The 57,454-nt window shown below is 44.5% G+C and carries 56 protein-coding genes, 5 tRNA genes and 1 pseudogene; 24 read left to right on the forward strand and 38 right to left on the reverse strand.

The features are described 5' to 3' along the window. The 7 genes and pseudogenes from DK430_RS07080 to DK430_RS07105 form a co-directional block, all read left to right on the forward strand. Positions 1-486, forward strand: a 486-nt coding sequence (locus DK430_RS07080) for a bacteriophage T4 gp5 trimerization domain-containing protein (RefSeq protein ID WP_204352529.1), incomplete at its 5' end; no start/stop codon positions are given. Between the two features lie 13 nt (positions 487-499). After that, positions 500-910 carry a DcrB-related protein gene (locus DK430_RS07085; RefSeq protein ID WP_109078395.1) on the forward strand — a complete coding sequence of 137 codons (411 nt, stop codon included), beginning with the start codon at positions 500-502 and terminating at the stop codon, positions 908-910. Beyond that, a complete protein-coding gene (locus DK430_RS07090; protein ID WP_109078396.1) occupies positions 911-2,485 on the forward strand; it encodes a PAAR domain-containing protein in 1,575 nt (524 codons plus the stop codon). It begins immediately after the preceding gene. 15 nt (positions 2,486-2,500) lie between these two features. Next, the gene (locus DK430_RS07095; RefSeq protein ID WP_109078397.1) at positions 2,501-3,010 is read left to right on the forward strand and encodes a toxin-antitoxin system YwqK family antitoxin; all 510 of its coding nucleotides are present in this window, start codon (positions 2,501-2,503) and stop codon (positions 3,008-3,010) included. Beyond that, the gene (locus DK430_RS07100; RefSeq protein ID WP_109078398.1) at positions 2,997-3,728 is read left to right on the forward strand and encodes an endonuclease V; all 732 of its coding nucleotides are present in this window, start codon (positions 2,997-2,999) and stop codon (positions 3,726-3,728) included. The genes DK430_RS07095 and DK430_RS07100 overlap by 14 nt, the downstream gene beginning before the upstream one ends. Before the next feature lie 5 nt (positions 3,729-3,733). Further along, positions 3,734-4,018, forward strand: a pseudogene (locus DK430_RS13455) (DUF6531 domain-containing protein); the annotation flags it as partial. Between the two features lie 180 nt (positions 4,019-4,198). Beyond that, entirely contained in the window at positions 4,199-7,654 is a 3,456-nt protein-coding gene (locus DK430_RS07105) for an RHS repeat-associated core domain-containing protein (protein WP_162616819.1), read from the forward strand. Between the two features lie 37 nt (positions 7,655-7,691). Here the strand turns inward: DK430_RS07105 and parC are convergent, their stop codons facing one another. The 4 genes from parC to parE all read right to left on the reverse strand — a co-directional run bounded on the left by parC (position 7,692) and on the right by parE (position 14,067). Further along, complete coding sequence (parC, locus tag DK430_RS07110) at positions 7,692-9,947, reverse strand: DNA topoisomerase IV subunit A (protein ID WP_109078400.1); 2,256 nt, start codon at positions 9,945-9,947, stop codon at positions 7,692-7,694. Positions 9,948-10,130: 183 nt separating this feature from the next. Next, on the reverse strand, positions 10,131-10,694 hold the full coding sequence (locus DK430_RS07115) for a DUF805 domain-containing protein (RefSeq protein ID WP_109078401.1): 564 nt from the start codon (positions 10,692-10,694) through the stop codon (positions 10,131-10,133). A gap of 270 nt (positions 10,695-10,964) precedes the next feature. Further along, complete coding sequence (gene nirK / locus DK430_RS07120; protein ID WP_109078402.1) at positions 10,965-12,122, reverse strand: copper-containing nitrite reductase; 1,158 nt, start codon at positions 12,120-12,122, stop codon at positions 10,965-10,967. A 46-nt stretch (positions 12,123-12,168) separates the two neighbouring features. Further along, positions 12,169-14,067 (reverse strand): DNA topoisomerase IV subunit B, encoded by a 1,899-nt coding sequence (parE, locus tag DK430_RS07125; protein ID WP_109078403.1) that lies wholly within the window; start codon positions 14,065-14,067, stop codon positions 12,169-12,171. A gap of 298 nt (positions 14,068-14,365) precedes the next feature. On the opposite strand from parE, the gene ytfE reads away from it, so the two are divergent. Next, a complete protein-coding gene (gene ytfE / locus DK430_RS07130; RefSeq protein WP_109078404.1) occupies positions 14,366-15,043 on the forward strand; it encodes an iron-sulfur cluster repair protein YtfE in 678 nt (225 codons plus the stop codon). A gap of 1,440 nt (positions 15,044-16,483) precedes the next feature. Then, positions 16,484-17,179, forward strand: coding sequence for a YadA C-terminal domain-containing protein (locus tag DK430_RS13460; RefSeq protein WP_429696971.1), 696 nt, complete (start codon positions 16,484-16,486; stop codon positions 17,177-17,179). Between the two features lie 125 nt (positions 17,180-17,304). Here the strand turns inward: DK430_RS13460 and ettA are convergent, their stop codons facing one another. Further along, a complete protein-coding gene (gene ettA, locus DK430_RS07145; RefSeq protein WP_109078406.1) occupies positions 17,305-18,975 on the reverse strand; it encodes an energy-dependent translational throttle protein EttA in 1,671 nt (556 codons plus the stop codon). A gap of 436 nt (positions 18,976-19,411) precedes the next feature. Here ettA and zevA point away from each other — a divergent pair, with 436 nt between their 5' ends. After that, on the forward strand, positions 19,412-20,044 hold the full coding sequence (gene zevA / locus DK430_RS07150; RefSeq protein ID WP_109078407.1) for a zinc transporter binding subunit ZevA: 633 nt from the start codon (positions 19,412-19,414) through the stop codon (positions 20,042-20,044). Positions 20,045-20,060: 16 nt separating this feature from the next. Further along, positions 20,061-21,095 (forward strand): zinc transporter permease subunit ZevB, encoded by a 1,035-nt coding sequence (gene zevB / locus DK430_RS07155; protein ID WP_109078408.1) that lies wholly within the window; start codon positions 20,061-20,063, stop codon positions 21,093-21,095. 133 nt (positions 21,096-21,228) lie between these two features. On the opposite strand, the gene DK430_RS07160 is transcribed toward zevB, so the two are convergent. Then, a tRNA-Asn gene (locus DK430_RS07160) sits at positions 21,229-21,304 on the reverse strand. A gap of 403 nt (positions 21,305-21,707) precedes the next feature. Here DK430_RS07160 and uvrB point away from each other — a divergent pair. Then, positions 21,708-23,750 carry an excinuclease ABC subunit UvrB gene (gene uvrB, locus DK430_RS07165; protein ID WP_109078409.1) on the forward strand — a complete coding sequence of 681 codons (2,043 nt, stop codon included), beginning with the start codon at positions 21,708-21,710 and terminating at the stop codon, positions 23,748-23,750. A 261-nt stretch (positions 23,751-24,011) separates the two neighbouring features. Then, positions 24,012-25,103: a porin OmpA gene (gene ompA, locus DK430_RS07170; protein ID WP_109078410.1), complete on the forward strand. Its 1,092-nt coding sequence runs from the start codon at positions 24,012-24,014 to the stop codon at positions 25,101-25,103. A gap of 95 nt (positions 25,104-25,198) precedes the next feature. Here the strand turns inward: ompA and DK430_RS07175 are convergent, their stop codons facing one another. The 5 genes from DK430_RS07175 to manA all read right to left on the reverse strand — a co-directional run bounded on the left by DK430_RS07175 (position 25,199) and on the right by manA (position 31,620). Further along, entirely contained in the window at positions 25,199-26,239 is a 1,041-nt protein-coding gene (locus DK430_RS07175) for a Gfo/Idh/MocA family oxidoreductase (RefSeq protein WP_109078411.1), read from the reverse strand. 117 nt (positions 26,240-26,356) lie between these two features. Next, positions 26,357-27,739, reverse strand: coding sequence for a Do family serine endopeptidase (locus DK430_RS07180; RefSeq protein WP_109078412.1), 1,383 nt, complete (start codon positions 27,737-27,739; stop codon positions 26,357-26,359). Between the two features lie 191 nt (positions 27,740-27,930). Continuing rightward, the gene (locus DK430_RS07185; protein ID WP_109078413.1) at positions 27,931-28,341 is read right to left on the reverse strand and encodes a Z-ring associated ZapG family protein; all 411 of its coding nucleotides are present in this window, start codon (positions 28,339-28,341) and stop codon (positions 27,931-27,933) included. Positions 28,342-28,510: 169 nt separating this feature from the next. Beyond that, entirely contained in the window at positions 28,511-30,274 is a 1,764-nt protein-coding gene (ycaO, locus tag DK430_RS07190) for a 30S ribosomal protein S12 methylthiotransferase accessory factor YcaO (RefSeq protein ID WP_109078414.1), read from the reverse strand. 140 nt (positions 30,275-30,414) lie between these two features. Then, complete coding sequence (gene manA, locus DK430_RS07195; protein ID WP_109078415.1) at positions 30,415-31,620, reverse strand: mannose-6-phosphate isomerase, class I; 1,206 nt, start codon at positions 31,618-31,620, stop codon at positions 30,415-30,417. 169 nt (positions 31,621-31,789) lie between these two features. On the opposite strand from manA, the gene DK430_RS07200 reads away from it, so the two are divergent. Then, a complete protein-coding gene (locus DK430_RS07200) occupies positions 31,790-32,128 on the forward strand; it encodes a YegP family protein (protein WP_109078416.1) in 339 nt (112 codons plus the stop codon). Positions 32,129-32,200: 72 nt separating this feature from the next. Here the strand turns inward: DK430_RS07200 and DK430_RS07205 are convergent, their stop codons facing one another. Next, positions 32,201-32,896, reverse strand: a complete 696-nt coding sequence (locus DK430_RS07205; protein WP_109078526.1) for a class I SAM-dependent methyltransferase — start codon at positions 32,894-32,896, stop codon at positions 32,201-32,203. Positions 32,897-32,916: 20 nt separating this feature from the next. On the opposite strand from DK430_RS07205, the gene gloB reads away from it, so the two are divergent. From gloB to DK430_RS07240, 7 genes are all read left to right on the forward strand, one after another. Then, entirely contained in the window at positions 32,917-33,618 is a 702-nt protein-coding gene (gene gloB / locus DK430_RS07210; RefSeq protein ID WP_109078417.1) for a hydroxyacylglutathione hydrolase, read from the forward strand. Between the two features lie 8 nt (positions 33,619-33,626). Continuing rightward, positions 33,627-34,796: a multidrug effflux MFS transporter gene (locus tag DK430_RS07215; RefSeq protein ID WP_109078418.1), complete on the forward strand. Its 1,170-nt coding sequence runs from the start codon at positions 33,627-33,629 to the stop codon at positions 34,794-34,796. Positions 34,797-34,949: 153 nt separating this feature from the next. After that, positions 34,950-36,254, forward strand: coding sequence for a glutamyl-tRNA reductase (hemA, locus tag DK430_RS07220; RefSeq protein ID WP_109078419.1), 1,305 nt, complete (start codon positions 34,950-34,952; stop codon positions 36,252-36,254). A 61-nt stretch (positions 36,255-36,315) separates the two neighbouring features. Continuing rightward, positions 36,316-37,539: an ROK family transcriptional regulator gene (locus DK430_RS07225; protein ID WP_109078420.1), complete on the forward strand. Its 1,224-nt coding sequence runs from the start codon at positions 36,316-36,318 to the stop codon at positions 37,537-37,539. A gap of 156 nt (positions 37,540-37,695) precedes the next feature. Continuing rightward, a tRNA-Met gene (locus tag DK430_RS07230) sits at positions 37,696-37,772 on the forward strand. Between the two features lie 5 nt (positions 37,773-37,777). Beyond that, positions 37,778-37,862 (forward strand) — tRNA-Leu (locus DK430_RS07235). 29 nt (positions 37,863-37,891) lie between these two features. Next, positions 37,892-37,966, forward strand: a tRNA-Gln gene (locus DK430_RS07240). Between the two features lie 106 nt (positions 37,967-38,072). Here DK430_RS07240 and adk read toward each other — a convergent pair. The 4 genes from adk to galE form a co-directional block, all read right to left on the reverse strand. After that, positions 38,073-38,717, reverse strand: a complete 645-nt coding sequence (gene adk / locus DK430_RS07245; protein WP_109078421.1) for an adenylate kinase — start codon at positions 38,715-38,717, stop codon at positions 38,073-38,075. Positions 38,718-38,856: 139 nt separating this feature from the next. Next, positions 38,857-40,149: an MFS transporter gene (locus DK430_RS07250; RefSeq protein WP_109078422.1), complete on the reverse strand. Its 1,293-nt coding sequence runs from the start codon at positions 40,147-40,149 to the stop codon at positions 38,857-38,859. Positions 40,150-40,155: 6 nt separating this feature from the next. After that, complete coding sequence (gene hypA / locus DK430_RS07255) at positions 40,156-40,497, reverse strand: hydrogenase maturation nickel metallochaperone HypA (RefSeq protein ID WP_109078423.1); 342 nt, start codon at positions 40,495-40,497, stop codon at positions 40,156-40,158. Between the two features lie 4 nt (positions 40,498-40,501). Continuing rightward, positions 40,502-41,518, reverse strand: coding sequence for a UDP-glucose 4-epimerase GalE (gene galE, locus DK430_RS07260; RefSeq protein ID WP_109078424.1), 1,017 nt, complete (start codon positions 41,516-41,518; stop codon positions 40,502-40,504). A 195-nt stretch (positions 41,519-41,713) separates the two neighbouring features. Here galE and DK430_RS07265 point away from each other — a divergent pair, with 195 nt between their 5' ends. Next, positions 41,714-42,121: a DUF805 domain-containing protein gene (locus DK430_RS07265; RefSeq protein ID WP_109078425.1), complete on the forward strand. Its 408-nt coding sequence runs from the start codon at positions 41,714-41,716 to the stop codon at positions 42,119-42,121. Between the two features lie 123 nt (positions 42,122-42,244). Then, positions 42,245-43,576: an NCS2 family permease gene (locus DK430_RS07270; RefSeq protein ID WP_109078426.1), complete on the forward strand. Its 1,332-nt coding sequence runs from the start codon at positions 42,245-42,247 to the stop codon at positions 43,574-43,576. 54 nt (positions 43,577-43,630) lie between these two features. Here DK430_RS07270 and tilS read toward each other — a convergent pair whose 3' ends face one another. The 22 genes from tilS to DK430_RS07370 form a co-directional block, all read right to left on the reverse strand. Further along, positions 43,631-44,941: a tRNA lysidine(34) synthetase TilS gene (gene tilS / locus DK430_RS07275; RefSeq protein WP_109078427.1), complete on the reverse strand. Its 1,311-nt coding sequence runs from the start codon at positions 44,939-44,941 to the stop codon at positions 43,631-43,633. Between the two features lie 44 nt (positions 44,942-44,985). After that, entirely contained in the window at positions 44,986-45,843 is an 858-nt protein-coding gene (gene pdxY, locus DK430_RS07280; RefSeq protein ID WP_109078428.1) for a pyridoxal kinase PdxY, read from the reverse strand. A 61-nt stretch (positions 45,844-45,904) separates the two neighbouring features. Beyond that, entirely contained in the window at positions 45,905-46,858 is a 954-nt protein-coding gene (accA, locus tag DK430_RS07285; RefSeq protein ID WP_109078429.1) for an acetyl-CoA carboxylase carboxyl transferase subunit alpha, read from the reverse strand. Between the two features lie 565 nt (positions 46,859-47,423). Next, positions 47,424-48,344 carry an SPFH domain-containing protein gene (locus DK430_RS07290; RefSeq protein WP_109078430.1) on the reverse strand — a complete coding sequence of 307 codons (921 nt, stop codon included), beginning with the start codon at positions 48,342-48,344 and terminating at the stop codon, positions 47,424-47,426. Between the two features lie 261 nt (positions 48,345-48,605). Continuing rightward, positions 48,606-48,785 (reverse strand): helix-turn-helix transcriptional regulator, encoded by a 180-nt coding sequence (locus tag DK430_RS07295; RefSeq protein WP_005579223.1) that lies wholly within the window; start codon positions 48,783-48,785, stop codon positions 48,606-48,608. Between the two features lie 18 nt (positions 48,786-48,803). Next, positions 48,804-49,016: a hypothetical protein gene (locus DK430_RS07300; protein ID WP_109078431.1), complete on the reverse strand. Its 213-nt coding sequence runs from the start codon at positions 49,014-49,016 to the stop codon at positions 48,804-48,806. Then, positions 49,006-49,155 carry a hypothetical protein gene (locus DK430_RS13175; protein ID WP_162616820.1) on the reverse strand — a complete coding sequence of 50 codons (150 nt, stop codon included), beginning with the start codon at positions 49,153-49,155 and terminating at the stop codon, positions 49,006-49,008. Before DK430_RS13175 ends, DK430_RS07300 begins: the two co-directional genes overlap by 11 nt. Positions 49,156-49,199: 44 nt before the next feature. Beyond that, positions 49,200-49,607 carry a methyltransferase gene (locus DK430_RS07305; protein ID WP_109078432.1) on the reverse strand — a complete coding sequence of 136 codons (408 nt, stop codon included), beginning with the start codon at positions 49,605-49,607 and terminating at the stop codon, positions 49,200-49,202. 107 nt (positions 49,608-49,714) lie between these two features. Continuing rightward, positions 49,715-50,410 carry an HP1-YO09 family phage-derived protein gene (locus DK430_RS07310; RefSeq protein ID WP_109078433.1) on the reverse strand — a complete coding sequence of 232 codons (696 nt, stop codon included), beginning with the start codon at positions 50,408-50,410 and terminating at the stop codon, positions 49,715-49,717. 17 nt (positions 50,411-50,427) lie between these two features. Next, complete coding sequence (locus DK430_RS13465; RefSeq protein WP_109078434.1) at positions 50,428-50,637, reverse strand: DUF551 domain-containing protein; 210 nt, start codon at positions 50,635-50,637, stop codon at positions 50,428-50,430. After that, positions 50,621-50,968 carry a hypothetical protein gene (locus DK430_RS07320; RefSeq protein WP_109078435.1) on the reverse strand — a complete coding sequence of 116 codons (348 nt, stop codon included), beginning with the start codon at positions 50,966-50,968 and terminating at the stop codon, positions 50,621-50,623. Before DK430_RS07320 ends, DK430_RS13465 begins: the two co-directional genes overlap by 17 nt. Before the next feature lie 50 nt (positions 50,969-51,018). After that, complete coding sequence (locus DK430_RS07325; RefSeq protein WP_109078436.1) at positions 51,019-52,437, reverse strand: YadA-like family protein; 1,419 nt, start codon at positions 52,435-52,437, stop codon at positions 51,019-51,021. Between the two features lie 66 nt (positions 52,438-52,503). Then, the gene (locus tag DK430_RS07330) at positions 52,504-53,262 is read right to left on the reverse strand and encodes a DUF7666 domain-containing protein (RefSeq protein ID WP_109078437.1); all 759 of its coding nucleotides are present in this window, start codon (positions 53,260-53,262) and stop codon (positions 52,504-52,506) included. 35 nt (positions 53,263-53,297) lie between these two features. After that, complete coding sequence (locus tag DK430_RS07335) at positions 53,298-53,495, reverse strand: hypothetical protein (protein WP_109078438.1); 198 nt, start codon at positions 53,493-53,495, stop codon at positions 53,298-53,300. 8 nt (positions 53,496-53,503) lie between these two features. Continuing rightward, positions 53,504-54,112, reverse strand: coding sequence for a hypothetical protein (locus DK430_RS07340; protein WP_239496793.1), 609 nt, complete (start codon positions 54,110-54,112; stop codon positions 53,504-53,506). After that, positions 54,109-55,002: an ATP-binding protein gene (locus tag DK430_RS07345; protein WP_109078440.1), complete on the reverse strand. Its 894-nt coding sequence runs from the start codon at positions 55,000-55,002 to the stop codon at positions 54,109-54,111. Before DK430_RS07345 ends, DK430_RS07340 begins: the two co-directional genes overlap by 4 nt. A gap of 11 nt (positions 55,003-55,013) precedes the next feature. Further along, positions 55,014-55,313: a hypothetical protein gene (locus DK430_RS07350; RefSeq protein WP_109078441.1), complete on the reverse strand. Its 300-nt coding sequence runs from the start codon at positions 55,311-55,313 to the stop codon at positions 55,014-55,016. A 2-nt stretch (positions 55,314-55,315) separates the two neighbouring features. Beyond that, positions 55,316-55,585: a hypothetical protein gene (locus DK430_RS07355; protein ID WP_109078442.1), complete on the reverse strand. Its 270-nt coding sequence runs from the start codon at positions 55,583-55,585 to the stop codon at positions 55,316-55,318. Next, positions 55,575-55,856 carry a hypothetical protein gene (locus tag DK430_RS07360; RefSeq protein WP_239496794.1) on the reverse strand — a complete coding sequence of 94 codons (282 nt, stop codon included), beginning with the start codon at positions 55,854-55,856 and terminating at the stop codon, positions 55,575-55,577. Before DK430_RS07360 ends, DK430_RS07355 begins: the two co-directional genes overlap by 11 nt. A 30-nt stretch (positions 55,857-55,886) precedes the next feature. After that, on the reverse strand, positions 55,887-56,387 hold the full coding sequence (locus DK430_RS07365; RefSeq protein ID WP_162616821.1) for a hypothetical protein: 501 nt from the start codon (positions 56,385-56,387) through the stop codon (positions 55,887-55,889). Between the two features lie 157 nt (positions 56,388-56,544). Next, positions 56,545-56,646, reverse strand: a tRNA-Ile gene (locus DK430_RS13180). 232 nt (positions 56,647-56,878) lie between these two features. Further along, on the reverse strand, positions 56,879-57,088 hold the full coding sequence (locus tag DK430_RS07370; protein WP_109078444.1) for a hypothetical protein: 210 nt from the start codon (positions 57,086-57,088) through the stop codon (positions 56,879-56,881). Between the two features lie 13 nt (positions 57,089-57,101). Between DK430_RS07370 and DK430_RS07375 the strand changes: the two genes are divergently transcribed. Continuing rightward, a complete protein-coding gene (locus DK430_RS07375) occupies positions 57,102-57,278 on the forward strand; it encodes a YegP family protein (protein ID WP_005643244.1) in 177 nt (58 codons plus the stop codon). The last annotated feature ends 176 nt before the right edge of the window (positions 57,279-57,454 follow it).

Here is a 57,454-nt window from a genome sequence, read left to right on the forward strand (position 1 = left end):
GGCTATAACGGAATGATAATGGAAGATGCGACGGGAAATCAGCGATTAGATTTTCAGGCGCAGAAGGACATGAACACCAAGGTGTTGAATGACCAGTCGGCGTCGATCGGGAATAATCGGTCGTTGGATGTGACGGGGAATGATTCGACGACCATTGGACAAAATCGTACTATCGAGGTAGCCGGTTCGGAATCAACAACGGTTGGTAAGGGGCGCTCAGTTAGGGTTTCTGAGGGAAATGATACTAAACACGTGGATTCCGGCAGTTTAGAAGAAATCATCCCGAACGGTGCGCGTGATGCTACATCCAAAACTGTAAAATTTGATGCGGCGGAAAAGATTGAATTGCTTGTCGGCGAAAGCCTTTCAATCATAATGGGAGAAGGTCAAATTCAATTGAAATGCGGTACTTCAACAATCACCATGGACGATAAAAATATTTTATTAGAATCGGCTCATGTCGGCTTGAATGATTCTAAAAAATGATAGGAGATGAACGATGTTTTATTTTAATCGAGGCAGTCTTGAGATAGGCAGCGACTGGCAGGATAAAAGTATCATTTTGCTGACTAACGAATTCGGACAAAGTATTTCGATTTCTTATGACAAACTGCCGTTTGGCATGGGTTTTTCCGAGTTCTGTGAGCGAGAAATCACCTCACTTGGCAAACAACTCACGGATTATAAAGAAGTGTCAAGAGAAACCGGCGAGTTGGATAACCGTCCTTGTGTTTTCACGGAGTATTCCTGGCATTCGCCGCAGGGAAAACTGCAGCAGATTACAGCGATTGTGGATATGGCGGATAAATTTCCGCTGATGATTACGCTGACGAGTGTTGTAGCGCTCACGAGTAAGCAAAAAGAAATTTTGTTAGATATTGTGCGTAGTTTTAAAGCAAGGGTGGATTAAATGTCGGTCTCAACAGCGCAAACCGCGCCTGTGGTGTCCCCTTCCGGCGGATTGGCGCAGAATTCTGTTTTAGGTGGAGGTATTATTTTTTCATCCGCTTTAATGTATGTAAAAAACAGTATGATGGTTGATGGGAAAACGGCTAAAGCAGAATTTTCAGAAATGGTCACAGGGGTTAAATCAGGTGATTGGGAAACTGGGGTTCGTGCGGTTTTAAAATATGGACGTGGACAAACAGCAAATGTTGTGACGATGTGGGCGGGTGTCGGTACAGCTTTTGTTAAGGGAGGGCTTGCCAGTGTTGCAAATGGTGGGACTTTTCTGGCAGGAGGATTAACTGGATTGGGGGCTGTTACCGCACTTATTGGGGGCGGGCTGGTCGGTGGAATTGGAGGAATGATTATTGGCGACCCTTTAGGAAATTGGATTGCTAAAAAGAAAGGTTGGTATAAAGTTGACACAGATAGCGATAGACCCGTTTGCAAAGGTGATGTTATTGCCCACCAGAAAAAAGACTGTGGTTTATGGGGCATTGTCGGTGGAGTGATATTAGGTGCGCTGGTTGTCTGGGTGGGTATTTCTACATTTGGTTTAGGATTTTTTGTTGCCGGTTTGCTGGGTGGATTGGTCGGCGGTACAATCATGGCGGCTGGTAACGCGATGTCTCAATATGGAGAGGTGAAAGGAGAAATACAAAGTGGCTCAGATAATGTAACATTTGAAGGGCGACCTGTTGCCAGAATGGGAGATAGGGTAAAATGTCGTGACCATTCACATGAAGAGTTTATTGCGGAAGGCGTAAAAACAGTTACGGTGAACGGTAGATTGCTCGCGAAGGTCGGTTGTCGAACGACCTGTGACGGGAATCTGGACAGAAAAACGGAAACAACTATCGGGGTGGATAAGGCGACGGCGACAGATCCGGAGAAATATCCGATTCGGGAAAGTACCAGTTTATTGGCTGAGTTTACGGCGACGGCATCGATATATGCACCTTGGCATAAAATGTTTGGGAAGGTTAAGGGATTATTTGGAGGAAATAACTCACAGCGTCCTCTGAATCAAAAATTAATTGATGATGTTAAGATGAAAGCACAAGAAATTTTAGAGTCAGGTGTTAGTGCGAAGGAAAGGGGGCCTTGTCTTTCTGGTGTTTATGATCCGGCTACTGGAGAAACATTTTATGCTCAAAACTTTAAAAATAATGCGACAGGAGATCGTGCTTATGAGGCTTGGTTAAATGGATCTCCTGAAACAGGGGGCGCAGATCCTATAATTAAAGAGAGCGTTGCACAATATGAAGCTAAAATTGCAAGTGGAGAAATTACCCCTAGTGATATGGCTGATCGTAGAACAGCTGCTCACTCAGAAATTAGAGCTTTAGATCAAGCAATTAAAGCAAGACGAGAGAGAGGTATTCCAGTGGATGCTTCATCTATTTCTGAAATGGATTTGTATAATGTAGATTTACAGAATGCTGCTATAAGAAATAATGGAGGTATGCCACCACCTAAACCTAGATGTGAACATTGTCAGAGAATAACAGATGGCATAAATACTCATGTGCATGAATAGAAAAGGAATAAAGATATGAACGGTATAATAGAAAAACTAGAAGATATTGATGAAAAATTGTATGGGAAAAATGACATAAATGGCGAGTGGATTTATTATTTAGATAAAATTTGTGAAAGACCATTTAATGGCATTGTTTATGGAATGTGTAAATCTGCCTTAGATTATGAAGCGGAAATTAAAGATGGATATAAAAATGGTATTGAAGTGAATTATCGCTCAGATGGTAGTATTGAACAAATTTCTGAGTATAAGCATAATGTGTTATATGGTATTTCTAAGGAGTTTGATGAAAATAATTTGTTGGTAACGGTTTCTGTAGTTTTGAATAATAGCCATTTAAAAATAGTTGAGGTGAATTCTGTTAGTGGTAATTTTAATATAGTTAAATATCAAGCTGAATTACACAAGGGTATTCCTGAGGATATTTTGAAACTATTAGAGTTACCAACAGAAGAATTGATATTTTACAAGTTTAAATCAACATATAATCTACTTGCAGATAAAAACTATGAGTACAAATAACATGGTTCTTTTGAATGATTTTAAATGTGAGCAAAATCGTTTTTTAGAAAAGATTTCTTTAATTAATAATTTTAATCTACTTGAACTAAAATTGATTGCTGGTGTTGATATTGCTTATTGGACTGATATTGATGGAATAGAATACGGTGTATGTTGTATTGTTATTGTTGATTATAAAACTAAAGAAATAATAGAAAAGGTTGATTACGTTGATAAAGTAAGTATACCTTATATCCCAGGATATTTAGCTTTTAGAGAACTACCATTAGTTCTAAATGCAGTCAAAAGAATGGTTTCTAAGCCGGATCTATATATGTTTGATGGTAATGGTTATTTACATTTTAGGCATATGGGTATTGCTACTCATGCTTCTTTTTATCTTAATAAACCAACTATTGGGGTGGCTAAAAACTATTTTAAAATTAATGATGTTTCATATTCTGAACCTTCAAATACAGCTGGTAGTTATGAGTTAATAAAATCTAGAGAAACGGTTTATGGTGCTGTATTAAGAACTCAATTTAATGTTAAACCAATTTATGTTTCTTGTGGTAATTGGATTGATTTATCTACTGCTATAGAGATTACACTACATTTTGTAGATAAATCTAGTCGATTACCGATTACTACGAGGTATGCTGATTTAGAAACACATATTAAGCGTAAGAATATTCTTAATAGTAAGAATGATAACTTTGTATTACTAACTAAGAACTAATTTCCATGGATTTTTTCTTTCCACCAGAAACCGTTAGTGTACTTAAAAAATATACTTCCTTACATCAAATAACTGTTGTTGGTGAACCTATTAACGTCGCAACGGGTGATTATTTACAACAATGGCAACTCATTGATTTAACCAATAGCCTTTTGCCGCTAAAATTTACCCGCGTTTATCGTTCAACCACTGAAATTCACGGTCATTTAGGGCAAAAATGGTCGGATGACTGGTCTCAGTGTCTTCTCCTTCAATCGGATTCTATTGTTTTCACAGATAACGAAGGGGTTCAATATACATTTTATGTTCCCGGAGAGACCGTTTTCGCCACGCATTTACATGCGCCCAACTATGTTCTCTATGGACGTCGGAACCATTCTCTGTATCTCTTCGACCGTAAAACACAACTTACCTACGTTTTTGACAGTATTTCCGTTCAGTCGCATGAAACGCGCTATTTAACCTGGATAATGGACTATTTCGGCAACTACATTCATCTGGATTATGACGAAAACGGATTAAGCAAAGTCACACATAGTGACGGTTGTTACTTACGCGTTCAAAGTCAAGATTGGCTGATACGGGAAATCGAGTATTTTGACGGTCAGGTGAATCAGCAGTTGTTACGTTGTGAATATAACGCCCGGGGACAGCTGATTTACTGCCGGAGTCACCAATTCGGCGAAATCTTCCATGACTATGATGAAAACGGCTATATGGTGTCGTGGCGCGATACGCAGGCAACGCAGACGGATGTGGTTTATGACGAACGGGGGCGGGTGATTTCCACGCAGGCATCGGGCGGCTATTATGCTGACCGTTTTGCGTATGATGAAGCGAATCGTTGCACTACTTATTATGATGCGGAAGGAGGTATTAGTCATTTTTGGTATAACGACAATGCGCTTGTTACAAAAGAAGAAGACCCGCTTGGACGGATAAAAGAGACGGAATGGGATTTAAGTCTGAAGCTGTCGGAGACGGACGCGTTAGGCAGAACATTATCCTATCGTTACAATGATTATGGTGAACTGACCGAGGTTATTTTACCGAATGAAGAGAAGTTGCAATACCGTTATAACGAAAAGGGTTTGCTGACCGAACGGATTCTGGCACGAGGCGAGCGCTGGCGCTATGAATATGATGAGAGAGGCGCTTTATCTAAGCTGACGTCACCTTACGGATTAACCTGGCATTATCAATATGATGAGAAGGGGCGGTTAATTCGGCTGGATTATCTGGATGAGACGTATCAAAGCTACGAATATGACGAACATACATATCAGCTTATTGGACGACGTGACAGCCGAGGCGAATTAACGTCATTTACACAGGACTTATTCGGGCGGATAACGCAATTGACGCTACCGGATAACAGTCAGTACCGTTATGAATACAGTCAGGCGCACGCTAACCCGGACGGCAGCTTAACCAAGCTCACCACACCGGAAGGTTCGATTCAGCACTTCCGTTATAACAGCGAACGGCTTTTAACGGAAGCGGTTGACGGTAATGGTAACAAAACGAAGTATACCTACGGCGCGTTTGATTTACTGCACAGCCAGACGCTGCCGAACGGCGAAACACTGACGTTTCGCTATGACAAACTGACGCGTTTAACGGAAGTGAAGAACAGCCAGGGTGACAGTTACCGTTATGAATATGACAAAGCGGGACAACTCATCAGCGAGACGGACTTTACCGGCAGAGTCAGAAGCTATGCGTATGACCAAGCTGGCAGATTGACCCGACAAACACAAGCAGACGGTAGTATTGAGACTTATTCATATGATGAAGAGGATAAACTGCTTAGCCGTCAGACTTGGCAGGTGAAAAAAACAAAAGTCGACATCAAAGTAGATACGACGGGAAAACCGGAAAAAAAAACACTTCAAAAACTGACCGCACTTTTTGCGCCGACAGACGGTGTAAACGGTATAGCTATTCCGGAAGGTTACGCGTTGGCGCATGAGGTGAGTTACGCGTACACGAAGAAAACGGGGCAGCTGAGCAAAACCGTCAACACACAATACCTTCCTTTCAATGCGACACACATCACCGAGTTTGAATATGACGAGCAACATCGTCTGATTGCGGAGATTCAGGACGGCGAGCGGATTGAAGTTGAGTTAGATAAATACGGCAGACAAACGGGCTTCTCACTCCCGAATGGCGGAGAAAGTGCGGTCAGAATCTCGCAAAGATTTAACCAATACGGTGAGTTGACGCAATTCCAGGTCGATGACCATAACCCTCTTAACCTCAGCTACGACAAACTTGGCAGACAAACACGTAAACAGAATGAAAACGGTTTTATCCTTGCCGAGCACTTCAGCCCATCAGGTCTGTTACAGGCGCAAGGCGGCGGTTGGCATAATAACCTGACTGAAGAGCAACTCGATAACTACCAGCCTAACCACACCTATCCGATAGCGGGCACCCAAATCAGCCGCAAATGGCAATATGACAAGGCGTTTAACCTGACGCATACCCAAGATAATCACTGGGGTGCGACGGAATACCGAGTGAATAAAAACGGTCAGGTGACCGATGTGTTAAACGGCATTCGCAGCAGCGAACATTACCGCTACGACAGCCAACTTAATCTTACGCAGAAAGTCCAACGCGAGACAAATGAGAACGGACAGTATCAGCTACAGGCTGCCAATGACGCCACTTACGGTATCAAACACCGTCACGGACGGATTACCAGATACGGGAACAAGACCTATAAATATGACGAGTTAGGTAGACTGCAAAGCAAAACGGAAACTAAGAAAGGGTTCCGCCCTGTGACCACGTATTACAAGTGGAACAGTCAGAGCCAGTTGGTTGAGTTGCATAGTCCTCATAAGGGGACTTGGCGTTATGAGTATGACGCTTTTGGCAGACGGATAACGAAGTACCAAGTTCAAACTGACCAAGCCGCCACAACCGACCCGAACAACCCGTACAAGAATCAACTGATAGACATGCCGATACGTCCGAATCAGGATTACTGGCATAAGATAAGTGAGTTGTGGGAGACGCAAGAGCAACAGGCACAAAACGAAACAACAGAAAACCCAGCACAAAAACAGATAACGGAAAACCAAGGGCAAGCTGAAAAAACGCCGGTAAAAACGACCGCACTTTTAGGGTACCGTTATCTGTATAAGCAAAACCAGTTAGTTGCCGAAGCGCCGTTGCAAATCACGGCGACAGACGGTAATCCGGCATTACAAGCCGAAGGTCGGCAACAAATCCTGCAAGCCAACTGGAATGAAGCCATTTACTGGCTATATCAGGAAGACGACTTCACCCCGACCGCGCGTTATGAAAAAGGGCAGCTGCACTATACGGTTGCTGACCAAGTGGGGACGATTACAGAACTCTTAACCGAAGACGGTTACATCGACTACCGGCAAAAACTCAACTTGTGGGGCGAAGCGGAGATTGATGGACATCGGCACTATGCTGCGAATGATAGTAACCCGCTTAAATGCAATCACCGTTTTGTGGGGCAATATTATGACGAGGAAAGTGAACTGCATTATAACCGCTTCCGTTATTACTCACCGGAGACAGGGCAATATCTCAGCCATGACCCGATAGGGTTGCTGGGGGGATTTAATCCGTATGGGTATGTGGGAATACCGACGGCGTTTGTGGAACCGTTGGGGTTACAGGTTTGCCCTAAGTGGAAAAAAGAACAAAGAGTAAATATTTACAACGCGCAAAGGCCATCACGAGGTCTGCATACTACAAAACATGTGAGCGCTAAAGCAGAAGCTAAAACTATGAGTCAAAGTTTAGTAAAAGGAACTGTAGATGGCAAGCCGGAAGCAAGTTATCTACAGAACTTGTTGGAAAAGTTGCTGGTTTTGAATCACTACAAGTTTTTCACATGCCCCTCAAGGGCATGTGAAGCCCGATGTCCTTTATAGGTGACCTAAAATCGCATGTTTTACGTGCGTATTGTTATCATTCCTGCAGCGTTACCACTTCAATTTCCACATTGCTGTGTAAGCCTCGAGGCAACTGGGTTCCTTTGCGTCCGCGTTCGGCGCGGAATTTTTGCAAGTCTTCCGGCTTCAAGGTGATTTTGCGTTTGCCGGAATGGAACACCAAGCTGGACGTTTCTTCAATCAACAATAATCGCACCAACAACTCGGAGCGGGCTTTCGCGCTGGCGGACGGAATGGTGACGATTTTGTTACCTTTACCTTTGGAAAGTTCAGGTAAATCTTTTACCGGGAAAATGAGCATTCTGCCGGCGGAGGTGAGCGCCACTAAAAGTGCGGTCGGATTTTTCAGCGTTAATGGCGGCAGCACTTTGGCATTTTCCGGCAAGGATATCAGCGCCTTCCCGGCTTTATTGCGGGCGATTAAATCGGCGAATTTACAAATAAAGCCGTAACCTGCGTCGGATGCCATGAGTAGCGGTTGATCTTCGTTTTCAATGAGCAGCTGATCGATAGTTGCGCCTGCCGGCAAGGTGAGTTTTCCGGTGAGCGGTTCGCCTTGTGAACGGGCGGACGGCAAGGCTAGCGGATCGAGTGCATAACTGCGCCCCGTGCTGTCGATAAACACCGCCGCCTGATTGCTCTTGCCGTAGGCATGTGCCAGATATTTATCGCCCGCTTTGTAGCTCAAGCCCTGCGGATCAATGTCATGCCCTTTAGCACAACGCACCCAGCCCATTTCCGATAAAATCACGGTGACCGGTTCTGTCGGCAACATTTCGTTTTCCGCGATGGCTTTGGCTTCCGCGCGCTCCACTAACGGTGAGCGGCGAGGGCTGGCGTAGGTTTTGGCGTCCTGCTGAATTTCTTTTTTCAGTAGCGTGTTCAAACGACGTTCGGAGCCTAAAATCTCTTCCAAAGATGACCGCTCTTTTTCTAATTCTGCTTGTTCCGCCAGCAACTGATGTTCTTCCAGTTTCGCCAAATGACGCAAACGTAAGTTTAAAATGGCTTCCGCCTGCTCGTCGCTTAAATTGAAGCGCACCATCAATTCTGCTTTCGGTTCGTCTTCGTGGCGGATAATTTCGATCACTTCGTCAATGTTTAAAAAGGCGATCATCAAGCCTTGCAAAATATGCAAACGGGCAAGCACCTTATTCAGACGATACTGCAATCGACGGGTGACGGTGGTGCGGCGAAAACTGAGCCATTCGGTGAGGATTTCCAGCAGGTTTTTCACTGCCGGCTTGTGATCCAACCCGATCATGTTCATGTTCACGCGATAGCTTTTTTCCAAATCGGTGGTGGCGAATAAATGCGCCATCATGGCATCCGTATCCACCCGATTGGAGCGCGGCACAATCACAATACGCACCGGGTTTTCATGATCCGCTTCATCGCGAATGTCTTCCACCATCGGCAATTTTTTTGCCGTCATTTGCTCGGCGATTTGCGCAATCACTTTGGACGGTGAGGATTGGTGCGGCAACGCGCTGATAATGATTTCGCCGTCTTCTTTCTTCCAGCTGGCGCGCATTTTAATGGAACCGCGTCCTTGTTGATAGATTTTACGAATGTCTTCTTTCGGTGAAATAATTTCCGCTTCCGTCGGGAAATCCGGGCCTTGTACCACGGTTAATAAATCATCCAGCGTGGTTTTCGGATTATCCAACAACATCACCGCCGCATCAGCGATTTCATTGATATTGTGCGGCGGAATATCCGTTGCCATGCCCACCGCAATACCGGTGGTGCCGTTGAGCAAAATATGCGGCAAACGCGCCGGTAAATATTGCGGCTCTTCTAATGTGCCGTCGAAGTTCGGCTGATAATCCACCGTGCCCTGGCCGAGTTCCGCCAACAGAATTTCGGAAATTTTCGACAAGCGGGATTCCGTATAACGCATAGCGGCGAAAGATTTCGGATCATCCACCGCGCCCCAGTTGCCTTGTCCGTCAACCAACGGATAACGGTAAGAGAAGGGCTGTGCCATCAGCACCATGGCTTCATAGCAGGCGCTGTCGCCGTGGGGGTGGAATTTACCCAACACATCCCCCACGGTACGGGCGGATTTTTTGTATTTCGCCGTGGCGTTCAGTCCGAGTTCTGACATGGCGTAAATAATACGTCGTTGCACCGGTTTTAAACCGTCACCAATGAAGGGTAAAGCTCGATCCATGATGACGTACATGGAGTAATTGAGGTACGCACTTTCGGTGAAGTGACGTAGTGGCATTTGTTCGATGCCTTCGTAGTTGATGGATTCTGTTGTCATTTTGTTTCAAGTTTAGTTGTGTAAATCGGTTTCGCCCGATGGGCGAGTTACTTTTACTTCGCTACGCTTGCACTTCGTGCCATTGGCAAAGCCAACGTTCAAAATCTAAAGATTTTGTCTTTGCTTCGCCAAAGAAAAGTAACCAAAAGAAAGGCGACCCCAGATAAAGTGCGGTCGATTTTTTTAGTATTTTGGTGATTGACCATATTGATTTTCATCAGGTTCACCTTCTTGAAATAAAATTTTTAGAATTAAGAAAATTTCATAAAGCAGAAAAGGTGATATGACATAAACCCAATGTTCATCTAACCATGTAATACCTAAAATATCTGTTTCAAAATATATAAAAATAGATAATCTTATAAATAAAATTAAAATAATAAAAAATGGATGAAATAAATAAAAAATCCAATATTTAGACTTGTTCAGGTCTTGTAGCCTTCTTGCTGTAACTGATAACAGTGGTGCAATGCTTACGAGTAGATAACAGCAGGTTATCATATGAAAAGTAAAATATGGCTGTTTGATTAAATAACCATTTTCAACATGTGTATAAACCAGATTGAAATGTAATAGATCAGAATAAGAGTATATATATTCTTTAATAAATAGTTCGGTAATCTGGAGTCCGGCTGCAATAATTATTGTTAATAGAAGAAATGCGCCAATCTCTAAGCGCCTTGCTCTTCCTTTGTAGTTAAAACTATTTTGCCAGCAAATTAAAAAATAAGAAATGATAGAATCCACGCTTTCCTCTCAATCATACAGATAAATTCATAGTCGTTTCGCGTAGTCTTATTACTTTAATTTTATTCAAGTCTTTAGAATATTGTTTGCCTTTTTTTTCTTTTAGAGGTTCCAAAATATTGTATTGAATAAGGCAAAATATAATAAATAATAATGTAATCATTTTAGCTCTATTTCTGTATTTAGTTTTTATTATACTTACATTTTTTAATATGTATGTTATTAAGGGGAGATCGAAAAAACGTTGTTTCTTATGACCGCACTTTATCGTTACTTATGCCCTTTGTGCCCCATCATCATACCTTTGTGCGCTTCAATTTCATAAGGCACGGGTTGGGGTTTTTGCGGGTTGGCTTCTTTAAAAGGTTCGTTGCTTAATTGACCGGCGTAGATTTCCTTATTTTCTTCACCTTCCACGATTAAATGTCCGATAGTGCCTTTTTCGGTGGCACGGAAAATGGAGTGGTCGAGAAACGGGTAGATGCCCGGCGCCAGTAATTTAGATTCCACAATGGTTGCGCTGCCTGAAGGAATCAGGGTGGTTTGCACGTTGTGGTTGGTCAGGCTGCCGCTTTCCACATAAACGGTGTCAAACACACCGCCGATTAAGTGGAAAGAGGAAATCAGATTCGGTCCGGCGTTGCCGACGAATAAACGGACGGTTTCGCCCACCTTGGCTTTTAGTGCGTTGCTTTCCGTTAGCGCGTCCACTTTGCCGTTGAACAGCACGTAATCAGGGCGTTCGTCCACCGCTTTTTGCATGCTGAACGGTTGTAAGCCCGGATCGCCGAAACCGCCTTTGGTGTAGAACTCGCTTTGCATGATGTAGTATTCGCGATCGACCTTCGGTAAGCCTTCTTTCGGTTCGACTAAAATTAAGCCGTACATCCCTTTGGCTAAGTGGATGGAAACCGGTTGGCTACCGCAGTGGTATAAATAAATTCCCGGGTGCACAGCTTTAAATGTGGAGACGGTGGTGCGTCCCGGCGCGGTTTCACTGCCTTCAGCGGCGCCCATTGGGGCGGAGGCTGCGTGGAAGTCGATACTGTGCGCCATCATGGAACTTGCCGAGTTGGAAAGTTGTAACTCCACGATGTCGTCTTGTCGCACGCGAATAAATGGCGCGGGAACGGCGTCATTGAGCAACCAGAATTTGAATTGCACGCCGGGCATAAGCTCCATGATTTTTTCAAACGCCGTCAGTTTTACCACGACTTTTGCGGGATAATTGCGGGCTAAGGGTTTAGGCACGTTCGGTGCGTAGGTCAGTTCCGCCTCAATAACGGGCAACGGTTGATTGGCATCGGACGTTTTCGTTGCAGTTTCCGCTTGAGCGGCCGGCGAGATTACGCTGAAACCTGCGCCTAATGCGATCGTGGCGATGCCTAAGCTACTGTGTTTGAGAAAGTCACGTCGTTGCTCGTTCATTTTGTTGCCTCCGTTAATGAGTTTATTAAGGAATTACATGATTACGTTAAGCGGTTAAATCCACTTGGTCACCTTTTGCCTGCAACCAGTTTTTACGGTCTTCGGCGCGTTTCTTCGCCAGTAACATATCCATGGTTTCAATGGTTTCCTGACTTTCTTCGCCTTGGGCTTCAAAAGTGAGTTGCACTAAACGGCGGGTGTTCGGGTCCATGGTGGTTTCGCGCAGTTGCATCGGGTTCATTTCACCCAAGCCTTTAAAGCGTTGTACGTTCGGTTTGCCTTTTTTCCCTTTGAGACGATCCAGTATGGCGTCTTTTTCGCTTTCGTCTAAGGCGTAAAACACTTCTTTGCCAAGGTCGATTCGGTATAACGGCGGCATTGCCACAAACACATGCCCCTGTTCCACCAGTTTCGGGAAATGGCGCAGAAATAAGGCGCAGAGCAGGGTGGCGATGTGCAAGCCGTCGGAATCCGCGTCGGCGAGAATACACACTTTGCCGTAACGCAGTTGGGATAAATCGTCGTTGTCGGGGTCAATGCCGAGCGCAACGGCGATGTCATGCACTTCTTGTGACGCCAGCACTTGTTCCGGCGACACTTCCCACGTGTTCAGAATTTTGCCGCGTAACGGCAAAATGGCTTGATATTCGCGATCCCGCGCCTGCTTGGCGGAGCCGCCGGCGGAATCTCCTTCGACTAGAAATAATTCGGTGAAATTCAGATCTTGTGAGCTGCAATCGGCGAGTTTTCCCGGCAACGCAGGGCCGCTGACCAATTTTTTGCGCACCACTTTTTTCGCTGCGCGCAAACGACGTTGGGCGGAACTGATCGCCATATCCGCTAACAATTCCGCCGCTTGAACGTTTTGGTTTAGCCATAAGCTGAAAGCGTCTTTCACAACGCCGCCGATAAACACCGCACTTTGACGGGAGGACAGGCGTTCTTTGGTTTGTCCAGCGAACTGCGGATCCTGCATTTTGAGGGAGAGCACGTAGGCGCAGCGATCCCATAAATCATCGGCGGTCAGTTTGACTCCGCGCGGCAATAAATTGCGGAATTCGCAAAATTCGCGCATGGCATCCAATAAGCCTTGGCGCAAGCCGTTCACATGGGTGCCGCCAAGGGCGGTAGGAATCAGGTTCACATAGCTTTCGCCGACGAGATCACCGCCTTCCGGCAGCCATAATAACGCCCAAGAAACTGCTTCTTTTTCGCCGTTAAACTCGCCGATGAAGGGGTGTTCCGGCAGGGTAACCAAACCGTTCACCGCTTCCATTAAGTAATCGTTTAAGCCGTCCTGATAAAGCCAGGAGTCTTCGGTGTCGTTGACTTTATCGATAAATTTAATTTCCAAGCCGGAGCATAAAACCGCTTTGGCGCGCAATAAATGGCGTAGACGGCTGACGGAAAATTTGTCGCTGTCGAAATATTTCGGATTCGGTTTGAAATGCACGGTAGTGCCGGTGGTACGGCGACCGCAGGTGCCGATAACGGTAAGATCTTCCACTTTTTTGCCGTTTTCAAAGGCGATTTTATACACTTCGCCGTTGCGTTTTACGGTAACATCAACCCGTTCGGAAAGGGCGTTCACGACGGAAATCCCCACCCCATGCAAACCGCCGGAGAAGGTGTAGTTTTTATTGGAGAATTTACCGCCCGCGTGCAGTTTGCTCATGATCACTTCCACGCCGGAAACTTTTTCCACCGGATGAATATCCACGGGCATACCGCGTCCGTTGTCGATCACTTCAATGGATTGATCTTTATGCAAAATCACTTCGATTTTCGTTGCAAATCCGGCAAGGGCTTCATCCACACTGTTGTCGATAACCTCTTGCGCCAAGTGATTCGGGCGGGTGGTGTCCGTGTACATGCCCGGGCGCAGCTGCACAGGTTCAAGGTCTTTTAAAACGGTAATTTCGTTGGCGGAATAATTCGTTGTCATAGTTATTTAATCAATAAAATCAGGAAACAAAATTGCGCGGGATTATAGCAAAAAACAACGGGATTTTTAACCGCACTTTAACGAAAGGAAGGAAAGTGCGGTGGTTTTTTGAGGTGTTTTTCAGTTTTTCCTCAGGAAAAGCTTGAATCATGCCAAGTGCTCTCCCTCATTTAAGGTATGGGCTTTGATGTTAATCATAGAAGCCGAGGGTTTTTATCTAAATCGGTTCTCTCTTTTTTCTGAGTAGTTTAGTATTTTACTCGGTTTTTATTTATCTTTCATTTTAGGGGGAAATTAGATGTCTTATGCAGATAAGAAATTAAGTGAAATTGCCGTTTCGATTCCGGGATCTACCGCACTTTTGCGTGAATATGATTTGGATTTTTGCTGTGGCGGCGAAACCCTGCTGGGGGTTGCCGTAACGGCGAAAAATTTGGATTTGGCGGAAATTGAAGCCCGTTTAGCCGCATTGCAGGCGGAAAAACAAGCCGATGCCGAACAGCATTGGTTGACGGCGGATTACGCGGAAACTATCGAACATATTTTACATCGTTATCATGAACGTCATCGTGCGCAGTTGCAGGAATTGATCGTGCTTGCGGAACGCGTGGAAGCGGTACATGGCGATCGTGCCGATTGCCCAGTAGGCATTGCGGCGGAATTACATAATGTGTATGCCGACTTAACCAATCACATGATGAAAGAGGAACAAATTTTGTTCCCGATGATCAAAATGGGCAATTACGCCATGACAAGAATGCCGATTCAGGTGATGGAGCATGAACATGCTGAACATGGCGAGCATTTGGATGTATTAAAAGCGCTCACTAATAATTTAACACCGCCGGCAGATGCCTGTAACACTTGGTGGGCATTGTATAGCGGCATCCAAGAATTTATGGACGATTTAATGATGCACATTCATACGGAAAATAATATTTTGTTCCCGAGAGTGATTGCGGAGGGCGGTAGGTAAAAACTATTGCAACAATTTGAAATTTTTAAAGCCATTAAATCATCGTTTAATGGCTTTTTTATTTCTTTAAGTTATTTGGAAAATAGATATAAGCTTAAAGGTTTTTGTATTGTTTTAATGTTGTTTTGCTTAACGGTTTTAGTAAAAAAATTGTTTATAAATTATGCTTTTATTATTTCTTTTTATTATTATTCAAGTGAATAGATTCAATTTTTTTATTAGATTTTTCATGATATAAAATAACAAAAGCAGGGAGGCTTAAGTCATTACACCCTTCTTTTGCATAATGAAAGTTAGTATTTGAATGATGTTGCTAACTTATTTTTCTAAATTTAATTTCTTTTATTAAGGTGAACCATGAAATACCAATTATTAAAACGTACTGCTATTGCTTTGTTTGTTACCGGTGTTTTTTCTGCGGGTGCATTTGCGGATAATGCTGCATTAGAGGCACAAGTTGAAAAGAATAAGGCGAATATTCGAGCCGCTGTAGAAACTATGGCGGATGGCTTTTACGCTGCTGCAGAAGATATTGAGCGGTTGACTAAAGACGTCGATGGCTTAAATAACAGTGTTGCTGAGATTGTTACCCGTACAAACCAGTTGGGTGACGATACCGATACTTTGATTGATCAAGTCGAAAAAGTTAAGGAAAATTACGGCAAATTTAGAGAAGAACATGCCAGTGATTTGCAAGCGTTAGGTGAACACGTTGCTTCAGAGGTTGAACGTTTAACAGATGGCATCAATACTAACTACGATGACATTACAAAACTTAAAGAACAAACTCTTGAAGGTTTTAAACAAACACAAACTGCCTTAGGTGCCATTGAAGATAACCACAACGGTTTAGTCAATGAAGTTGTTCAGTTAGATCGCAAAGTAGATAACGTGAAAGACGGCTTAACCAAAGTAAATCAAGATGTGGAAAAAAATACACAAGCGCTTCGTGAGCAAAAAGTCAGCATTGATGCAAAAGCCGGTAAACAATACGTTGATCAAGAATTAGCGAAAAAAGCGGATAAAGCGGCGGTTGATGCGGAATTGGCGAAAAAAGTAAGTCAAGAAACGTTGCAGGATCACCATAACAGTCTTTTAAATGCGATAAATAACAGAGCGACAAAAGATGAGTTGGGCGAAGTTATTGATTATGTAAATGGGATTAGTGAAAATACTGATAGCTTGATTGATGAAGTCGAAAAAGTTAAGGAAAATTACGGGAAATTTAAACAAGAACATGCCAGCGATTTAAAAGCGTTAGGCGAACATGTTGCTTCAGAGGTTGGACGTTTAACGGATGGTATCAATACTAATTATGATGATATTACAAAACTTAAAGAACAAACTCTTGAAGGTTTTAAACAAACACAAACTGCTTTAGGTGCCATTGAAGATAATCACAACGGTTTGGTTAATGAAGTGATTCAGTTAGATGGTAAAGTGGATCGCAACACAGATAGCATTGAAAAACTAAAAACCACAGCGACCTTTGCTAATGCGGCGAAAGTTGAAGAAAATGCAAAAGCGATTGCACAAAATAAAGCAGACTTAGAGAAAAAAGCCGATGAATCTGCAGTAAGAAAAGAATTTGACGGTGTCCATGAAGCTACTCAAAAGTTAGAGGTAACAACAACAGAGCATGGTGCTAAAATTGATGAAAATACATCAAATATTAGCAAAAATACCGCAGCAGTGAAGGCAAATAAAACAGCCATTGAAACGAAGGCTAACAAAGCTGATGTAGAAAATAATGCGGCTGCAATTGCGACAAACAAAGCGACTGTTTCTACACATACAACCGAAATTTCAAACTTAAAATCTGCACAACAAAATGTCGCTAAGGTTGCCAGCCATAATTCCGCCCGTATCGATCAATTAGACAATCGTGTAAACGATTTGGATAAAGAAGTGAAAAACGGCTTGGCATCTCAAGCGGCGTTAAGCGGTTTGTTCCAACCGTATAATGTGGGCAAAGTGAATGTGAGCGCAGCGGTGGGCGGTTACAAATCTAAGACGGCTTTAGCGGTCGGTACAGGTTATCGCTTTAACGAAAATGTCGCTGCAAAAGCCGGTGTAGCATTTAGTACAAACGGCGGCGGTGCAACTTATAATGCCGGCGTGAACTTTGAGTGGTAATTTCCATTAAAAAGTGCGGTCACAAAATCCAATGGATTTTGAACGTTGTTTTTTTAATGTTAACCTAGTTTGTAAAAATAAAAACCCGTTTTCATTGAAAACGGGTTTTTTATGTTGATGAAATATTATTTCGCAATGCGTTTATATTTCATGCGATGCGGTTGAACGGCATCGGCGCCGAAGGTTTTCTTCTTCCATTCTTCATAGTCGGAGAAGTTGCCTTCGTAGAACGTCACTTTGCCTTCATCGCCGTAGTCCAAAATGTGGGTGGCGATACGGTCTAAGAACCAGCGGTCATGGGAAATCACCATGGCGCAACCCGGGAATTCTAAGATGGCATTTTCCAGTGCGCGCAGGGTTTCTACGTCAAGGTCATTGGTCGGTTCGTCCAGTAACAGCACGTTGCCGCCTGCCTGCAACAATTTTGCTAAGTGCAAACGACCGCGTTCACCGCCGGAAAGTTCGCCCACGCGTTTTTGTTGATCCACGCCTTTGAAGTTGAAGCGACCTACATAAGCGCGACTTGGAATTTCAAAGTTGCCGATAGTGAGAATGTCTTGTCCGTTGGACACTTCTTCCCACACGGTTTTTTTGTCGTCCATGGCGTCGCGGAATTGATCCACGGACGCCAACACCACAGTTTCGCCCAAGGTGATGGAGCCGGAATCCGGTTGTTCTTTGCCGGAAAGCATACGGAACAGGGTAGATTTACCCGCACCGTTGGCACCGATAATCCCGACGATGGCGCCTTTCGGAATACTGAAGGACAAGTCATCGATTAACGTGCGGTCGCCGTAGGATTTGCTTAAATGCTGCACTTCAATCACTTTGTCGCCTAAACGCGGACCGGGCGGAATAAAGAGTTCGTTAGTTTCGTTACGTTTTTGATATTCGCCGGAATTAAGTTCTTCAAAGCGAGCCATACGCGCCTTGCTTTTCGCTTGGCGACCTTTCGGATTTTGGCGCACCCATTCCAATTCTTTTTCAATGGATTTTTGACGGGCTGATTCCTGCGCTTGTTCTTGTGCCAAGCGTTTTTCTTTTTGCTCCAACCAGGAAGAATAGTTGCCTTCCCAAGGAATGCCTTCGCCACGGTCAAGCTCTAAAATCCAGCCGGCAACGTTATCCAAGAAGTAACGGTCGTGGGTAATTGCCACCACAGTGCCTTCGTAGTCGTGCAAGAAGCGTTCTAACCACGCCACGGATTCCGCATCTAAGTGGTTGGTCGGCTCGTCTAACAGCAACATATCCGGCTTTTCTAACAATAAACGGCAAAGCGCCACGCGGCGACGTTCGCCCCCGGATAAATGCTCGATTTTGGCATCCCAATCCGGCAAGCGCAGCGCATCGGCGGCGCGCTCTAATTGGTTATCCAAATTATGTCCGTCATGTGCTTGGATGACGGCTTCCAGTTCCGCTTGTTCGGCGGCGAGTTTATCGAAATCCGCGTCAGGATCGGTATACAGCGCATAAACTTCATCTAAACGGGTTAAGGCACGTTTGACTTCACCCACTGCTTCTTCAATGGCTTCGCGCACGGTTTGTTGCGGTTCAAGTTTCGGTTCCTGCGGCAGATAACCGATTTTAATGCCGGGTTGCGGGCGGGCTTCCCCTTCGATTTCTTTATCAATGCCCGCCATAATGCGCAGCAACGTAGATTTACCGGCGCCGTTTAAACCGAGCACACCGATTTTGGCGCCCGGGAAAAAGCTCAGGGAAATATCTTTCAGAATATGACGTTTCGGCGGAACCACTTTGCCTACTCGGTGCATCGTGTAAACGAATTGTGTTGACATAATTTTTCTCTGGTTAAGGGAAAAGTGCGGTCATTTTTATCGGTGTTTTTTTGGTTTTCCGAATGACCCTTAAGGAACAATAAATCATAAAAAGCAGTAATGATTCAGGTGGCTCATTCTACTTGATGTTTGCGGTTGTGCCAATTTCCCGAAGCAAAAATTTAGGCATAAAAAAACCTCTCCGCAAGGAGAGGTAGGAAAGTAGTTTAGCTATTTATGATTATTTTATTTAGGAACTTTATGAATATCAAGCAATCACTTGATGCGACTGAATAATATAGATATTTGGGGATGAAGGAAAATGCTAAATCAGGTTTTTTTGATATAAATCACAAAATTTGGCAGATTTTTTCTTTTTTGCCGCTTTTTTGTACTTGTTCTGTGAGATTTTAATTTATGTTAGAATGCGTTACAGAATTTTTAGGAAGGTGAATTTGTGAAGAAACCGTTTTTATTGTTATTGTCCCTGTTATCTGTTCAACCTGTTTTTGCCCATCCTCATGCGTTTATTGAGATGAAAAACAAAATTTTAGTGGAAAATCAGCAATTAGTTGGTTTTTCCATGCAGTGGATTTTAGACGAACCCAGTTCGGCGGCGATGTTATATGATGTGCAACAAACCCATGGCGATAAAAAAGCGTTGCAAAAGCTCATTGATGAAGTCATCGGCAATGTAGTGAACGAGCATTATTTCAGCTATTTGTTCGACAAGCAGGGCAATAAAATCAAATACAGTGCTATGCCAAAAAATTACGGCATGAAATCCAGCGGTTCGCAAGTGTTGTACTTTTTTGATTTTACATTGTCCAAACCGCAATTGTTGAAAGATAACGAATTTACCTTAAGCACTTATGATCCCACTTATTATGTGTCTATGTACTACGCCGACCCCACAAAAAGTGCGGTGGATTTTTCCGCACTTCCGGCAAATTGTCAGGGTGAAGTGCTTGAGCCTCAGGTGGATGATAAAATAAAGCGATACGCCTCATCATTGGATCAAACGCAACGTGATGAAGACAATACATTGGGTGCGATGTTCGCACAAAAAGTGCGGTTGATTTGCCGCTAGTTTTTTTAAGAGCCTTATGAAATCCCGTTTATTTTACAGCATATTATTTGTCATTTTAGTTCTTGCCATCATTTATCTTTTCCCTTGGTTATTTAAACAGGTCGCCCTGTGGCAGCGGGAATTTAATCAACTCATGTCCGGTTATCTGCGCGAAATTAAACAACAGCCCGTTTATGCTGGCAGCCTGCTGATTTCTGTCAGTTTCCTCTACGGCGTGTTTCATGCGCTCGGTCCCGGGCATGGCAAATTTATTATTGCCGGCTATTTAGCCACGCATCGAACCAAACTTGCTCGCAGTATGCAAATCACTTTCTTTTCTTCTTTAACGCAAGGATTGGTGGCGATTTCTGCGGTGTCTATTGTGGTTTTGTTGTTGCAACTGTCTTCCGCCTATTTTAATTTAAGTCAATTATGGCTGGAACGAGCCGCCTACGGACTGGTGATTCTACTTGGCTTAACTTGGTGTTGGAAAAGCGGGAAAGCGATATATAAACAACATCGACAAACCAAGAAAAAATTGCAAATTAATAAAATTCAAAGTGCCGCAACCAATGAAATGCGAATTGGGTCGCTGATTGCCGAAAAAAGTGCGGTCGGAATTTTAAGTGTTTTTTCAACGGACCATGCCGAACACTATGCCAATTGCGGTTGCGGTCATCAACATGTGCCGGATCCCGACAGGTTGAATCAAAGCACGAATATCAAAGAAAGCTTGCTGATTATTTTCAGTATTGGTATGCGCCCTTGTTCAGGTGCGATCTTCGTGCTATTTCTGGCGTACATGTTGGATCTTTACGGCTGGGGCATGGCGGCGACGCTGGCAATGTCTTTCGGTACAGGAATAACCTTGTCGGCGTTTGCATTATTGGTGCGTTACGCCCGTTCTACAGCAGTTAAAATGGGGCAGTGGTATCGCCTGCCTTTCGCGAATGTGAATGCGGAAGCGCTCATGAAATGCCTTGCTGGTATCATCTTAATTTTCTTTGCCGTAAGTTTGCTTTACGGCACAACCTTGCCGGTGAGCGGTGGGGCGGCATTATTTGCCCGTTAAGAGAAGATTTTAGGAATTAAAAGGATTCAGCAGAAAAAATAAAAGCCCATAAGGAGGATATGGGCTCAAATTCTTTTGGTATGCTTTAGCTTTTATAAAAGGAGACAAATAAAAACTATCCAAAAGAAAAAATTGGCTCCTCCTGCTGGACTTGAACCAGCGACATATGGATTAACAGTCCACCGTTCTACCGACTGAACTAAGGAGGAATAATTTGGTATCAATAAAGATAGGTCGCGTATATTACTTATCCGATTATTCCTTGTCAACACCTCAAATTAAAAATTTTTTAACATTTTTAACCGTTTTTTTCTATCCACAAAGTCTGTGGATAAGTTTGTGAGTTATTATTTTAAAAAACAGCTTGTTCCCGATGAAATCAGGCTCCGTTCAGATTTGCCGAAGAATTGATTGTAAAATGACATTTTCTGGTTTTTCAAATAGTTAATAAAAATCCAGAGGGATTTTGAAAATTTTTTCGTAAATTTGTGAAGGGACGGACTTGACAAATATAACTCTGTGTAAAACTTGAATTTTTACCGCTCAATTTAGCCTGCCAAGTGTGCTAAAATACACAACCTTTACAAACGCTCAGAAAAACGACCGCACTTTATGTCAGAAAAAATTAACACCAAACCTTTTATTCTACACTCCAACTTCAAACCCTCCGGCGATCAGCCGCAAGCCATTGCAAAACTTGCAGAAAATTTAGAAGACGGTTTAGCTCACCAAACTTTACTTGGCGTAACGGGCTCCGGTAAAACTTTTACCATTGCCAATGTCATCGCGCAATTAAACCGTCCCGCCATGTTGCTGGCGCCGAATAAAACGCTTGCTGCCCAACTTTATGCGGAAATGAAGGATTTTTTCCCGGAAAATGCGGTGGAATATTTCGTTTCTTACTACGATTACTATCAGCCGGAAGCTTATGTGCCGAGCAGCGATACCTTCATTGAAAAAGATGCTTCCATTAACGATCAAATCGAACAAATGCGTCTGTCGGCAACCAAGTCGTTTCTGGAACGGCGGGATACCATTGTGGTGGCGTCGGTGTCCGCCATTTACGGTTTGGGCGATCCTGATTCTTACTTAAAAATGATGCTGCATTTGCAACAAGGCGCGATTATTAACCAACGCCAGATTTTGGCGCAACTGGCGGAATTGCAATATACGCGCAACGATCAGGCATTCCAGCGTGGCACATTCCGTGTGCGTGGTGAAATTATTGATATTTTCCCGGCGGAATCGGACGAACGCGCGGTACGTGTTGAATTATTTGATGATGAAATTGAGCGCTTAAGTTTATTTGATCCGCTGACAGGGAGCAGTTTTGGCAGCGTCCCGCGTTTTACCGTATATCCGAAAACGCACTATGTCACGCCACGTGAACGTATTTTGGATGCCATTGAAAAGATCAAAGTCGAACTGGCGCAACGACGGGAATATTTCATTAAAGAGAATAAATTATTGGAAGAGCAGCGCATTAGCCAACGCACCCAGTTTGACATTGAAATGATGAATGAATTGGGGTATTGCTCAGGGATTGAGAATTACTCCCGTTATTTATCGGGGCGAAACGAGGGCGAGCCGCCGCCGACTTTGTTTGATTATATGCCGTCCGACGCCATTTTAATTATCGACGAATCCCACGTCACCGTGCCGCAAATCGGCGGAATGTATCGTGGCGACCGTTCCCGTAAAGAAACCTTGGTGGAATATGGTTTCCGTTTGCCTTCGGCATTGGACAACCGCCCGTTGCGTTTTGAAGAATTTGAACGCTTAGCGCCACAAACTATCTATGTTTCCGCCACACCGGGACCTTACGAATTGGAAAAATCTGGGGCAGAAATTATCGATCAAGTGGTGCGTCCGACAGGCTTGTTGGATCCGCAAATTGAAATTCGTCCGGTGTCCATTCAGGTGGATGATTTATTGTCCGAAGCCCGCCAAAGAGCGGATAAAAATGAGCGCGTTTTGGTGACGACACTCACCAAAAAAATGGCGGAAGATTTAACGGATTATTTAGACGAACACGGCATTCGCGTGCGTTATTTGCATTCTGACATTGATACCGTAGAGCGGGTGGAAATTATCCGCGATTTGCGCTTGGGCGAATTTGATGTGTTGGTTGGGATTAATTTATTGCGGGAAGGTTTAGATATTCCGGAAGTATCTTTAGTGGCAATTTTAGATGCAGATAAAGAAGGCTTTTTGCGTTCCGAACGTTCATTAATTCAAACCATCGGACGCGCGGCGCGAAATTTACACGGAAAGGCGATTTTATATGCAGACAGCATTACTAAATCCATGGAAAAAGCCATTACCGAAACCAACCGCCGCCGTGAAAAACAAGCGAAATATAATGAAGAGCACGGTATTGTTCCGCAGGCATTAAATAAAAAGGTGGGCGAGTTATTAGATATTGGTCAGGGGACAAATCAAAAAGCCAAAGCCAATAAGCAACGCGGGAAAATGGTAGCGGAACCGACCGCACTTTATAATGCCCCTACATCGCCTAGGGAATATCAACAACAAATCAAGAAGCTTGAACAGCAAATGTATAAATTTGCACAGGATTTGGAATTTGAGAAAGCCGCAGCGGTACGCGATCAATTGCAGCAACTGCGCGAAAATTTTATGTTATTAGGTAAATAAAAGGTTGGTTTAAAAATAATATCTTTTATCATTTGGCTTCTATTTAATTTAGTATAAAACATTTAATTTGGTTATATATTAACCTTAAATGAACAGAATTTGATTTTCTATTTTTTTGGTAGGATAATGCAAAAGCTTTTGTATTATTATTTAAAATGAAGGTGTAAATTGCTCAAAATAAATAGCGGAAATTCACCTTTAATATAAATAAAAATCTTAAGTTAGCGTATTTGAAATAATCAAATTAAATAGGAGCAAAAAATGAAAAAAACTGCAATCGCCTTAGCGACTACTGCAGCTTTAGCTGCAACAGTTGCAACTGTCGTACAAGCAGCGCCTCAGGCAAATACTTTCTATGTTGGAGCAAAAGCCGGTTGGGCATCTGTTCGTCATGGTTTGAATCAATATCAATATAGAGACGAATCTGATGGCGCAGTCATTGGTAAAGCAAAGAAAAACTCTGAAGCTTACGGTGTATTCGGCGGTTATCAAATTACCGATCATTTTGCTGTTGAAGCGGGTTATGAATTCTTTGGTCGTGGTAAAGTGAAAGAATTTACCGGCGGTGAAAAAAGAATTACAGCGCACGGTTCCAGCTTATCCCTTAAAGCAAGTTATCCTGTCTTAGATAATTTAGATCTTTATGCGCGCGCCGGTGCGGCATTAATTCGCGTTGACTATAAAGATGACACTTTTGGTGAAACACATAAATTTAACGACTTAAAAGTATCTCCGGTTTTTGCCGGCGGTTTGGAATACGCCATTCTTCCTGAATTGGCATTACGTCTTGAATACCAATGGGTGAGCCGCGTAGGTAACTTTGGTAAAGCGGAAAGAAAAAAAGCGGACGCTTATTATGGTCCGGGTAACTACCATGAAGATGATGTTCGCTACTCCCCTGACATCGGTTCTGTCTCTTTAGGTTTATCTTACCGTTTCGGTCAAGGTGCGCCGGTTGTTGCGCCTGAAGTGGTTAACAAAACATTCAATTTGAACTCTGATGTGACTTTTGCATTCAATAAAGCGAACTTAAGACCGCAAGCGCAAAGCACATTAGACGGCATTTATAGCGAAATTGCGCAAGTGAATAACGCTAATGTCCAAGTTGCAGGTTACACAGACCGTATCGGTTCTGATGCTTACAACCAAAAATTATCCCAAAAACGTGCTGAAACCGTAGCAAACTACCTTGTCTCTAAAGGTGTTTCTCAACAAGCAATCTCTGCGACCGGTTACGGTAAAGCGAATCCGGTTACCGGCAACAAATGTGATGCCGTTAAAGGCCGTAAAGCACTTATCGCGTGTTTAGCGGATGACCGTCGCGTAGAAATCGCAGTAAACGGCACAAAATAATTTTTTAACCTCTATTTAGTCAATCTTTAAAATAAAATCTGCACTTCGAAAAAGGTGCAGATTTTTTTATGTATGAATGAAATCGTTTCACGTCTTTAAAAACACGCAATTTTCTGACCGCACTTTGCACTTTGATAGACCTTTTCAATTAAATCCAATACATCAGCCGCCTGTTTTGCAGTAACGATAAGCGGCGCATTTTCGGCTAATACGGCGTAAATATTGTCGTAATACGCCTGATAATTTCCTAATTCGCCTTCAAGTTTTTCACGAATAGTCTGTCCGTTTTGTTCGGTGTGCAAAATACCCCAATTTTCTTGTGTCTCTTTATTCCAATCGCCTTGTGGTAACGTCCCGGCGACGAGCAGGGCTTCTTGATTATCTACCCTTTGTTTAAAATAGGAACCAAGTTTTCCTTGTAACATAATATGTGGAGCGGCTTCTCTTGCATATTTTGTCGCACTCATGGTGACTTTTTTATTGGGGTAATAAAACTGGATTTGGAAATAATCTTCGCTGCCACTGTCTTCATGTTGCTTTGCCATGTCCGCATAAAGTGCGGTCGGTTTTCCGAATAAATCCACGACCTGATCGATTAAATGCACGCCCAAGTCAAATACCAGCCCGCTACCAAATTCACCGGTTTCTTTCCAGGCTTTGGCATTTTTGGATTTCGTATAACGTTCAAAACGTAATTCATAATTCACGATGTCGCCCAAGATGTTTTCTTTGATGAGCTTTTTCACCGTTAGCGCACCGTTGTCCCAGCGACGATTTTGATAAACGGATAGCATCACTTGGTTTTGCTCAGCCAACTTGGTTAACTCATGGGCTTGCTGTGCAGTAATCGCAAGCGGTTTTTCTACAATGACATTTTTGCCTGCAAGAATAGCCTGTTTTGCCAGATCGAAATGTGTCAGATTTGGCGTGGTAATAATCACCAAATCAATGTCCGGCGTAAGCAAGCCGGCAAAGTCCCGCACCGTTTGCACATAAGGATAGCGTTGTTGCGCTTTATCGGTACTGCGTTCATAAATTTTTTTTATTTGAAAGCGCGGATCCAAATCTAGAAACGGCGTATGAAAAACCTGTGCCGACATACCAAAGCCGGCAATTCCGACATTCACTCTTTTCATTTTCTCTCCTTAATGTCACTCATGAAATTTATTTGAACGGAATATAGCCTAACGAAGGTGCGGTTTGAATGCAAAAGAAAAGGGCGAAAATTCGCCCTTAATCTATGAATATTGCTGTTATTGCACCAACAAGTAGAAGTTACTATCGCCACGAACAATATTTAACGCAACAGCAGACGGTTTTTTATCTAATTCTTTGCGTAATTGTCCCAAGTTTTCCACTTTTTGACGGTTGATGCCGATGATGACATCACCTGTCTTTAGGCCTCGTTGTTCCGCTAAGGAACCGGCTTTAATTTTACCGATAGACACGCCTTTCAGGCCTTTCTCGTCATAATTATTTAATTCCGCACCGTCTAACGCCGGAAGTAAGTTGTCGGCACTGGTTTGGATTTTGTCGTCGGATTGCAACGTGACTTTCGTGGTGTTGGATTTACCATCGCGTAAATACGTCAGTTCGATTTCTTTGCCTGCGCCGGATGTCGCAATTTTTGCGCGCATTTCGGCGAAGCTGGAAATGGATTGACCATTCATTGCCGTGATCACATCGCCGGCTTTCAAGCCTGCTTTATCGGCGGCGGAGCCCGGAATAACTTCGCTGACGAAAGCCCCTCTTTTCGCTTCAATGTCGAAGACTTGCGCTAAGTCGGCATTTAATTCGCCGCCTTTAATGCCCAACATACCGCGACGGACTTCACCAAATTCAAGAATTTGGTGGACTAAGTTGTTCGCCATGTTGCTTGGAATGGCAAAAGCGATACCTGCATTGCCGCCGCTTGGGGAAATAATCGCGGTGTTGATACCGATGAGTTCGCCGTTTAAGTTGACCAACGGACCGCCGGAGTTACCGCGGTTAACCGCTGCATCGGTTTGGATGTAGTTTTCATACATGCCGCTATCGGACCCCATAGAACGGCCTAGCGCGGAAACAATACCGGAAGTCACAGTTTGACCTAAACCGAATGGATTACCGATCGCCACAGTGAAATCACCCACGCGTAATTTATCGGAATCGGCGATTTTAAGTGCGGTCAGATTTTTCGGTTTTTCGATTTGAATTAACGCCACATCAGACATTTCATCGGCACCGATGACTTTGGCTTTAAATTCACGACCATCATGTAATTGTACGGTGATTTTGTCTGCGTCTTTAATGACGTGATTGTTGGTTAAAACGTAACCTTTTTCCGCGTTGATGATTGCACCGGAGCCGATGCCTTTGAAGTTACGCGGCGCGCGCTCACGGTCGAACATATCCGGTCCAAAGAAAAATTTAAATTCTTCCGGAATATCGTCAAATTGTTGGGCGGAACGACCTTTTTGTTTGCCCTCTACAGAAATGGATACCACGGAAGGCAACACTTTTTCTAGCATTGGCGCCAAACTTGGCACTTGTTGCCCTTCAACAATAGCGGGAATTTCGGCTTGGCTTAACATTGGTGTGCTTAAAAGGCTCAATCCGAGCGCGATGCTTGTTAATACAAAATTGCGTTTTTTCATTAAAGTTGTTCTCCAATAAACGTAAATATACTCGAAATTTCCATGAGATTTCGGTAACTGCTAAGACAAAAAAAATCCTTGAATGTTCAGAGGCTTCAAGGGATTTTGCAGGAAAAAATAAAAAAAGTGCGGTCACTCTGGAAATTGAATTTTATGACCGCACTTATATTCATTTTTAGTTGAAAAAGCGGTTATTTCTCCGCTTTCAATAACCCGGAAGATCCTTCCGAATAATCTTTCGGTTGATCGTCGGCATTTTGCGGATTTAGCGGGTTGCCTTTGTCATCCAATAAATTGTGTTGGAACAGATCTTTATCGTTCAGTTCGGGCAGTAATTGGGTAGAGGATTGGGCAAGGTGTTGATACAGTTTTTGATAATCCTGCGCGAGGGATTTCAACAAGTCGGCACTTTCGGCAAAATGTTTTTCCAATTGTTGTTTTTGGCTTTCCAGTTGTTCTTTTGCGACGCGTAATTCCGCTTCGGTTTTCACCTGTTTTTTGGCGGATTCTTTGGTGATGCGTAATAAGAAATAACCGATAATAAAACCGACGACCAAACCGATTAACGCGGCTTGCCACATTTCAGTTGTCCAACTTTGCATAAAAATACTCCTCATTCTTTAGGGAAAACAATAGGCTAATCATAGCTTAAACGTTTTTATATTTCTATGTGTTAGATCACAGAACGGAAAATTTTACCCCAAATATTTACACAAAATAAAAAGGGCGAATTGCTTCGCCCTAAAAAACACGGAAAAAAACAACCGCACTTTACTGCCAATTTTCACGTTTTGCCTTTTGCAATTTGGCGTAAGCTGCCAGTAACTTTTGATGCTCGCTAAAGTTAGCGAGGGTTTCATCGCCGGCTGGCAGGTTGTAGAACGGATTTCCACCTTGAATAGCGCCCCACGCAAATGTCATAGCGTCTTTGCCGTACATTTTTTCGAATACCATGCGGTATTGTTGCGGTTCGCGGTTGCTATCCATGAATAATTCCAGGCTACTGATTAGGCAGCGGTAATAGTTGGCGCGTTCGGCGGTGAAGACGGAACTGTTCATGTTGTACGTCCAGTTCGCCCAATCCAGCGCCATTTCCAAGTCGCCTAAGGCAAGGTAAAGCATGGATTTTAATTCGCCGATGCGTAATGTCGTCCAGCCGCTGCCTTTCGGGGCGACGATGCCGATAAATTCGCGCACGCGGGTGGCGTCGTCAATGCCTTGCTCGTCCAACTCTTCCAAGAGTTCTTGATAGGTTTCTTTGTCGTGATGGAAGTGCGGTAAATCCAGCAGAATTTCGCGCCAGTCCATGCCCATGTTGCTGTTGGCATAAATTAGGTCGTCCGCCGGATAAATATCGGACATGCCCGGTACGATGATACGACAGGCATAAACGCCCAAATGGTTGTAATCCATAATGTACACTTCTTTGTTTTCCGCACGGAAAATCGCCATCAGGTTGTCGTATTCTTCGTGGGTGTCTTTACCGGAGAAGTTCCAGTCGGCGAAGTCGTAATCCGTGCTGTCTTTAAATAAATCCCAGGAAATCAAACCGCTGGAATCGATAAAATGGGTTTCCAAATTGGCGTGTTCGGCGACATCGTCGTTATTGAAGGACGGCGGGGCGAAAACATCCAAATCTTTTAAGCTGCGACCTTGCAACAGTTCGGTGACGGTACGCTCTAACGCCACTTGGAATTTCGGATGCGCGCCGAAAGAAGCGAAACAGGTGCCGTTAGTCGGGTTGAGCAAAATCACGCAAATCACCGGGTATTTGCCGCCGAGCGAGGCGTCATACGCCAGAATCGGGAAGCCTTCCTGTTCCAGTTTTTCTATGGAGGCTTGAATGGACGGGTAACGCGCCATCACCTCTTGCGGAATCAACGGCAGGCTGGTGGCTTCGGCGATGATTTTATTTTTCACATAGCGTTCAAACACTTCCGATAAACCTTGCACGCGCGCTTCAAATCGGCTGTTGCCGGCGGACATACCGTTGGAAACGTAGAGATTGGAAATGATGCTTTGTGGGATATATACCGCCTGCTGATCCGATTGGCGCACATAAGGCACGGCGACAATGCCGCGCTCGTAATTGCCCGATTGCAAATCCACCAACAGTTCAGGGGTAAGTTCCTGATTCGGATCGAAATGCTCGAATAAATGATCGTCTAAAATGCCTTGTGGCAACAGGGCTTCGTCTTCGATAGGGAACCATTTTTCATTCGGGTAATGCACAAAATCGCCGTTGGCGATGTCTTGTCCTAAATAGAAATCCGTCCAGAAATAGTTGGTGGAAAGACGCTCGAAATATTCGCCCAGCGCCGACGCCAACGCCGCCTTTTTGCTGGCGCCTTTGCCGTTGGAGAAACACTGCGGGCAATCTTTATCGCGAATATGCACAGACCACACGTTCGGCACCGGATTCAACCACGAGGCTTCTTCAATATGAAAGCCAAGTGCGGTCAGTTTTTGTTGAAACTTTTCAATACTTTCCTCAAGGGCGGCATCTTTGCCGGGAATAAATGTTTGTTGTGTCATTGTTGTTCCTATATTTGACGTATTTTCTTCTTTAATAGCAAAGAAGAATGTTAAGTTTTTCCTCTCGCCTGTTTACGGGAGAGAGACAGGCTTCAAGTGCATTTAGCACTTGAAGCCAGAGAGAGGGGAGGATAACTGAATTAAACCGGCAACCCCGCCAGCACCGCATAACCCTCTTGGATACCATGCACAAGGTAATCGGTGTCTGCCTCAATAAACGCCGCCTGTCCTTGTTGCAAAGTGAGTTTTTGCTGCGCACCTTTCAGCGTGATTTCTCCGTCCATCACAAACAGAATGGTGCCGTTTAAAGTGCGGTCGGAAAATTCGGTGTTTTTTGCGTAGCGCAAATTACTCAACGCAAAATCGTCAATAGGAGTTGAGTAAGTAAAATAAACCGCATCCTCTGGTGCCGGGGCGATCACTTGCGGGATGACTTCACGGCATTCGATAACCTTCAATAACTGTTCAATATCAACGTGTTTCGGCGTCAAACCGCCACGAATGACATTGTCGGAACAGGCCATGAGCTCGATATTTTGCCCGCGTAAATAGGCGTGCGGAATGCCTGCCGCCTGAAAAATGCCTTCACCGACGTGTAAATTGACGATGTTGAACAAGTAAAAACTCATCAGCCCCGCATCCAGCTTATCACGGGAAATATTCATGGCGTGCAGGGTATAAAGCACCCAATAATCGGGATCCTGCATGGCGAGTTGATTTTGTGTGTAAGCCTGTTGCTTCCCGTCAATAATCGGCAAAAGCCAGTTTGCCAGTTGAGCCTGTTTTGCCAGCATAATCTCGGCGTAAAAGTCCGATAAATTTTGTGACGCCAGTTTTGTTGCCAAATCCGCCAATGATGGGCGTTGACGTAAGGTTTCCAGAATTTTTTCTTTAGTTTTGAACCCGTGTAACAGCCAGAAATCGGACAGCGCGATCATCATTTCGGGCTTATGATTATCGTCTTTGTAAGTGCGTTTTGGATCGTTCAACGCGATGCCCGCTGCATTTTCCTGCGCAAAGCCGATTTCCGCTTGCTTTTTAGTCGGGTGTAACTGAATAGAAAGGGGATTGGCGACATCTAAAATTTTGAACAAATAAGGCAGATTTTCGCCGAACAAGCGACGACTTTGCGTCCCAAGTGCGGTCGGATTTTTCTGTAAAAAATCACCCAGCGACATTTCACCTTGCTCGGTGAGAACCTGTGACGGCGCGGAAGGGTGTGCGCCGAGCCAATATTCGGCGTAATGTGCCAGCGTTTTGTGGATGTGCAATAAATTCGGAATGTAATTTTCGCCCCCCCACGCATAATGTTGAAGACTGCCCTTAAGCGGATAAATGCCTGCCATGATGTTCTCCCGGATTTCTGTCAGATAAGAGGCGCATTCTAGCATATTTTATGCCTGAGGGTTGAGGTGGCGATATTTTTCTGTGGGAACTTTTGTCGGAAGGAAAGAGTCAAAACTATGCCTTTTCGGTAATTTATCAGCCATCATGATTAACCTAGGAGACATTAAAATGGCGCAAGGACATTACGAATTAAAAGTAGCAAAAGACGGGCAATTTATGTTCAACCTGCTTGCTACAAATGGACAAATTATTTTAACCAGTGAGCTTTATAAATCTAAAGCCTCCGCACAAAACGGCATTGCCTCCGTACAGAAAAACGGTGTGGAGGCGAAAAACTTTGAGTTCCGTACCACAAAAAATGATCAACCGTATTTTGTATTAAAAGCGGCAAACCATCAGGAAATCGGTCGCAGCCAATATTATTCTTCGCAAGCTGCTGCACAAAAAGGCATGGAATCCGTGATGAACAACGCGTCCAGCGAAGTCATTAAGGATCTGACCGCATAACATACAATAATAAATAGATTGGGATTGTCGGCACTTCGGTGCCGATTTTTTTGTCTTGAATTTAGTTAAAAACTAAAGATCTTCCGCCTGCTTCAACGCTTCTGCCGGTTGTAAAAACGCCGGGATTTTTGACCGCTCTTTTTGCGGGTTGAGGATTAACGGGTAGGTGCGTTTTTGCGCTACCATGACGATAAGCGGGGAAAACCAACCTGATTGTCGATCATGTAACGCCAAATATTGCTGTGCCAGAATGTCAAAACTCAATAATTCCAACCAATCCGCGACGCGCCAGGCGCAGTAGTGACGGAGCGGAAATTCGTCCAATTTGCGCTTAAACAGAAATGAACTGAGCGGATTAAACAGGCTGAGAAATAAATAACCGTCGTCTGTCAGAACGCGATGCGCTTCGCGCAAAATCTGGTGTGGATCCTGCGCAAAATTCAGGGTATTGGTTAAAATACAGGCGTCGATTTGTTGCTCCACAAAGGGCAATTCCGTGAGTTTGCCTTGCACGACGGAATGATACTCGCTTAAAAGTGCGGTAAGATTTTGAGGTGTTTTTTCATTGAGACTGATTTGGTGGCGTAGAGGTAAATCGCATTGAATTTCGGCGCTCAAGCCGCCGATTTTCAGAATTTGATAGCCGCAAATTTTTGTAAACCAAGGCGCAAAATAGTCGCTTAATGCGTTACAATACGCGCTTCCGTTGGGAAGTTGTTGCCAGCCGGTCGGCATCGCCAGCGACTTTTCATATTTAGCACGCCACATCATGGTAACTCCGAGGTTCTATGTTAATTCCGATTCCTGCCTTAAATGACAATTACATTTGGCTTTATGCCCGAGATAATTTGCCGCCGTTAATCGTTGATTTACCGGAATGCGAAGCGTTATTCCGATTCTTGGATACCCGTCAGTTAACGCCGGAGGCGGTATTGCTGACCCATTTGCATGACGATCACGTTGGCGGTGTCGGCGAGTTTAAAGTGCGTTATCCGAATGTGCCGATTTACGGACCTGTCGAATGCGCCGACAAAGGCGCGACGCACATCGTTAATGAAGGGGACATTAACACCGAACATTATCGAATTCAAGTGTTGCCGGCGGCGGGGCACACGGCGCAGCATGTGGCTTATTTAACAGATGGGCATTTATTTTGCGGCGATGCGTTATTTTCCGCCGGGTGCGGGCGGGTGTTTACAGGCGATTACGCCGCCATGTTCGCCGCCATGCAACGTTTTGCCCGTCTGCCCGACGACACCGTGGTTTGCCCGGGGCATGAATATACCTTGAGCAACCTGAAATTCGTGGAAAGCGTTTGGGGAAACCAAAGTGCGGTGGAAAATCAGCGCATTTGGGTGGAACGCCAACGTGCCGCTAATCAACCGAGCGTGCCGAGCACTATCGGCTTGGAAAAACAGATTAATCCGTTTTTAACGGCAACGGATTTGGCGCAATTTACCCAATTGCGCAAAGCCAAAGATCATTTTTAAGGAATCAGATGAGTCGTAAACAAAATTCCAAATTATTTTTAGTGTTGTTGCTCGGGGCATTATCCGCTTTCGGGCCGTTTATTCTGGATTTGTACCTGCCCGCCTTGCCGCAAATCAACCAGTATTTTCAGTCTTCAACGGCGTTGACGCAGGTGACGCTCACCTCGGCGATGATCGGGTTGTCGGTGGGGCAGTTATTTTTAGGACCGATTAGCGACAAATACGGGCGTAAAAAACCGCTGATGATTTCGCTGACTTGCTATATTGTCAGTTCGATTTTGATTGTCTTCGCGCCGAATATGGAAAGCCTGATTGTTTTGCGTACGTTGCAAGGCTTGTCTTCTGCCGGCAGTGTCGTGATTTCCCGCGCCATTGCCACGGATTTATATCGCGGTCGCGAAATGGCGCGCTTTTTTGGCTTGTTAATGTCAGTGAATGGTTTGGCGCCGATCATTTCGCCGATTATCGGTAGCTTTTTGCTGCAATTCGTGGATTGGCGCGGTATTTTTGTGGCATTGACTTTATTGGGTGTCCTCCTGATGATTGCGGCGATCCCGTTGAAAGAATCTTTGCATGAACAAGATCGTTTATCAGGCAATATTTTGCATACGTTTTCGCCGTTTAAGCTCATTGCCAAAAATCGCACATTCATGACGTTTGTGACGTTACAATCTTTCCAGTTCGCTTCCTTTTTTGCTTATTTAGCCTCATCGGCGTTCATTTTTCAGGATTTTTACGGCTTAACTGCCTTACAATACAGCTTGTGTTTTGCCGTTAACGGTGCGGCGATGATCCTCGGCGTGAACCTGAGTAACCGCATGAAAAGCCGTCAGGCGTTGGACATTGGCGTGTTTGGCTTGTTGGCGACGGTCATTTTTATCTGCGCCATGTTGCTGTTGCAAGCTAACGTGTGGTTGGTGGAAGGTGGCTTTTTAGTCATGTTGTTATGCACCGGTTTTGTGTTGCCGAGTTCTTCCGCCTTGGCGATGGAATCCGAACGACAATATGCCGGCAGCGCCTCCGCCTTGTTGGGCTTCTGTCCGTTTTTCTTGGGCGGGGTGGTGTCACCTTTGGTGGGATTGGGCGATATTTTCGTCGCCACGTCTGCCGTGTTGGTGGGTTTCGCCGTATTGGCGTTCGTCACTTATTTGACCATACGCAATAAAATCGCAGATTGATAGCCGATCCGTATCGCTTCAATTTGCTCAAAAGCGGGCAATTCAGCTAGAATATGCCCGTTTTTATTTCTCTCTTTTCTTTTTTCCGTGGGACGAATTTTAGCCGCATTTCTCTTTTCAGCATAAAGTGCGGTTGGTTTTTCATGTATTTTTATGACGATTCTAGTTCTGGGTATCAATCACAAAACCGCTTCCGTGGCGTTACGGGAAAAAGTGGCGTTTTCTGACGAAAAGCGCGCTTTTGCCTTGCGCCATATTCGGCAAATTCAACTGGCGGAAAGTGCGGTGATTTTGTCCACCTGCAACCGAACGGAAGTCTATCTGCATAACAAAAGCGTCCCGCCGCAAGACACCCAAAGCTGGATTACACAAGCCGTGCAATGGTTCGCCGACATTCATCAACTGGATTTGGCAGAGTTGCAACGTTGCGTTTACACCTATGAAAATTTGTTGGCAGTCAATCATTTAATGGAAGTGGCTTGCGGTTTGGATTCGTTAATTTTGGGCGAACCGCAAATTTTGGGGCAGGTGAAACAAGCCTATCAACTGAGCGAACTGCATTACCAACAGGCACAGCAAGCCATTTCCGGCGAATTATCGCGGTTGTTCCAAAAAACCTTCGCCACCGCCAAACGGGTGCGCACGGAAACTAATATCGGCGAAAGCGCGGTATCCGTAGCGTATGCCGCGTGCAGCTTGGCGCGCCAAATTTTTGAATCTTTGCGCGACCTGACGATTTTATTAGTGGGCGCCGGTGAAACCATTGAGCTGGTCAGTCGTCATTTATTGCGTCACGGGGTAAAAAACTTATTCATCGCCAACCGCACGTTGGCGCGCGCCGAAGCGTTAGTGGAAAAACTCGATTCAACAGCGAAGATTCAAGTCCTTCCCCTGGAACAGTTGCAGCAGGGCTTGAATCAGGCGGACATTGTCATCAGTTCTACCGGTAGCCCGCATATTCTGATTAGTCGTGATATGGTTGAGACGGCACAAATTGCACGTAATTATCGCCCGATGCTGCTAGTGGATATTGCCGTACCGCGCGATATTGAAGAAAGTGCGGTGGATTTGGATAGCGTTTATCATTACACGGTGGACGATTTACAAAGCATCATTCAGCACAACCTGAATCAACGGGAACAGGCGTCGGAGCAGGCAAAAGCCATTATTCGGGCGGAATGCGCCGATTTCTTCGAATGGCTGAAGGTTCATCAATTTTCCAACTTGATTCGCCGTTATCGTGAAAGTGCCGAGCAAACCCGTCAGGATTTATTGGAAAAAGCCATGGTTTCCTTGCAACAAGGAGAAAATGCCGAACAGGTGTTGCAGGAATTGAGTTATAAATTGATGAATAAATTGATTCATTCACCGACTCAAGCCATGCAAACCATGGTAAAAACCGGCAATGCGACGGGCTTGCAAACCTTTTCAAAAGCCTTGGGAATGGAACAAGAATAGCTATTTCCAATTGCTCAAATTCCTTTTAAAATAAGCCAACTTATCTTTGCGGGAGAAAAAAATGCGAGAAAATCCTCAAATCGCGAATGTTGACCTAGTGAAACAAATGAATAGTGCGGTTGTGTATAAATTAATCGATCAGCAAGGTCCTATTTCCCGTATCCAAATTTCCGAAATCAGCCAGCTTGCGCCGGCAAGTGTCACCAAAATCACCCGTCATTTACTTGCTCGCGGTTTAATTAAAGAAGTGGAGCAGCAGGAATCCACCGGCGGCCGTCGCGCAACGTCCATTGTGGCGGAATATAAGAATTTCCGTGCTGTTTTAATTGGCATCGGGCGCGAACATTTAACCTTGGCAATCATGGATTTATCGACAAAATTGCTGAAAAAAGAGGTGTTCACACTGCCGAGTCACCAAACGCCACAGGAATTCGAGCAGTTTTTGTTCCGGCATTTAGATGAATTTATTCAAGTTAATCAAAAACGCGGTAGTGAATTTATTGCTATCGGTATTACCGTGCCGGGCTTTGTGGACGTGAAAAGCGGCATGATCGAACAAGTGCCACATTTTGAATTAAATGAGCCTTGGGACTTGGCGAGCCATCTTGCAGAACGTTTCAATTTACCGACCTATATCGGACATGATGTACGTAGTTTGGCGCTCGCCGAGCATTATTTCGGTGTGACGAAAGATTGCTATGATTCTCTGTTATTACGTATTCATCGCGGGGTTGGTGCGGGGATTGTGATTAATCATGAAGTCTTTTCCGGCTATAGAAAAAATGTCGGTGAAATCGGGCATATTCAGGTGGATCCGTTGGGTAAGCGTTGTATGTGCGGGAATGTCGGCTGCTTGGAAACTGTGGTAAGCAATTCGGCAATTGAAAATAAAATGTCCGAATTGCTGGAGGATGGTTATCAAAGTAAATGGCTTTCTTTGGAAGCTCATGATATTGAAGCTATTTGTAAAGCCAGCAATAAACAGGATGCTGTCGCGACGGAGCTGATTGAGCATGTGGGCGTACAAATCGGGCGTGTGTTGGCGATGAGCGTGAATATGTTCAATCCGGAAAAAATCGTGATTTCCGGTGAAATTACCCAAGCCAAAAACGTGTTGTTTGCGGCGATTCGTCGCACGTTGGAAAGTCACGCATTGCCGGCGTTCGTACAAAATACGCCGTTGGTCGCGTCGGAATTAAGCAATGAAGATGTGATCGGCGCTTTCGCCTTAGTTAAAAGAGCCTTATTTGACGGCAGTTTGTTGCGTCGTTTAATCGAAGAATAAATGCACAAGATAGTGTTCGTTCAAAATTAGTGCGATTTGCTTAATCTCTATCCGAATGTTTTAATTTTATTTATTTTCCGAAAAAAATGGTTGACGAGTAGGGGCAATATCCGCATAATACGCCCCGCAAAGTCAATGAGATGGTTGCAAATAAATGGCTATGTAGCTCAGTTGGTTAGAGCACAACACTCATAATGTTGGGGTCACAGGTTCGAATCCCGTCATAGCCACCATATTTGCGGGACTGGCGAAATTGGTAGACGCACCGGATTTAGGTTCCGGCGCCGCGAGGTGTGTGGGTTCAAGTCCCTCGTCCCGCACCATTCATTTCGTTGATAATCAATATAGTTATTGGGGTATCGCCAAGCGGTAAGGCACCGGGTTTTGATCTCGGCATTCCTAGGTTCGAATCCTAGTACCCCAGCCACCTTATTTTCATCTATATATCAAAACCTAATCTTAAATTCATTATATTCAGGCAACAAAAAAGCCATCAGCGGTTTTCTGAATGGCTTTTTTCGATAGTAGCGGAATTAAGCTAAAATTTTGTCTAATTCTTTACTCACATCTTCTACTTTTTGCGTACCGTCTAAGCGGAAATATTGCGTGTTACCCGCTTTGGCTTCTGCTTGATAGTAATCCACCAACGGTTTAGTGGTGGTGTGATACACTTTCAAGCGGTCTAATACGGTTTCCGGCTTATCATCGGCACGGATAATCAAATCTTCACCGGTCACGTCATCTTTGCCTTCCACTTTTGGCGGGTTGTAAACGATGTGGTAAGAACGGCCGGACGGCTGGTGTACGCGGCGACCGCTCATACGTTCTACAATCACTTCATCCGGTACATCAAATTCCAGCACATAATCAATGGCGATACCGGCGGATTTTAACGCGTCCGCTTGCGGAATGGTGCGCGGGAAGCCGTCAAGCAAGAAGCCTTTGGCACAATCAGGTTGTGCAACGCGTTCTTTGACAAGAGAAATGATTAAATCATCCGGCACCAATTGACCGGCATCCATCAGGGTTTTGGCTTGTTTGCCTAATTCGCTGCCCGCTTTAATGGCGGAACGTAACATATCGCCGGTAGAAATTTGTGGAATGGCAAATTTGTTCATAATAAATTGGGCTTGCGTGCCTTTGCCTGCGCCCGGTGCGCCTAATAAAATAATTTTCATGTTGTCCTCTTGTAAGATAAAAGTGATCGAAAAAACACTTGAAAAAACAACCGCACTTTTTATTGAATCGCAGAAAAGTGCGGTTGATTTTTACGATGTTTTTATGTGTTACGTATGGTTGCTTAATTCCTTAAAAATGTCAATCGACGGATTTCGCCGCCACCGCTTTTTCGTTCCATGGGGCGACCCAAAACAGGCAGATCATTCCCGGTACGGCGAGGAATAAACAAATCCAGAAGAAATCGTAATAGCCGACGGATTTGACCAAATAGCCCGATAACATGCCGAGGCCTTTGCTTGGTAAGGCGGATAAGCTGGTGAAAAGGGCTAATTGGGTTGCGGTGTAAAGGGGATTGGTTTCCCGCGCCATAAAGGCAACAAAAGCGGCAGTGCCTAAGCCGACGCCAATATATTCGGCGGCAATGACGAAGCCGAGTTTCCACAGTTCGACGGAGGTGATTTGAGCAAAATGCCCAAAGCCGGCAAGCCACACGAAGCCGCCGATGGTGATTAGTTGCACTAAGCCAAAGACCCAGAGCGCTCGATTAATGCCGAGCTTGATCATAATTACGCCGCCGACAAGCCCTGCAGAAATACTCGCCCAGAGGGAAGTGCTTTTTACTACCAGAGCGATGTCTTCTTTGCCGAAACCCATGTCGTAGATAAATTTGGTTTGCAACGTGGTGGCAAAGGAGTCGCCGAATTTATACAGAAAAAGAAACAGTAAAAAACCGAATGCTTGCGCCACGCCTTTGCGTTGAAAAAATTCCTGCAAGGGGACCCAGAAGGCGAGATAGAAAGGTTGATTGCGATCCGGCATGGGAATTTTCGGTTCTTTGGCGAGAAATAAGGTCATAAATAAGCCGAATAGCATGCAAAGTGCGGTCCATAAAAAAACCGTTTCCCAAGGATAGAGGGTGGCGAGATACAAGGAAAGCCCGCCGGGAATTAAGCCCGCCACACGGTAGGCATTAATATGAATGGTGTTACCTAAGCCCAATTCGCTATCGGTTAAAATTTCGCGGCGATAAGCATCAAGCACGATGTCCTGCGTTGCCGAGAAAAATGCAATAAGAAAGGCAATATTTGCCACGATGCTCAATTGGCTGCGCGGATCAAATCGGCTAATGGCATAAAGTAAAATCAATAACGCAATTTGGGTGATTAACAGCCAGCTACGTCGCCGTCCTAGAAAGCTTGGAAAGTAGCGATCCAACAACGGCGCCCATAAAAATTTTAAGCCGTAGGGTAGGGTGACGCCTGTCACTGCGCCGATGAGCTCAATGGAAAGCCCTTTGTCTGTTAGCCACACGGGCAGCATTTGCAATAGCACAAATAGCGGCAAGCCGGAGCTAAAGCCGGTAAACACGCAAATCAGCATGTTGCGGCTGAAAATTTGCTGGGTTAAGGAAGGTTGGGAGGTTTGAGACATAATCAATTATTCGACGGCGATTTCTTTAATGCGCAGTTCATCGCCGCTTTGGCGTTGTAAATGCACGCTGCCGCAATTCGGACAGGTGCTGTTATTAGCTTGAATTTCAACGAATTGTTTGCAATCCCAACACCAAGCCTTGGCGGGAATCGGGATTAAATGGAGTTTGCAGTTTTCCGCCGGCGTGCCTTTGGATGCCATTTCAAAGCCGAATTCTAAGGCACTCGGTTCAATACAGGAAAGCGCACCAACCTCAAGCCAGAGGTCGGTGACTTTATTGACATTGTGTTGTTTGCATTGCTGCTCAACAATTTCAATGATGTTTTGGCACAGCGATAATTCGTGCATGGAATCAATCCCGATAGCCTTTCGGGTTATTTTTCTGCCAATTCCAAGTATCTTTCATCATTTCTGCCAAGCCGCGCTCCGCTTTCCAGCCCAATTCTTTGGCGGCTAAACCCGGATCGGAATAGCAAGTGGCAATGTCGCCGGGGCGGCGATCAACCAATTTGTACGGGATTTGAATGTTATTCGCCTGCTCAAAGGCTTTCACCATGTCTAATACAGAATAACCTACGCCCGTGCCTAAGTTATAAATATGCAAACCTGCATCGTCTTGGTGGCGACCTAAGGCCTTAACGTGCCCGATAGCCAAATCTACCACATGAATATAATCGCGCACGCCGGTGCCGTCGTGGGTATCGTAATCGCTACCGAATACGGAAAGTTGCGGCAATTTGCCGATAGCCACTTGGCTGATATAAGGCAACAAGTTATTTGGAATACCATTCGGATCTTCACCGATTAAGCCGCTCGCATGTGCCCCCACCGGGTTGAAATAGCGCAAAATCGTCATGCTGAATTTCGGCTCGGCTTTGGCAATATCACGCAGAATTTGTTCCACCATATATTTAGACGTGCCATACGGATTGGTAGTGCCGCCCACTTCACAATCTTCGGTAATCGGGATGACTTTCGGATCGCCGTAAACGGTGGCGGACGAACTGAACACAAAATTCCACACGCCGGCTTTTTTCATTTCCTGTACCAGAACCAAGGAGCCGGTAACATTATTCAAATAATATTCCGCCGGTTTTTGTACGCTTTCGCCCACGGCTTTTAAGCCGGCAAAATGAATAACGGAATCAATTTGATTTTCTGAGAAGATTTTTTGCAGTAAGGCACGATCTAAAACATCACCTTCATAAAATTTAACTTTTTTACCGGTGATTTGCTCAACGCGCTCTAAGGATTTCGGTGAGGCGTTACAAAGATTATCTAAAACCACCACATCTTTGCCTGCATTTAATAATTCCACGACAGTATGCGAACCGATATAACCGGCACCGCCGGTGACTAAAATGGTCATAATTTCTTTCCTTGTTGCATGAAATAACTGCGGGCTAGTATAGCCCTTTTTGCCGGTGAAGCAAAATCGCGAAAATTGGTGTTTTATTAGTATGAATAAATTTGTTTTTAAATAAGCGTAGAATAATTGCTTATTTTATTCAGAATGAATAAAATTCATCTCCCTCTAAACTTACTATAATTAAGGAACCTAAAAATGAATTGGTATTTACACGTATTAAAAAACTATGTCACTTTTAATGGCAGAGCGAGACGAAAAGAATATTGGATGTTCTGCTTATTTAGCTTCATTGTGAGTATTATTTTAGGCGTTATTGATCTTGTACTGGGATTATATAGTTCAACTCTTAATATGGGCATATTGGGTGGAATTTACTCATTGGTCGTTTTCCTCCCTGGACTTGCGGTGAGTGTGCGTCGTTTACATGATACGGACAGAAGCGGTTGGTGGATTTTGTTATGTTTCATTCCAATCATCGGCGTAATTGTTGTACTTGTCTTCATGTGTTTTGACAGTCAACCAGGCACAAATCGCTTTGGGGATAATCCTAAAGAACATGCCGTTTCCAACACGGTTGCAGAAAAAACTAGTCTCATCAGTTAATGGTCATAAGGGTTAACCGAAAGGTTAGCCCTTTTGTGTGATATTTTGCGCAAACGTTTACTTATTCAACGTTTTCGGTAAAATACCGCCCTCAATTTTCTCTATCATTAAAGGTAATTTTTCATGTCATCTTCTCAATCCACCGCTTTAGAACAACGCTTTGAGTTGACTAAACGCGGTTCCACCGTGCGCAAAGAAATTATCGCCGGTTTAACCACTTTCCTTGCTATGGTGTATTCCGTGATCGTCGTGCCGAATATGTTAAGTGCGGCAGGATTTCCGGCCGAATCTGTTTTCATCGCCACCTGTTTGGTCGCGGGGCTTGGTTCCATTTTAATCGGCTTTTGGGCGAATGCGCCGATGGCGATCGGCTGTGCCATTTCCTTAACGGCATTTACTGCGTTCAGCTTGGTTATCGGGCAAAAAGTGAGCATTCCTGTCGCCTTAGGTGCGGTCTTTTTAATGGGTGTTTTTTTCACGTTGATTTCCGCCACGGGCATTCGCGCTTGGATCTTGCGTAATTTACCGATAGGCATTGCGCACGGCGCGGGTATCGGTATCGGTTTATTCCTGTTGTTAATTGCGGCAAACGGTGTCGGGCTTGTGGTTGGTAACCAAGCGGGCTTACCGGTGAAATTGGGTGAATTTGCTTCCTTTCCTGTCATGATGTCTCTCATCGGTTTGGCGTTAATTGTCGGCTTGGAAAAAATGCAGGTTAAAGGTGGTATTTTATGGGTCATCATCGCCATTACCATTGTCGGCTTGATTTTTGATCCGAATGTGACGTTTAACGGCAAGATTTTCAAAATGCCGTCTTTTGGTGAAGACTCCTTGTTCTTAAGATTAGACGTGCTCGGTGCGTTACAACCGGCGATTTTACCGGTGGTGTTCGCACTCGTGATGACTGCCGTGTTCGACGCCACAGGCACGATTCGCGCCGTTGCCGGACAAGCGGATTTGCTGGATAAAGAGGGTCAAATTATCAATGGCGGCAAAGCCTTAACGTCCGACTCCGTGAGCAGCCTGTTCTCCGGTATTTTCGGTACGGCACCGGCAGCAGTGTATATCGAATCCGCCGCAGGCACCGCAGCAGGCGGCAAAACCGGGATCACCGCCATCGTGGTCGGCGTATTATTCCTGTTAATGCTATTCTTCCAACCCCTTGCTTTCTTAGTACCAAGCTATGCTACCGCGCCTGCGTTGATGTATGTGGGTTTATTGATGTTAAGTAATGTCAGCAAATTGGATTTCGACGATTTTGTCGGCGCCATGAGCGGCTTGATTTGCGCGGTATTTATCGTACTCACCGCGAACATCGTAACCGGCATTATGCTGGGCTTTGCCGCGTTAGTGATTGGACGTATCGTAAGTGGCGATTTCAAACGTTTAAATGTCGGCACCGTGGTTATCGCCGTTGTCTTAGTGGCGTTCTACGCTTGCGGCTGGGCGATTTAATTCCGCTCCCTAAATACAAATAAAGGCGCAGTAATATGCGCCTTTTATTTTTCCTTAATCTTGAAAAACAGTAAAAAAACCGACCGCACTTTGCAGCTTTTCGCCGTAGAAAATCAGCGGAATCCGTTGCCGTTGCCAAGGCGGTACGTTCAGCTGTTGCCACACTTTTTTGATGTCTTGATTCACGCCCTGTCGCGTTAATTTCACCTTGCCCGAATAACCGAAACGGATCCAAACTGCCGTCTCCTCTAAGGGTAAACTAAGGCTTGTTTTATGTTCCAAGCCGTTTTCATCACGCCAAAGTGCGGTCATTTTTTCCGGTGTTTTTTGCAGTAGCAACGAGCCCAAGTTGTCGGGCAATAGAATCGTTTCATTCAATTTTGCCGCAATACTTTCTGATGAAATATCCGCTAAAACTGGTGTGAGAAACAGCCTGTTTTGATAACGGCGCACTACTTTATCTTCCAAGCGAAATTGCGGTTGCGCATCGGCTTTGGCAAAAATAACATCGGAAATCATCTGTTCCAATTGCACCAATGAAGGCATGGCGAGCCCCCAATCCTGCAGCCATAAACGCAATAACGCCCGCTGTTTCACGGCGGAATAGTCGGCAAAGTGTTGCAGCTTAAAAGTGCGGTCATTTTTCTCCACGTTTTTTTGATATTCATCCGCCAACAATTCATTGAGTAATTGCTGTTGTTCATAACAATGTTGCGCGGAACGTTGTACTGCCGAATCAAAATGCGCCCAGCGTTGGCGCAATTCGGGCAACACCACATTGCGCAGAAAATTGCGCTCATATTGGTTGTCTGCGTTGCTTTCGTCTTCAATCCAACTTAGCCCCTGTTGTTGCACGAATTCGAGTAATTGTCGGCGACTGAAATTCAACAACGGACGGAAAATCGGCACGCCGTAAACTTGGCTTTGCGGTTGCATTGCGCTCAATCCCTGTAAGCCGCTGCCCCGTTTTAGGGCAAGGAAAAAGGTTTCCGTCTGATCTTGTTGATGATGTGCCGTGGCGAGCCACTCGTCGGGCAAAATCTGCTGAGCAATGGCTTCATAACGCGCCAGACGGGCGCCTGCTTCAATGCCGTTTTCCGTGCCGACTTCGACACGTTGAATTAACAAGGGAATATTGAATTGTCGGCAAATTTGTTGGCAGTGGGCGGTCCAATCGTCGGCGTTCGTGCTTAATCCGTGGTGAATATGGATGGCGCGTAGCTGAAAGTGCGGTCGATTTTCACGGTATTTTGCAAATAAAGCGAGGAGCGCGGTGGAGTCTAAGCCGCCGCTAAACCCGATAAGAAATTGCGTTTGGTTTGGGGCGAGCCGTTGTAGTTGTTGTGAAAAGGATTCGAGCAGCATAGGCAGATAAAATTTCCTCCCGAATATCGGGAGGAAGTTGGAAACTAGGCGATTTTTTGTGCTTTATAGTGGCTGCGCGGGTGGATGATGAGGTCGCGGGCGGCAATAATTTGTAATTCATATTCGCCGTGTTCCAGAGTGGTTTGCATGACATCATTCACTGCGTTTGCCATGTGTTCAAAGGCTTCCACATCGGATTTGCCGTTGAGTAAGTTGGCTAAGAATAAGCCGGCAGTTAAATCGCCCACGCCCACCGGTTCGCGATCGAATGGATGCAACGGGCGGGATACGTGCCAAGTGCCCTGTTCGGTGGCAAGTAGCATTTCAAATTGCGAGGCGTCTTTGCCCACTTTGCTTAGGTGTTTAACCAACACTTTTTTCGGCCCTTTCGCTAAAATCGCTTTCACTGCCGCCAGTGCCTGTTCAAAATTTTCTACCGGTAAACCGCTTAATTCGCGTAGTTCCACCAGATTCGGCGTAATAATATCCGCTTCCGAAATGATGTTAATTAACCCCTCACGTACACCATCGGCAACAATACAGCCTTTGTCAGGATGACCCATGACAGGATCGCATAAATAAAGTGCCTTTGGATTGATACCTTTAATTTTGTGCACGGCGTTGACGATTTCGTCGATTTGCTCGGCGGATCCTAAATAACCGGAAACCACGGCATCGCATTTGTGTAATGCGTCGATGTCTTCAATGCCGCGCACGATTTCGCCGATTTGTTCTTTTGGAATGACGATGCCCGTCCACTTGCCGTATTGGGTGTGATTGGAAAATTGCACGGTATTTAACGCCCAAACGTCAACACCGAGCAATTGCATCGGGAAGGTTGCCGACTTATTGCCGGCATAGCCGTAAACCACATGAGACTGAATTGAAAGTACATTTTTCATTGTTATTTTCTCCTTTTAAAATCCCTTTAAAGACAGCAAATACGGTTTTTATAATGATTTTTTAGACGTAACCGTAGCTCATTAAGCGTTGATAACGACGATCCAGCAGATGTTCCGCATCTAATACTTCCAGATCCGCTAAATCTTTCAGCAAGCGTTTTTTCAGATTTTGCGCCATTTCTTCATAATTTCGGTGCGCACCACCCAGTGGTTCGGGAATGATGTTATCGATTAAGCCGAGTTCTTTTAAACGATTGGCGGTCAAGCCCATAACTTCTGCTGCTGTGGAGGCTTTGTCCGCGCTTTTCCATAAAATGGAGGCGCAGCCTTCCGGGGAAATGACGGAATAGGTGGAATATTGCAACATATTGACTTTATCGCCCACGCCGATAGCAAGTGCACCACCGGAACCGCCTTCACCGATAACGGTACAAATGACCGGCACTTTTAACGTGGACATTTCACGTAAGTTGCGCGCGATGGCTTCCGATTGTCCGCGCTCTTCCGCGCCAACGCCGGGATAAGCCCCCGGGGTGTCGATGAACGTGATAATCGGTAATTTGAAACGTTCTGCCATTTGCATTAAACGTAACGCTTTGCGGTAACCTTCCGGTGCGGGCATGCCGAAGTTGCGTTTCACTTTTTCTTTTACCGTACGACCTTTTTGGTGTCCGATAACCATCACCGGTTTGCCGTCTAAACGCGCTAAACCGCCGATAATGGCTTTATCATCGGCAAAGGCGCGATCGCCGGCAAGCTCATCAAAATCGGTGAAAATATGTTCGATATAGTCAAGAGTATAAGGACGATTCGGATGGCGGGACATTTTGGATACTTGCCACGCATCTAAATTTGCAAAGGTTTTTTCGGTTAATTCAATGCTTTTTTTCTGTAAACGGGCAATTTCATCATCAAGATTAATGTCATTATCTTGACCCACAACAGAGCGTAATGATTCGATTTTTGCTTCAAGTTCGGCAATAGGTAATTCAAAATCTAAGTATTCTTGACTCATTGGGTTATTCCTGGTTTTGTGAAAAATTTGCCCCGCACTTTAACAAGATTTTAGTGTAGGCGCAATTAAACTGGACATTTTATGTGTTTTTTTCATAAATACCATAAAAATTAATCTGGTTACACCAGCCAACGCTATGTAATTTCAGGTAATTTATTGTTATTTTTAAAGAAATATTTGATGAGAAAATTAATGAAATATATTTTGCAACATGATTGACAATCCGCTAAAACGATTTTATGATGTATTCACTTTCTAAATAAGATGTTTGAAAGTCAGGATTGGTCTCCTGAAATAAGCGGCTAAGGTATAAAACGCTTTTAGTATGAGTTTTATGTCGCACACTACAAAGCATCATCATCTATCAATGGTGGACTAGGTAGAAATCCGCAGGGATGCGACGCAGTAAACCGCTTACTGTTAAGACCAATTCTGCTTAGTTCACCACCTAGTCTCACGTTTCATTTCTTTCCCCAATATCAAACTTTGTTACCTTAAATTTTCACGTTTTGTGCCATAAATAAAATAGGCACGTTTCCGTGCCTAGTTAACTTTAACTCAACTGTTATTTAGCTCCATTGTTGGGCATTTGAATAAAGGGGACGGTACTGTTCGGGAGCATCGTTTCCGGTAGTTTGCCATCCCATCTTTCCGCGGCGGTGAGGGAAACTAACTGTTGGTTTTCTCTTAACGCTTCACCTTTAGCTTTAATTGCTTGCGCTTCCGCTTCACCTTGCAATTTTACTTTTTCTGCCTCTGCACGCGCTTGGATAATCTGTGCATCAGCTTCAGCCTGCGCTTGTGTACGAATAATTTCCGCTTCTTTTTGCGCAATCGTTAATTGGCGTTCCTTTGTTTGAATTTCAATATTCTTCTGCATAGATAATTCAATGCCTTTTTCATAGGCGTCAGAATATTTAATTTCAGAAAGCTGCACGCTGTTTACGCTGATAGGCTGACCTTCCAATGCTTTTCTGATGTTGTTTTGTAAGGTATCGGACAATCTGGCGCGCTCAGTGATACTGGTTTGCACCGTAAATTGACCGAATGTGGTTTCTACCTGAGAGCGCACGCGTGGCTCAATAATTTGAGTGACCATGTTTTCAATGGTGCGATAGCGATCGTAAACGCCGATGGGATCCGTCACATTATAGGTAATGGTTAAGGCGGCATTTACCGATTGCTGATCCCGTGTATACGCATTTAAACCATGTCCCACTTCACCATCGTTACGGCGCGTACCAAAGGACAGAGATTGATCGCGGGTAGAAATCGTAATAAGACTATCAACAACAGGAATTTTGAATCCCAAACCGGCATCAACTACCCGAATGGTTTCACCGAAACGACGGATAACGCCTTTTTCGCCGGCATCTACGGTAAAGTAAGAATTCAGTGCAACAATGACGGCAATTGCACCTAAAGCAACAAAACCGTATTTTTTTACAAATGCTTTTGAATTTTCGACAGAATTAGGTTTTAACATAGCGATTCCTTAATAAATGAAATAAATATGACGAGACTGATTGTGCAAATAGTAGTTAATTACAAGTTTGGTGTAAATAGCTTTGATTATACAATTAAATAAAAAGAACCCCTGAGTATTCAGGGGTTTAATTATATTTTACGGGTGAATTATTCCCACTCGATTATTTATCGGCGGAATAATGCAATGATTTATCAATGAATAAAATTGATATTGTTTATTCTATACCGTCATTTTTACCGTCGTTGGAAGAAAATGACATCAAGAACGTTCAGCAAGCCAAGTATCAATATCAGATTTTCTCCACGCTACACGCCCCATGGACGCTTTAACACTTTTGGGGAATTTACCTTGTTTCATCATACGCCAAATTGTTGTGTCGCTCAAGCTGGTGACTTCAATCACCTTAGCTTTACTTAGCAGTGTTGGTTGTTGTTCCATTATTATTCTTCTCCATCTTTATTTCTTTAAGATATCCGGCACTTCAACGACTTTTAACTGTTCCGGTTTTACATCTTTATATTTGATCCAATACTGAACTATTTCTAACGCTTCTCCTTGAGTTACGGTTCCACGCGTCTCCATAACCACATTCCATTCTCGTCGAAATTGGCATTCAAGCACAATATAGCGTTTGCCATCTATAACCTGTAATTCTTGTCTAAAGAACATTGCAACCTCTTTCTATAAGCCAAATTTTAAGACGAAAAGCCATTTCATCTTCTGTGAGTTTCTGACGATGCCATTTTTCAAAAGCTGCTGATAGCCAGATTAAAGCTAAGGCTTCAATTATTAACCATTCAACACTCATATTTACTCCAATAAAAAACCTCACTGTAAAAAGTGCGGTCTTAATCAACTAACACCATTAATAAACAACAACCAATGCGTATTATTTAGCCTGCCGGATTTATGTCCAATAATCGGTGTTACTCCAATTGCGGATAAAATCTCTTTTGCCGTGATTTGCGTTTCGGCCCACTTAAAAATAAGTGAGCCGCTGTCATCAAGCACCCGCATGCACTCATCAAAACCGCCTTTAACTAAGTGCAGCGGGTCAAAAATAACGCACTTAAATGATTTATCGGGGTGCGGCATATCTGTAAAATCATGGATTACATCTGGCTCTATTTTTAATAGCCGCCCATCGCATAGCGTACTCTCAAACGTGCGGTTATCCGCAAATAAAACATGCGGATTTTGCTTGTCAAAATAAAACATCCGACTACCGCAGCACGCATCTAAAATTGGTTTATAACTCATGCCATCTCCAAATAATCATTAATCCTTTTGCCGATCCATCGCATGACCGGAACACACGGAAAGCTCATAAAACCTAACAAAAAAAGACCGCACTTGGCGGTCTGTTGTTACTCTTGATACGGCTTGCCTGTTAGCATCTCAATGACTTGGATTACGTCGTCTCTTGACTTGTAATACACGCCCTCATCAAGCTCTATCCCACTCGGCATTGTGTGACCCACACCATACCCTCCAGTTTCTGGCGGAATGGCTAAATACCACACCTCGCTATCTCCGTCGTAAGTCGCTTTAGTTAGCGGCTTCGGCAGTTCACGTTTAGGCTCCAGAACTGGTTCCGGCTCGCGCCACATGCCGACGATATTTGCGTCGTCAATTTGTGTATGTTCCGACCGCCCGTCAATACCCCATAGGATGCATTCCTCGGTGTCGTCGCAATTTATGTAATAACCCATTAAGCATAGGTTATCTTTACTGTTTAATTTTTTGACTACAAAGGCTTTTGTATTATCTTGCAATACCACCGGCTCGCCAGCCAGCGCCCTATCCAAATCAAACGGTTCGGGCTTGTCTTGCCACAAGCCAACTACATTACTTACACTGTCTCTGGATTTTTTAAAATCATCATCAAGCCAATCATGCGATATGATTTGATAGCCATCACTCCGGTCATTTATATAGACAAAGAGATTGCAGTATTTATTTATATCCCTGTCGGATCTAAAAACAAGTTTGCATTTGCCCCCGTCGCGGGAAACGCCCCATGCCCCGTTTAAAATCGCTTGTTTTTCTTTTTCGTTTAACATTTTCCCTCCGTTTTTATCTATGGAAGCTGTGGGAGCGGCATCCAGTGTGTCGCTGACAGATTAACGCGTCTGTCTGAATAAATCACACAGCCGTAATCATCGCGGTACGCCAATCCCGTTGTAATGTAGCGCTCTCCATCTTTAGTGACGCAACAAAGCAGGATTGTTGTATCAAGCGGCGGTAGATATTCTGCGAGGTCTATCCATCCGTTATTTTCGGTTGTCATTTTTGCCTCCGTTATGCGGTTTTAAATCCACCACCGGCAACACCGTTAGTGGGATTGGTTGTTTATAGCTGCGTGTTGCTTGTTGATTGCGGTTTGTCCATTTAACAAACTCATTTGCAGCTTCCATTGCTTCTTTTGGGTGATGTGCCGACATTGCGATCCGCGTAATATCGCTGCGCAACTCACTGTCAAACAATACCCAATATTCTTTTGCCGCCTTGATTGCGGATAACGCGCCGGAGGAAATCCCGCTATTAATCCGCGCATAAAAAAACGTCGTAAATATGTCTTTAAAGTGCGAGTAGCTGATACTTATATCAATCTTGTTCATAATTCACCTTAAAAATTGGCCGCACTTTTTACGGTGCGGTCGCGTTGAACTTACCACTGGTAAGTTACGCCGGCGCCGTAGCTCACCTCATTTTGAGTATTAACCGCCACGGATACGCTGCCGATCCATTTTGTACTGTCGCTCATTTTTGAGTAGCGTGCTACGATTGCCTGTTGTCCGGCATGACCACCAACCCCAACGCCAAGGGCGGATTTTCCGCCGTGAGTGACTTGCGGGATGTTAGCAACGGCCATTGCTGCGGCAGTTCCGGCTGAAGCGCGTTTGCGGTTTTTGTGCACGTCGTCGCTTAGCTTGTCAATGCGCTTGCTTGTATCAGCCAAGCCCGCACTTAATCGATTAATATCGGCGCGGTTGGTGTTGATTGCTGCGGCGTTGGTATTGATTCGCGCGGCGTTTTGCGCTGTAGCGGTGCGCACTTGAGCGACGTCATCAGTCGTTGCCAAGCCTTCGGCGCTCACTTGATAATTATCGCTGCCGTCGGCGTTGGTTGACTTAGTAACGCTGATATTTGAGCCGCCGGAAACCGTCGTTTTGGCTTTGACAATGTCCGCTTTGTTTTGCGCAATCGCTTGAGTGTTGCTTGCGATTTTGTCGGCGTTGTCGTTGATTGCTTGTGCGTTAGTCGCAATCAAAGCCTGATTTGCGGTAATGTCGGCGGTGTTTTGTTGCACCTGTCCGTTAAGCGCGGTGATTTCCGCCGTGTTGGTGGATACCTGCCCCGCTACGGCGTATAACTGACTACCATTGATTGCATCAGTGCTGCCTGCGGTGATACGTCCCGCAGCAATGTTAGTAATCGTGCGTTGCTCGCTGTCGTTGCCGATTGATACAGTCGCAACCGGAGTAGTACCCGCAAAGTCACCGTAAGTCACGCCGCCGATGGTGGCGGAATCCGTCCCGACGGCCGCGCTGGTGGTGGCATTATTACCGATGGCCACGGAGTAAGCGTCACTTGCTGTCGCACTGCGGCCGATTGCAACACTGCGCACGCCGGAAGCGTTAGCAACCGTACCTAACGCCGTGCCGCTAAAACCGCTCACCCGTGCGCCGTCACCGACTGCCGTACCGGTATTTGCTGTTACGCGGGATTGCACGCCGATTGCTGTACCGTAGTTAGCTGTTACTGTAGCCGTATTGCCGATTGCTGTAGATAAGTCGCCGACGACCGTACCAAGTACCGATACTGACGCGTTACCGTTAACCGTGCCAGTGATAGCAACGGACGTTTCACCCTTGGCGGTTGTATGGTCGCCCAGTGCCACGTTGCGATAACCTTCGGCCGCCGTGTATGCGCCGATTGCCGTTGATTGATTGCCGAATGCGTCAGCATAAGTGCCAATAGCGATAGCTTGTTCACCCGTCGCCGTTGCACCGGTGTCCAGATTTACGTTTGCGTGAGCCGCACTTGCGAGAGTAGCGATAACCGCTGCAATGATTGTTTTTTTCATGTTTTTTTACCTTTTTTTGGATAATAAAAAACCCTCACAATGGAGGGCTGTTGATTGAAATTTTTGTTAGTCGTCGGGCAGCTCTAAAAACTCACCGCCCACGCCTAGCGTGTACCACGTATCGGGCTTAATCCCATTTTCGCCGACAATCGACGCGCGGATGTGTAGCAGATCGCCGGCGTCGTTGCGATAAACGCAAACAATAGCGCCGCTTTTCCCCGCCTTTGCTTTGGAATTACGTCCGAGCGAAACCGCAACGGAATTTTTACCTGATACTTCGGCGGCGGATTGATAACCCGTATTTGTCGCGGCGGAGCGAGTACCCGTATTTGTCGCGGCGGAGTAATCACCCGTATTTGTCGCGGCGGAGCGAGTACCCGTATTTGTCGCGGCGGAGTAATCACCCGTATTTGTCGCGGCGGATTGATAACCCGTATTTGTCGCGGCGGAGTAATCACCCGTATTTGTCGCGGCGGAATTACCCCAATCAACCTTGCTTTTTATCCACTCAACCGCCCTATTAACCATTTCCGGCAGTTTGATTTCTGTTTCAATGGTGATTTTGGCGGATGCAATCTTAGTGTCATCACTATCGTCATCTTTTGAGATTTCGCCGCTCATTTGCACAATCGCAAATTTACTATCGGATGGCGGGTAATAATTAAATACATCAAGCGGATATTCGCACGCGTGGAATCCACTTCCGCACGCTTTAACCTTGCCTTTATGTTCGTATGTTTCTCCGACTTTGTACTGATAATCGCGGCATGTCCAATCTTTGTTAAAACCTTTATAAGCAAGGGTTTCTGTAGTTTTTTCTGTCATTTTTTTTGCCTTTGTTCGGTTAATAAAAAAGCCGCTTATTCAGCGGCTTCGGTGTTGTCGTCTTGCGGAATGTCCGGCATCCGCACCCACTTACACGGGTTGCCATTAAAGTCACGCAATCCGCCAATTATCCAAACGCTTCCGTCGTCACATAGCGCGGACAGATTCCACAAATCGCCGAACGATTCGCCGCACATTGCGGATTCGCAAATTTGTATGATTTTTCTAGCCATTTTAAACCTCAATTTGTTATTAAATGTGGAGCATTTACCTTGATGAAATCGACTAACTGCGTCGCTAATAGCAGCACGTCGTTTTCCATCTCCGGATAGCGGTAAAATGAAATTTGTGTAACGCTCTTAATGACGTACTTATCCGGTTCCGCTGCCGGGACGTATTTTTGGAATAAGTTATAAGTAAACTTACTCATATCCAGCCAAGATAAGTAACACCGCCACTGCATTGAGCCGGTGTAATTTTCCGCGTCAATATATGCAGTGAGCTTGTGATCAAAAATACAGTCGCTTTCCATTGCATCAACTACGCCAACGAATGTAACCGGCTCATCATTTATGCGTTTAGCGATTTCAAATTTGAATTCTTTTATTCGCGGAATGTGAATTTCGGTATCAATTTCGCTAAAGTCGAACTTAAACCCATCTTTCTCAACAAAAGCTAGTGTCATATTTTCATAATCTTCCAAGACCTTATGAAAGGCGGAACCGGCAAGCATAGCTTCATTTGGTATCACTTTCTTTTCTAGATAAGCAACCATTTCTTCAATAGTCGCTTCCTCGTTTTCAAGCCACCGCCGATAGACTTCAAGTTGTGTGGCAGAAATCCGGATCATGATTCAACTTCCTCAAATTCTTTTGTTTCGGCGTTAAATTTAAATCCACTTTTCCGCGCATAGTCCAATAGCAGTTTTTTGTGAAGGTTCGACATATTTGGATCGATTGCAGAATTAAACTGTTCGATTGTCATCAGCTCGCTAAATTTTGCGTGAATATCATCTAATTCTTTTTGCGCCTGTACAGCTTCGGCGGATTGTTTGTTTAATCCGTCTTTTACCCTATTAATGACGTCATCGAGGAATTTGGGGGCGGCTTTGAAATTTGGTACCGGAATTGCGTCAAATTGCACCGGATTTTTACCGAACCCGGTAGAGCTTGGGTTAAAATCCAAAACTCTTTTGTTTGTATCATCAAAGCGCAATCGCCCCATCAAATCCGCTACTTTGTAAATTTCCGTTTTTGAGCTGCCTTGTATATCTAAACGTTCTACGAATTCATCTTTTTGCTGTTGTTCTGTCATGTGGGACAATAGAACAACATCTTTACCAAAACTGCGCAATTGTGTTAGCCATGAACTGAATGCGTGTTTTAGTGCGCCGTAACCTTGTTGCGTTAACTCACCACCGCCGCGTGTTGTGCCTTTAACATTACGCCGAACAATATCCGCCGTTAAAATATCCAGCGCGCGCCCCACGGTATCAACAATAATTGTGTCGTAAGTTGCTAAGTCGTCTTCGGTAATGCTTGTTACATCAGACCAACTATCAACCTGCACGGTATCTTTGCGGAATTGTGAGCGATAAGATCCGTGATCAAAGTCGAGTAGTAATGGTCTTGAAGCTGTAAATGCGGTTGAGGTTTTGCCCGCACCCGGAGGAGCGTATAAACAAACAATAATATTTTTAACCTCGATCGGTTGTGCTGATGAAATAATTTTCAGTGCCATATTGACTTCTCCTAATAAACTTTATTTTCTAACTGTTTTCTTGCCACAAACTCAATCGCGTTATTGCGTAAGGTTTCTAACTTATCCCACGCGCCGGCGCCGATAGCTAACCATTGGAAGTTTAAATCATCGTCGCTTAATGCGATTGCGTTATTGATTGCGTCAATCAGTACTTCATCACCGTTACAGGCTTGTTCGTCGATTCGTGCTTTTTCAGCTTCAAGTTCGGCTTCGTAACGTTCGCCTGCTTCAATCTGTGCGTGATATTCTGCTTCCCGCCGATTTTCCCATGCTGTCTGTAACCCATTCATATTTAATCCTCAAACAATCCGCGCACCATGTTTGCATTAACAACAGCTTCTTTATTAATCATCGACACACCTAAAATATCCGCTTCAGGATAAGACGTTAAAAACGCTTCCACTAATTCAGTTAGCGCATTAAACGCGTCATTTCTCGTTTTATGAACTGCCGTTCGTCGCTCAACGAGTTTTGTCTTGGCGTTAATGACCAAACCTCGAAATCCGTAGTCGTTAGCAAGAATTTCTAGGATGTAATGGGTTTTGTTTTCGTTATTTACCATTTTTCACCTCATCTAACTCTTTCTGTTTTTGCGCTGTATAGGCTTCCATGTATCGGAGCTCTTCTGCTGTCAGCTCGCGTGGAATATCGCCGAACTCAAGGCTCGCTTGACGTTGCCATTCTTTTGATATTTGCTCGCTCACGTCGTTATCGTAATAATCTGTTGAGTTGTTCGCGTGAGCGGGTAGAGCGATTAATGCGACGGCGTATAACATCATGATGCCGCCGATGATTGCACAAAGTGCGGTTGTGATTAATTCGCTGATTTTCATTTTGGCTTCCTCAAAAAAAATGACCGCACTTTATGCGCGGCCGGTATTATTTGCTAAAGAGATAAGCTCTTCAGCTCTGTTTGTCTCTTCCGTCGTCTTGGACGGAAATCTTTTGCAACGATGAATCTCGCCGTTAAACGTTGCAAGTGCGACCCTGTCCAGACCGACAATAAAAAAATACTGCGGGTTTTTCGCCCATTGCTTAACTAAACCCATCTCCTCAAGCTTAAATAATCCTGCGTGAATCGGGTTTTTGTCTAAAAACTTCTGGCTTTTCTTTGTCTGCGCATTATTCCGCGCCAAGCGAGCTTCCATTTTTTCGATTTTTGCCTTTTGCTCGTCAATTTGAGCAAATTTAGCGCGTATTCTTTCGTCCAGTTTTTCGGACGCTCTCATCATTTGCCGGCCTTTTGCGTTATCCGTAATGTCCGGCGTCCCGCCGTGGCCGTTGCGAGGGTTGCTCGCAAATAATGCATCAAGCTCACTCTCCAGCCGTTGGAGTTTTGCCCGCATTTTTTCTAACAGAATCATTTTTTGCTCCTTTGGTTGCGCGTCCCGTCGGTAAAAAAGCCTCTCACATGGAGGGGCGAACAAGAGCCATTGTTTTATTGCCATTTCAAAGCGCACTCTGTCTTGCATTCGTGTTTCCGCATGCCTAGATTCACTCTCTGCCGAATGCGCTTTGAAGTGGTACCGGGGGTGGGATTCGAACCCACATTACAACACTTATCTGGTGTTTGCTTTACAGAGTTATAAGCCCCGCTCCTCGACCTCTATTAGCAACCCCGGCATAGTTTACCGTCTCTCCGGTATGTCACGCCTAAGCCGCGTTTGCTCGCTCAATATTCCCGATTCACTGCCGGAGGCATATTTAAGCTAAACACATTAACCGATTCGGGCTTTATTCCGTCTTGTTGTAGTGGCGGGTCTATCTGCCTTCCGCACTTTCACTAACTACTCACCATCAGGCGATCAATGTGTTTTTAACCTAATTGTCTAAAATTGTGATGATAGTCACTTACTTAACGAATATTTTTAGTTATTCTTGCAATTAACCTTGCCACCCTTGAAAGCGGATTTTCTGGGATGCGTATTTCACATTTTAATTCGCCGTCATAGATTGCTTGGGACATTGCCTTTATTTTTTCTTTGGCTTCTTCTGGGTTATTTGCGTAAACATCACATGCCCATTTGGCGCCTTGGAAGTAATAATGGAATAAATACTTTTTCATTGAGGAACCCCTTATGAAATTTGAAACTTATGTGGACTCTCGCATTGAATGGCGATGGCGTCTAAAAGCAGATAACGGTAAAATCATTGCAGATAGCGGGGAAGGCTATAAAAACTACACTGATTGCTTACATGCTATCGATTTGGTTAAATCTACAAATCAATCAACTCAGGTTGAAATCCTCACTTAACTATAAAGCTCCGAAAGGGGCTTTTTTTTCATCACAATTTTTAAAGAGCAACTCAAAGTGGTTTGCTTTGATGTGGCGTATAATACTAAAACTAATATTATTAGTAAATAGCAGAACTAATATTTTTTAATGTATTTACTATTTAAACTATTAAATGCGTGATTTTACTAATATTA

This window comes from Aggregatibacter kilianii (assembly GCF_003129965.1).
GTDB classification, from domain to species: Bacteria; Pseudomonadota; Gammaproteobacteria; order Enterobacterales; family Pasteurellaceae; genus Aggregatibacter; species Aggregatibacter kilianii_A.

Excerpts from the sequence above, each read along its gene's own strand:
- DK430_RS07085 (WP_109078395.1), top strand. The coding sequence starts at position 500 with ATGTTTTATTTTAATCGAGGCAGTCTTGAGATAGGCAGCGACTGGCAG.
- DK430_RS07090 (WP_109078396.1), top strand. The coding sequence starts at position 911 with ATGTCGGTCTCAACAGCGCAAACCGCGCCTGTGGTGTCCCCTTCCGGC.
- DK430_RS07095 (WP_109078397.1), top strand. The coding sequence starts at position 2,501 with ATGAACGGTATAATAGAAAAACTAGAAGATATTGATGAAAAATTGTAT.
- DK430_RS07100 (WP_109078398.1), top strand. The coding sequence starts at position 2,997 with ATGAGTACAAATAACATGGTTCTTTTGAATGATTTTAAATGTGAGCAA.
- DK430_RS07105 (WP_162616819.1), top strand. The coding sequence starts at position 4,199 with ATGGACTATTTCGGCAACTACATTCATCTGGATTATGACGAAAACGGA.
- parC (WP_109078400.1), bottom strand. The coding sequence starts at position 9,947 with ATGACAACAGAATCCATCAACTACGAAGGCATCGAACAAATGCCACTA.
- nirK (WP_109078402.1), bottom strand. The coding sequence starts at position 12,122 with ATGAACGAGCAACGACGTGACTTTCTCAAACACAGTAGCTTAGGCATC.
- parE (WP_109078403.1), bottom strand. The coding sequence starts at position 14,067 with ATGACAACGAATTATTCCGCCAACGAAATTACCGTTTTAAAAGACCTT.
- ytfE (WP_109078404.1), top strand. The coding sequence starts at position 14,366 with ATGTCTTATGCAGATAAGAAATTAAGTGAAATTGCCGTTTCGATTCCG.
- ettA (WP_109078406.1), bottom strand. The coding sequence starts at position 18,975 with ATGTCAACACAATTCGTTTACACGATGCACCGAGTAGGCAAAGTGGTT.
- zevB (WP_109078408.1), top strand. The coding sequence starts at position 20,061 with ATGAAATCCCGTTTATTTTACAGCATATTATTTGTCATTTTAGTTCTT.
- uvrB (WP_109078409.1), top strand. The coding sequence starts at position 21,708 with ATGTCAGAAAAAATTAACACCAAACCTTTTATTCTACACTCCAACTTC.
- ompA (WP_109078410.1), top strand. The coding sequence starts at position 24,012 with ATGAAAAAAACTGCAATCGCCTTAGCGACTACTGCAGCTTTAGCTGCA.
- DK430_RS07175 (WP_109078411.1), bottom strand. The coding sequence starts at position 26,239 with ATGAAAAGAGTGAATGTCGGAATTGCCGGCTTTGGTATGTCGGCACAG.
- DK430_RS07180 (WP_109078412.1), bottom strand. The coding sequence starts at position 27,739 with ATGAAAAAACGCAATTTTGTATTAACAAGCATCGCGCTCGGATTGAGC.
- DK430_RS07185 (WP_109078413.1), bottom strand. The coding sequence starts at position 28,341 with ATGCAAAGTTGGACAACTGAAATGTGGCAAGCCGCGTTAATCGGTTTG.
- ycaO (WP_109078414.1), bottom strand. The coding sequence starts at position 30,274 with ATGACACAACAAACATTTATTCCCGGCAAAGATGCCGCCCTTGAGGAA.
- manA (WP_109078415.1), bottom strand. The coding sequence starts at position 31,620 with ATGGCAGGCATTTATCCGCTTAAGGGCAGTCTTCAACATTATGCGTGG.
- DK430_RS07200 (WP_109078416.1), top strand. The coding sequence starts at position 31,790 with ATGGCGCAAGGACATTACGAATTAAAAGTAGCAAAAGACGGGCAATTT.
- DK430_RS07205 (WP_109078526.1), bottom strand. The coding sequence starts at position 32,896 with ATGTGGCGTGCTAAATATGAAAAGTCGCTGGCGATGCCGACCGGCTGG.
- gloB (WP_109078417.1), top strand. The coding sequence starts at position 32,917 with ATGTTAATTCCGATTCCTGCCTTAAATGACAATTACATTTGGCTTTAT.
- DK430_RS07215 (WP_109078418.1), top strand. The coding sequence starts at position 33,627 with ATGAGTCGTAAACAAAATTCCAAATTATTTTTAGTGTTGTTGCTCGGG.
- hemA (WP_109078419.1), top strand. The coding sequence starts at position 34,950 with ATGACGATTCTAGTTCTGGGTATCAATCACAAAACCGCTTCCGTGGCG.
- DK430_RS07225 (WP_109078420.1), top strand. The coding sequence starts at position 36,316 with ATGCGAGAAAATCCTCAAATCGCGAATGTTGACCTAGTGAAACAAATG.
- adk (WP_109078421.1), bottom strand. The coding sequence starts at position 38,717 with ATGAAAATTATTTTATTAGGCGCACCGGGCGCAGGCAAAGGCACGCAA.
- DK430_RS07250 (WP_109078422.1), bottom strand. The coding sequence starts at position 40,149 with ATGTCTCAAACCTCCCAACCTTCCTTAACCCAGCAAATTTTCAGCCGC.
- hypA (WP_109078423.1), bottom strand. The coding sequence starts at position 40,497 with ATGCACGAATTATCGCTGTGCCAAAACATCATTGAAATTGTTGAGCAG.
- galE (WP_109078424.1), bottom strand. The coding sequence starts at position 41,518 with ATGACCATTTTAGTCACCGGCGGTGCCGGTTATATCGGTTCGCATACT.
- DK430_RS07265 (WP_109078425.1), top strand. The coding sequence starts at position 41,714 with ATGAATTGGTATTTACACGTATTAAAAAACTATGTCACTTTTAATGGC.
- DK430_RS07270 (WP_109078426.1), top strand. The coding sequence starts at position 42,245 with ATGTCATCTTCTCAATCCACCGCTTTAGAACAACGCTTTGAGTTGACT.
- tilS (WP_109078427.1), bottom strand. The coding sequence starts at position 44,941 with ATGCTGCTCGAATCCTTTTCACAACAACTACAACGGCTCGCCCCAAAC.
- pdxY (WP_109078428.1), bottom strand. The coding sequence starts at position 45,843 with ATGAAAAATGTACTTTCAATTCAGTCTCATGTGGTTTACGGCTATGCC.
- accA (WP_109078429.1), bottom strand. The coding sequence starts at position 46,858 with ATGAGTCAAGAATACTTAGATTTTGAATTACCTATTGCCGAACTTGAA.
- DK430_RS07290 (WP_109078430.1), bottom strand. The coding sequence starts at position 48,344 with ATGTTAAAACCTAATTCTGTCGAAAATTCAAAAGCATTTGTAAAAAAA.
- DK430_RS07295 (WP_005579223.1), bottom strand. The coding sequence starts at position 48,785 with ATGGAACAACAACCAACACTGCTAAGTAAAGCTAAGGTGATTGAAGTC.
- DK430_RS07300 (WP_109078431.1), bottom strand. The coding sequence starts at position 49,016 with ATGTTCTTTAGACAAGAATTACAGGTTATAGATGGCAAACGCTATATT.
- DK430_RS13175 (WP_162616820.1), bottom strand. The coding sequence starts at position 49,155 with ATGAGTGTTGAATGGTTAATAATTGAAGCCTTAGCTTTAATCTGGCTA.
- DK430_RS07305 (WP_109078432.1), bottom strand. The coding sequence starts at position 49,607 with ATGAGTTATAAACCAATTTTAGATGCGTGCTGCGGTAGTCGGATGTTT.
- DK430_RS07310 (WP_109078433.1), bottom strand. The coding sequence starts at position 50,410 with ATGTTAAACGAAAAAGAAAAACAAGCGATTTTAAACGGGGCATGGGGC.
- DK430_RS13465 (WP_109078434.1), bottom strand. The coding sequence starts at position 50,637 with ATGACAACCGAAAATAACGGATGGATAGACCTCGCAGAATATCTACCG.
- DK430_RS07320 (WP_109078435.1), bottom strand. The coding sequence starts at position 50,968 with ATGAACAAGATTGATATAAGTATCAGCTACTCGCACTTTAAAGACATA.
- DK430_RS07325 (WP_109078436.1), bottom strand. The coding sequence starts at position 52,437 with ATGAAAAAAACAATCATTGCAGCGGTTATCGCTACTCTCGCAAGTGCG.
- DK430_RS07330 (WP_109078437.1), bottom strand. The coding sequence starts at position 53,262 with ATGACAGAAAAAACTACAGAAACCCTTGCTTATAAAGGTTTTAACAAA.
- DK430_RS07335 (WP_109078438.1), bottom strand. The coding sequence starts at position 53,495 with ATGGCTAGAAAAATCATACAAATTTGCGAATCCGCAATGTGCGGCGAA.
- DK430_RS07340 (WP_239496793.1), bottom strand. The coding sequence starts at position 54,112 with ATGATCCGGATTTCTGCCACACAACTTGAAGTCTATCGGCGGTGGCTT.
- DK430_RS07345 (WP_109078440.1), bottom strand. The coding sequence starts at position 55,002 with ATGGCACTGAAAATTATTTCATCAGCACAACCGATCGAGGTTAAAAAT.
- DK430_RS07350 (WP_109078441.1), bottom strand. The coding sequence starts at position 55,313 with ATGAATGGGTTACAGACAGCATGGGAAAATCGGCGGGAAGCAGAATAT.
- DK430_RS07355 (WP_109078442.1), bottom strand. The coding sequence starts at position 55,585 with ATGGTAAATAACGAAAACAAAACCCATTACATCCTAGAAATTCTTGCT.
- DK430_RS07360 (WP_239496794.1), bottom strand. The coding sequence starts at position 55,856 with ATGAAAATCAGCGAATTAATCACAACCGCACTTTGTGCAATCATCGGC.
- DK430_RS07365 (WP_162616821.1), bottom strand. The coding sequence starts at position 56,387 with ATGATTCTGTTAGAAAAAATGCGGGCAAAACTCCAACGGCTGGAGAGT.
- DK430_RS07370 (WP_109078444.1), bottom strand. The coding sequence starts at position 57,088 with ATGAAAAAGTATTTATTCCATTATTACTTCCAAGGCGCCAAATGGGCA.
- DK430_RS07375 (WP_005643244.1), top strand. The coding sequence starts at position 57,102 with ATGAAATTTGAAACTTATGTGGACTCTCGCATTGAATGGCGATGGCGT.